The sequence below is a fragment of the Blautia sp. OF03-13 genome (assembly GCF_003460685.1).
GTDB lineage: Bacteria > Bacillota > Clostridia > Lachnospirales > Lachnospiraceae > Fusicatenibacter > Fusicatenibacter saccharivorans.
In genome coordinates, this window is sequence record NZ_QTVR01000002.1 from 1 (window position 1) to 57,671 (window position 57,671).

General features: G+C 50.1%; 52 protein-coding genes and 3 pseudogenes (1 of these 55 running past the window's edge). 49 read left to right on the forward strand and 6 right to left on the reverse strand.

What is annotated here, in order from left to right:
* Nucleotides 1–242 precede the first annotated feature (242 nt).
* The 3 genes from DXA55_RS01340 to DXA55_RS01350 all read left to right on the forward strand — a co-directional run bounded on the left by DXA55_RS01340 (nt 243) and on the right by DXA55_RS01350 (nt 3,190).
* A complete protein-coding gene (locus DXA55_RS01340) occupies nt 243–926 on the forward strand; it encodes a response regulator transcription factor (protein WP_055218183.1) in 684 nt (227 codons plus the stop codon).
* Nucleotides 923–2,521, forward strand: a complete 1,599-nt coding sequence (locus tag DXA55_RS01345) for a sensor histidine kinase (protein ID WP_242998330.1) — start codon at nt 923–925, stop codon at nt 2,519–2,521. Before DXA55_RS01340 ends, DXA55_RS01345 begins: the two co-directional genes overlap by 4 nt.
* Nucleotides 2,522–2,641: 120 nt before the next feature.
* A complete protein-coding gene (locus DXA55_RS01350; RefSeq protein ID WP_055218182.1) occupies nt 2,642–3,190 on the forward strand; it encodes a TetR/AcrR family transcriptional regulator C-terminal domain-containing protein in 549 nt (182 codons plus the stop codon).
* A 21-nt stretch (nt 3,191–3,211) separates the two neighbouring features.
* On the opposite strand, the gene DXA55_RS01355 is transcribed toward DXA55_RS01350, so the two are convergent.
* Nucleotides 3,212–4,234 (reverse strand): hypothetical protein, encoded by a 1,023-nt coding sequence (locus DXA55_RS01355; RefSeq protein WP_117812859.1) that lies wholly within the window; start codon nt 4,232–4,234, stop codon nt 3,212–3,214.
* Nucleotides 4,235–4,530: 296 nt separating this feature from the next.
* On the opposite strand from DXA55_RS01355, the gene DXA55_RS01360 reads away from it, so the two are divergent.
* The 13 genes and pseudogenes from DXA55_RS01360 (at nt 4,531) to DXA55_RS01410 (ending at nt 19,602) form a co-directional block, all read left to right on the forward strand.
* Nucleotides 4,531–5,331 (forward strand): PHP domain-containing protein, encoded by an 801-nt coding sequence (locus DXA55_RS01360; protein WP_117812860.1) that lies wholly within the window; start codon nt 4,531–4,533, stop codon nt 5,329–5,331.
* A gap of 93 nt (nt 5,332–5,424) precedes the next feature.
* Nucleotides 5,425–5,790, forward strand: coding sequence for a hypothetical protein (locus DXA55_RS17455; protein WP_242998331.1), 366 nt, complete (start codon nt 5,425–5,427; stop codon nt 5,788–5,790).
* Nucleotides 5,791–5,795: 5 nt separating this feature from the next.
* A complete protein-coding gene (locus DXA55_RS01365) occupies nt 5,796–6,596 on the forward strand; it encodes a metallophosphoesterase (RefSeq protein WP_242998340.1) in 801 nt (266 codons plus the stop codon).
* 387 nt (nt 6,597–6,983) lie between these two features.
* Entirely contained in the window at nt 6,984–8,318 is a 1,335-nt protein-coding gene (aspS, locus tag DXA55_RS01370) for an aspartate--tRNA(Asn) ligase (RefSeq protein ID WP_330415046.1), read from the forward strand.
* A 323-nt stretch (nt 8,319–8,641) separates the two neighbouring features.
* The gene (locus DXA55_RS01375) at nt 8,642–8,980 is read left to right on the forward strand and encodes a hypothetical protein (RefSeq protein ID WP_117812861.1); all 339 of its coding nucleotides are present in this window, start codon (nt 8,642–8,644) and stop codon (nt 8,978–8,980) included.
* Nucleotides 8,977–9,099 (forward strand): hypothetical protein, encoded by a 123-nt coding sequence (locus DXA55_RS18025; protein WP_256372628.1) that lies wholly within the window; start codon nt 8,977–8,979, stop codon nt 9,097–9,099. The genes DXA55_RS01375 and DXA55_RS18025 overlap by 4 nt, the downstream gene beginning before the upstream one ends.
* 230 nt (nt 9,100–9,329) lie before the next feature.
* On the forward strand, nt 9,330–10,787 hold the full coding sequence (locus DXA55_RS01380; protein WP_055226489.1) for a radical SAM protein: 1,458 nt from the start codon (nt 9,330–9,332) through the stop codon (nt 10,785–10,787).
* A gap of 185 nt (nt 10,788–10,972) precedes the next feature.
* Nucleotides 10,973–11,884 carry an AAA family ATPase gene (locus DXA55_RS01385; RefSeq protein ID WP_117812862.1) on the forward strand — a complete coding sequence of 304 codons (912 nt, stop codon included), beginning with the start codon at nt 10,973–10,975 and terminating at the stop codon, nt 11,882–11,884.
* An 11-nt stretch (nt 11,885–11,895) separates the two neighbouring features.
* Nucleotides 11,896–13,683, forward strand: a complete 1,788-nt coding sequence (locus tag DXA55_RS01390; protein WP_117812863.1) for a cobaltochelatase CobT-related protein — start codon at nt 11,896–11,898, stop codon at nt 13,681–13,683.
* Nucleotides 13,684–13,919: 236 nt separating this feature from the next.
* On the forward strand, nt 13,920–14,381 hold the full coding sequence (locus DXA55_RS01395) for a MarR family winged helix-turn-helix transcriptional regulator (RefSeq protein WP_022463288.1): 462 nt from the start codon (nt 13,920–13,922) through the stop codon (nt 14,379–14,381).
* Nucleotides 14,375–16,123, forward strand: a complete 1,749-nt coding sequence (locus DXA55_RS01400; RefSeq protein WP_022463287.1) for an ABC transporter ATP-binding protein — start codon at nt 14,375–14,377, stop codon at nt 16,121–16,123. The genes DXA55_RS01395 and DXA55_RS01400 overlap by 7 nt, the downstream gene beginning before the upstream one ends.
* 3 nt (nt 16,124–16,126) lie before the next feature.
* Nucleotides 16,127–18,051 (forward strand): annotated as a pseudogene (locus DXA55_RS01405) (ABC transporter ATP-binding protein).
* Between the two features lie 240 nt (nt 18,052–18,291).
* Nucleotides 18,292–19,602: a M18 family aminopeptidase gene (locus DXA55_RS01410; protein ID WP_055226483.1), complete on the forward strand. Its 1,311-nt coding sequence runs from the start codon at nt 18,292–18,294 to the stop codon at nt 19,600–19,602.
* A 94-nt stretch (nt 19,603–19,696) separates the two neighbouring features.
* On the opposite strand, the pseudogene DXA55_RS19110 reads toward DXA55_RS01410, so the two are convergent.
* The 3 genes and pseudogenes from DXA55_RS19110 to DXA55_RS01425 form a co-directional block, all read right to left on the reverse strand.
* Nucleotides 19,697–23,284, reverse strand: a pseudogene (locus tag DXA55_RS19110) (ABC transporter ATP-binding protein/permease).
* Nucleotides 23,285–23,472: 188 nt separating this feature from the next.
* Complete coding sequence (locus DXA55_RS01420; protein ID WP_117800904.1) at nt 23,473–23,796, reverse strand: helix-turn-helix domain-containing protein; 324 nt, start codon at nt 23,794–23,796, stop codon at nt 23,473–23,475.
* A 218-nt stretch (nt 23,797–24,014) separates the two neighbouring features.
* Nucleotides 24,015–24,383: a DUF1292 domain-containing protein gene (locus DXA55_RS01425; RefSeq protein ID WP_022461482.1), complete on the reverse strand. Its 369-nt coding sequence runs from the start codon at nt 24,381–24,383 to the stop codon at nt 24,015–24,017.
* Between the two features lie 278 nt (nt 24,384–24,661).
* Here DXA55_RS01425 and DXA55_RS01430 point away from each other — a divergent pair, with 278 nt between their 5' ends.
* From DXA55_RS01430 to DXA55_RS01465, 8 genes are all read left to right on the forward strand, one after another.
* On the forward strand, nt 24,662–25,726 hold the full coding sequence (locus DXA55_RS01430; RefSeq protein WP_117509070.1) for a branched-chain amino acid aminotransferase: 1,065 nt from the start codon (nt 24,662–24,664) through the stop codon (nt 25,724–25,726).
* Between the two features lie 114 nt (nt 25,727–25,840).
* On the forward strand, nt 25,841–27,301 hold the full coding sequence (locus DXA55_RS01435; RefSeq protein ID WP_158554953.1) for an aminotransferase class I/II-fold pyridoxal phosphate-dependent enzyme: 1,461 nt from the start codon (nt 25,841–25,843) through the stop codon (nt 27,299–27,301).
* 81 nt (nt 27,302–27,382) lie between these two features.
* Nucleotides 27,383–28,138, forward strand: a complete 756-nt coding sequence (locus DXA55_RS01440; RefSeq protein WP_117812864.1) for an exodeoxyribonuclease III — start codon at nt 27,383–27,385, stop codon at nt 28,136–28,138.
* Nucleotides 28,139–28,234: 96 nt separating this feature from the next.
* Nucleotides 28,235–30,130, forward strand: coding sequence for an alpha-amylase family glycosyl hydrolase (locus tag DXA55_RS01445; RefSeq protein WP_055218161.1), 1,896 nt, complete (start codon nt 28,235–28,237; stop codon nt 30,128–30,130).
* Complete coding sequence (locus DXA55_RS01450; protein ID WP_226906316.1) at nt 30,108–30,725, forward strand: DUF5662 family protein; 618 nt, start codon at nt 30,108–30,110, stop codon at nt 30,723–30,725. The genes DXA55_RS01445 and DXA55_RS01450 overlap by 23 nt, the downstream gene beginning before the upstream one ends.
* A 123-nt stretch (nt 30,726–30,848) precedes the next feature.
* Complete coding sequence (locus DXA55_RS01455) at nt 30,849–31,967, forward strand: GntR family transcriptional regulator (RefSeq protein WP_117760372.1); 1,119 nt, start codon at nt 30,849–30,851, stop codon at nt 31,965–31,967.
* Between the two features lie 32 nt (nt 31,968–31,999).
* Nucleotides 32,000–33,592 (forward strand): xylulokinase, encoded by a 1,593-nt coding sequence (locus DXA55_RS01460; RefSeq protein ID WP_334294850.1) that lies wholly within the window; start codon nt 32,000–32,002, stop codon nt 33,590–33,592.
* Between the two features lie 34 nt (nt 33,593–33,626).
* A complete protein-coding gene (locus DXA55_RS01465) occupies nt 33,627–34,322 on the forward strand; it encodes an L-ribulose-5-phosphate 4-epimerase (RefSeq protein ID WP_022461490.1) in 696 nt (231 codons plus the stop codon).
* Nucleotides 34,323–34,436: 114 nt separating this feature from the next.
* Here the strand turns inward: DXA55_RS01465 and DXA55_RS01470 are convergent, their stop codons facing one another.
* Nucleotides 34,437–35,465: a LacI family DNA-binding transcriptional regulator gene (locus DXA55_RS01470; protein ID WP_117812866.1), complete on the reverse strand. Its 1,029-nt coding sequence runs from the start codon at nt 35,463–35,465 to the stop codon at nt 34,437–34,439.
* 312 nt (nt 35,466–35,777) lie between these two features.
* Between DXA55_RS01470 and DXA55_RS01475 the strand changes: the two genes are divergently transcribed.
* The 25 genes and pseudogenes from DXA55_RS01475 (at nt 35,778) to pgeF (ending at nt 57,295) form a co-directional block, all read left to right on the forward strand.
* Complete coding sequence (locus tag DXA55_RS01475) at nt 35,778–37,181, forward strand: ABC transporter substrate-binding protein (protein ID WP_117812867.1); 1,404 nt, start codon at nt 35,778–35,780, stop codon at nt 37,179–37,181.
* Complete coding sequence (locus DXA55_RS01480; protein WP_022461493.1) at nt 37,178–38,050, forward strand: carbohydrate ABC transporter permease; 873 nt, start codon at nt 37,178–37,180, stop codon at nt 38,048–38,050. The genes DXA55_RS01475 and DXA55_RS01480 overlap by 4 nt, the downstream gene beginning before the upstream one ends.
* Nucleotides 38,050–38,910: a carbohydrate ABC transporter permease gene (locus tag DXA55_RS01485; protein WP_022461494.1), complete on the forward strand. Its 861-nt coding sequence runs from the start codon at nt 38,050–38,052 to the stop codon at nt 38,908–38,910. Before DXA55_RS01480 ends, DXA55_RS01485 begins: the two co-directional genes overlap by 1 nt.
* A gap of 117 nt (nt 38,911–39,027) precedes the next feature.
* Nucleotides 39,028–40,347, forward strand: a complete 1,320-nt coding sequence (locus DXA55_RS01490) for a glycoside hydrolase family 32 protein (protein ID WP_117801219.1) — start codon at nt 39,028–39,030, stop codon at nt 40,345–40,347.
* A gap of 134 nt (nt 40,348–40,481) precedes the next feature.
* Nucleotides 40,482–41,801: an aspartate kinase gene (locus tag DXA55_RS01495; RefSeq protein WP_117800910.1), complete on the forward strand. Its 1,320-nt coding sequence runs from the start codon at nt 40,482–40,484 to the stop codon at nt 41,799–41,801.
* A gap of 75 nt (nt 41,802–41,876) precedes the next feature.
* Nucleotides 41,877–42,128, forward strand: coding sequence for a helix-turn-helix domain-containing protein (locus tag DXA55_RS19480; protein WP_442857654.1), 252 nt, complete (start codon nt 41,877–41,879; stop codon nt 42,126–42,128).
* Between the two features lie 58 nt (nt 42,129–42,186).
* The gene (gene pyrH, locus DXA55_RS01505) at nt 42,187–42,885 is read left to right on the forward strand and encodes a UMP kinase (RefSeq protein ID WP_022461497.1); all 699 of its coding nucleotides are present in this window, start codon (nt 42,187–42,189) and stop codon (nt 42,883–42,885) included.
* Nucleotides 42,886–43,095: 210 nt separating this feature from the next.
* Entirely contained in the window at nt 43,096–43,614 is a 519-nt protein-coding gene (frr, locus tag DXA55_RS01510) for a ribosome recycling factor (RefSeq protein WP_373141022.1), read from the forward strand.
* A gap of 67 nt (nt 43,615–43,681) precedes the next feature.
* Nucleotides 43,682–44,419, forward strand: coding sequence for a polyprenyl diphosphate synthase (gene uppS, locus DXA55_RS01515; protein WP_022461499.1), 738 nt, complete (start codon nt 43,682–43,684; stop codon nt 44,417–44,419).
* A gap of 5 nt (nt 44,420–44,424) precedes the next feature.
* Nucleotides 44,425–45,216, forward strand: a complete 792-nt coding sequence (locus DXA55_RS01520; RefSeq protein WP_022461500.1) for a phosphatidate cytidylyltransferase — start codon at nt 44,425–44,427, stop codon at nt 45,214–45,216.
* Nucleotides 45,217–45,266: 50 nt separating this feature from the next.
* Nucleotides 45,267–46,421 (forward strand): 1-deoxy-D-xylulose-5-phosphate reductoisomerase, encoded by a 1,155-nt coding sequence (locus DXA55_RS01525; protein ID WP_117812869.1) that lies wholly within the window; start codon nt 45,267–45,269, stop codon nt 46,419–46,421.
* 6 nt (nt 46,422–46,427) lie between these two features.
* A complete protein-coding gene (rseP, locus tag DXA55_RS01530) occupies nt 46,428–47,720 on the forward strand; it encodes an RIP metalloprotease RseP (RefSeq protein ID WP_022461502.1) in 1,293 nt (430 codons plus the stop codon).
* A gap of 73 nt (nt 47,721–47,793) precedes the next feature.
* The gene (locus DXA55_RS01535; RefSeq protein WP_022461503.1) at nt 47,794–49,047 is read left to right on the forward strand and encodes a peptidoglycan-binding protein; all 1,254 of its coding nucleotides are present in this window, start codon (nt 47,794–47,796) and stop codon (nt 49,045–49,047) included.
* A gap of 160 nt (nt 49,048–49,207) precedes the next feature.
* Entirely contained in the window at nt 49,208–49,552 is a 345-nt protein-coding gene (ylxM, locus tag DXA55_RS01540) for a YlxM family DNA-binding protein (RefSeq protein WP_330377042.1), read from the forward strand.
* A gap of 2 nt (nt 49,553–49,554) precedes the next feature.
* Nucleotides 49,555–50,904 (forward strand): signal recognition particle protein, encoded by a 1,350-nt coding sequence (gene ffh / locus DXA55_RS01545; protein ID WP_117509057.1) that lies wholly within the window; start codon nt 49,555–49,557, stop codon nt 50,902–50,904.
* 54 nt (nt 50,905–50,958) lie between these two features.
* Nucleotides 50,959–51,204, forward strand: a complete 246-nt coding sequence (gene rpsP, locus DXA55_RS01550) for a 30S ribosomal protein S16 (protein ID WP_022461506.1) — start codon at nt 50,959–50,961, stop codon at nt 51,202–51,204.
* Between the two features lie 21 nt (nt 51,205–51,225).
* Nucleotides 51,226–51,456 (forward strand): KH domain-containing protein, encoded by a 231-nt coding sequence (locus DXA55_RS01555; protein ID WP_022461507.1) that lies wholly within the window; start codon nt 51,226–51,228, stop codon nt 51,454–51,456.
* Nucleotides 51,457–51,632: 176 nt separating this feature from the next.
* Complete coding sequence (rimM, locus tag DXA55_RS01560; RefSeq protein WP_022461508.1) at nt 51,633–52,139, forward strand: ribosome maturation factor RimM; 507 nt, start codon at nt 51,633–51,635, stop codon at nt 52,137–52,139.
* A gap of 18 nt (nt 52,140–52,157) precedes the next feature.
* Complete coding sequence (gene trmD, locus DXA55_RS01565; protein WP_117760368.1) at nt 52,158–53,282, forward strand: tRNA (guanosine(37)-N1)-methyltransferase TrmD; 1,125 nt, start codon at nt 52,158–52,160, stop codon at nt 53,280–53,282.
* A gap of 88 nt (nt 53,283–53,370) precedes the next feature.
* On the forward strand, nt 53,371–53,718 hold the full coding sequence (gene rplS / locus DXA55_RS01570; RefSeq protein WP_022461510.1) for a 50S ribosomal protein L19: 348 nt from the start codon (nt 53,371–53,373) through the stop codon (nt 53,716–53,718).
* A 75-nt stretch (nt 53,719–53,793) separates the two neighbouring features.
* Complete coding sequence (lepB, locus tag DXA55_RS01575) at nt 53,794–54,360, forward strand: signal peptidase I (protein ID WP_022461511.1); 567 nt, start codon at nt 53,794–53,796, stop codon at nt 54,358–54,360.
* Between the two features lie 24 nt (nt 54,361–54,384).
* Complete coding sequence (ylqF, locus tag DXA55_RS01580) at nt 54,385–55,227, forward strand: ribosome biogenesis GTPase YlqF (protein ID WP_022461512.1); 843 nt, start codon at nt 54,385–54,387, stop codon at nt 55,225–55,227.
* Nucleotides 55,228–55,263: 36 nt separating this feature from the next.
* Nucleotides 55,264–56,030 (forward strand): annotated as a pseudogene (locus tag DXA55_RS01585) (ribonuclease HII).
* A gap of 34 nt (nt 56,031–56,064) precedes the next feature.
* Nucleotides 56,065–56,427, forward strand: a complete 363-nt coding sequence (locus DXA55_RS01590) for a YraN family protein (RefSeq protein WP_022461514.1) — start codon at nt 56,065–56,067, stop codon at nt 56,425–56,427.
* A gap of 13 nt (nt 56,428–56,440) precedes the next feature.
* Nucleotides 56,441–57,295, forward strand: coding sequence for a peptidoglycan editing factor PgeF (gene pgeF / locus DXA55_RS01595; protein WP_242998332.1), 855 nt, complete (start codon nt 56,441–56,443; stop codon nt 57,293–57,295).
* 97 nt (nt 57,296–57,392) lie between these two features.
* Here the strand turns inward: pgeF and DXA55_RS01600 are convergent, their stop codons facing one another.
* A protein-coding gene (locus DXA55_RS01600) for a ribose-phosphate pyrophosphokinase (RefSeq protein ID WP_022461516.1) crosses the window boundary here: on the reverse strand, nt 57,393–57,671 show its end. 885 nt of this gene lie beyond the right edge of the window; only the last 279 of its 1,164 coding nucleotides appear in the window; its start codon lies off the right edge, out of view; its stop codon occupies nt 57,393–57,395.

The window sequence follows — 57,671 nt, forward strand, 5'->3', positions numbered from 1 at the left end:
CTCCTGCCAACCCCAGGAGATCTTTTTTCATACCCAAATTTAATCAATACAAAAAATAGAAGTTTCCAACTCCCTTCCTATATGTTAAAATAAACTCACCCCATTTCACAGAAAAAACATAAACCCATGTTAAAGTAAAATGGTAAAAATATCAAACATAAAAACACAACGAGATCAGGAAAAAGCACGAGCGGGCGGGCAGCCGGGCGTTTTCCGTCCGTCATATAAAGGAGACAAAACTCATGGAAAAATTAAAAATCCTAGTAGTAGACGACGAAAGCCGCATGCGCAAACTCGTCAAAGATTTCTTAGTAAAAGCCGGATACGACGTCATCGAAGCCGGTGACGGCGAACAGGCCGTAGACACCTTCTACGCCCAGAAAGACATCGCCCTCATCATCCTCGACGTCATGATGCCCAAAATGGACGGCTGGCAGGTCTGCCGCGAAATCCGCCAGAACTCCAAAGTCCCGATCATCATGCTCACCGCCAAAAGCGAAGAACGCGACGAACTCCTCGGCTTTGACCTCGGCGTAGACGAATACATCTCCAAACCATTTTCCCCGAAAATCCTCGTCGCCCGCGTCGAGGCCATCCTGCGCCGCAGCGGCAAAACCGGCGAAGACGACGTATTAGAAGCCGGCGGCATCCGCATCGACAAAGCCGCCCACATGGCATCCATTGACGGAAAACCAATGGAGTTAAGCTATAAAGAATTCGAACTCCTCACCTACTTCCTCGAAAACCAGGGAATCGCCCTCTCCAGAGAAAAAATCCTGAACAACGTCTGGAACTACGACTACTACGGCGACGCCCGCACCATCGACACCCATGTCAAAAAACTTCGCAGCAAAATGGGCGACAAAGGCGATTTAATCAAGACCATCTGGGGCATGGGCTATAAATTCGAGGCGGACGAATCATGAACGGAACAGAAAAACAAAATGAGACTTCCATGGAGATGCCTGCAGAAGATTCCCGTGTGACAATGGGAAACCAGGCGGAGAAAAAGCACCGGTTTCACTTGAAAATGCCACAAAAGGGAAGAAAACACTCCGTCAAAAAACGAATTGCCTACACTTTTATTGCGACCATGGCAGCTACCCTGCTTATCATCGGCCTGATCAATTACTTCTTTCTCGGGTCCTTTTATATCCGGGATAAAGAACACATTCTGGCAGAGAGCTTTCAGAAACTGAATGCGACAGGCGGAGACAGCGACGATATCCCTGATACCTTCGAGCAGTTCTGTGTTACCAACAACCTGAAAGTCATTATTACCGGACCGGAGCTCAGCAGCTTCGTCTATTCCAACGCAACCGACCGCCAGAGCCTTCAGACCCTGATCTTCGGCCTGATCAGCGGAAACGAGCAGGCAAATACCAAAGTCGTTGACAGCAAAGACAACTATCAGATCCAGAAATTCTACGACAGCCACGCCGATGCCGAGTATCTGCAGATCATCGGCTGGTTTGACAATGGAAACTGCTACTTTGCAAGATGCCCGCTGGAGAGCATCACGGATGCGGTCGGCCTTTCCAACCAGTTTTACCTCTTTATCGGCATTCCGATCATCATCATCGGTGCCATTGTGATCTGGATCATCACCCGCCAGATCGTCCGTCCGGTGCAGGAGCTGACCGAAATTTCGAAAAAAATGGCAGCCCTTGACTTCGATGCCCGCTACGTGAGCGGCGGAAAAGACGAGATCGGCGAGCTTGGAAACAACTTCAATGTCATGTCCGAACAGCTTGAGCAGGCGATTTCCGAGCTGAAAAGTGCGAACGTTGAGCTGCAGAAAGATATTGACAAAAAAACGCAGATTGATGAAATGCGCCGCGAGTTTCTCTCAAATGTCACACATGAGCTGAAAACCCCGATCGCTCTGATTCAGGGTTATGCGGAAGGCCTGAAAGACAACATCAATGACGATGAGGAAAGCCGCGAGTTCTACTGCGATGTCATCATCGACGAGGCGGCAAAGATGAACGAGATGGTCAAAAAACTCCTGAACCTGAACCAACTCGAGTTCGGTGAGGATCAGGTCAATATGGAACGGTTCGATCTGAACGCCGTGATTAAAGGTGTGCTGCAGTCCTCCGACATCCTGATCCGCCAGAAAGAGGCAAAAGTGCTCTTTACCGGCGGCGACCCGCTCTATGTCTGGGGCGATGAATTCAAAGTTGAGGAGGTTATCACCAACTATCTGACGAATGCCCTCAACCATCTGGACTACGACCACACGATTGAGATCAGCTGCAAAAAAGAAGGGAATGTCGTAAAGACAACCGTTTTCAATACCGGGGACCCGATCCCGGAGGAGGATCTCGACAAGGTATGGGTGAAATTCTTCAAGGTGGACAAAGCGAGAACAAGGGAATACGGCGGAAGCGGCATCGGCCTTTCCATCGTAAAAGCCATTATGGATTCCTTCCAGCAGCAGTGCGGCTGCCAGAATTACGACAACGGTGTGGCATTCTGGTTCACACTGGAGGCAGATGGAAAAACGGAAGAAGCATGATTGCAAAAAGCGTGCCAGAAAAAGGAAATACAGCCTTTTCCTGGTGCGCTTTTCTTGCATAAAGGAAAAAGATGGTGTAGAATAATAGCACAAACGGTCGAAAAGAGAGGGAGAGAAGAGATGGCGGATTCCAACAGTACAAAGAGTGCGCTTGCAGATGCAATGAAAAAATTGATGGTATGCAAGTCTTTTGCGAAAATCAGTATTTCAGATCTCTGCGAGGAATGCGGTCTGAACCGGAAAAGCTTTTATTATCATTTTAAAGATAAATACGATCTGGTAAACTGGATCTTTTATGTGGACTTTCTGACAAACATGGGCGGAAAGAACTTTGAGAATGAATGGGATGTGCTGGTGGCGGTCTGCAATATTTTCTATCAGAATAAAGCATTTTACCAGAGTGCCCTGAGGATCGAAGGGCAGAACAGTTTTAAGGATTACTTTTACGAGATGCTCGAGCCGGTCATGGCGTTTTTTGTACAGGATCTCTTTCAGGTACAGAATCAGAAACTGTTTGTAACGTTCTTCTGTGATGCCTTCCTGACCGCGGTTCTGCGCTGGTTTTCCATGGAAAGCGAGCTGGAACCGGAAACGTTTGTCGAAGAACTGAAAGAAGTGATATGCAGATCATCAGAAAAAATAGCAGCCAAAGCGGAACCAAAGAAATAAAATTCCGCTTTGGCTGTACTTTTATGCATCTGCGAGCAGTTCACGGTAAAATATATTCCGAAGAGACAACTCTTCAAAGGAAACGGTGGGCGTATCGAGTGTGCGGGCCATGTGATCCGGCAGAAGCAGTAGATACGCCGGATTGGCGGTGATAATCTGCTCAATTTTGCGGGAGTCTTCCTGCACTTCGATCGGGAAGAATGGCTGTATGGGGGTGAAGCGGTACTGTTGAACAACATCGGAAACAGCCCGGATACTTTCTTTTGAGCACGAATCATCTGCGACCAGAAAGAAAAAGACACTCTGTTCCATCTGGGAATACAGGTGGTCAAAAGAGAGCAGATAAGCGGCAGCATCTGCATCCTGATAGACTTTGTGCATACCGAACAGCGTTTTCTGACGGCGCAGGGCTTTTGCCATGGAAGCCGTTGAGGAGGCATCAATTGGAAGAGAAACCATCAGGTTCGGGCAGGATAAAAGCAGTTTCTGCTGTTTTTCGGTAAGCGGCGTATCGGAAAGAAACCAGAGAAACGCGCATTCCGGATGCGACTGGATAACGGCAAGGTAGGATTCCATATCCTCATGATGATCCATGGAGCGGAGCTGATAAGAGTAGATGCCGTATGTCAGACCGGTTCTGACCACGGATGCAAAAAACGAGGAATCGTAAGTGTCCGGGATGCGGCTGTCGAGACGGAGCTTGACAACCCAGGGAACAGCAAAGGAAAGTTCTTTCTGCTTCTGGCGCAGAATCTGCGCACCGTAGGTAAAACTGTTGTAGCCGATGTTGATGCCGAACTGACGAAGCGCTTCCGGATCGTTGCTGCGCAGCAGAAAGTCGATCGCCTGATAATACGGGCTTTCATCGTTGCGCAGAAGATCCTGAAAAATGGCAAAAATCTGATTCTGAAAGCGGCCGCGGGAAAATTGGCGGCCAAGATCGCAGAGCTTGCGGACGCTGCGTTTCGGATCTGCGTCCATCTCCACCATCGCGCGTGCAACTGTTGTGTCGATCAGTGCGCGGGTGATGTCCTGTGAATTCATAATGTGTTCCTCCGATCAAGTAAAATAAGCTGTTTTTATCATAGCAAAAAGAACACGGTAAAAACAGGGACAAAGAACAGGAATTGTCTAAAAACTCCATTCTTTAAGGAAAATTTACCAGATCTTCAGAAGAAATTTCTTTTTCTTTTGTGGAAAAAGTGGTAAAATAAAGTTATATGGTACAAACTATCGATTCTGCCGCGCCAAAAACGCGGCGGAACCATCCGAAACGATTCCAGAAAAATAGGAAAAACGAAATGGTTTTCGAACATGGAAGATAAAAGGAGGCGTTTTGCATGAAATTTGATATGCACTGCCACACAAAAGAGGGTTCGATGGATGGAAAAGTCATGATTGAGGAGTACATCCGAACACTGAAACGAAAAGGATTTGGAGGAATGTTGGTATCCGACCACGATTCCTATGACGGATACCGCGAGTGGAAGAATGCCATCAAGGGAAGAGCACACCAGGATTTTGTGGTATTAAAAGGTGTTGAGTACGATACGTGCGACTGCGGCCACATTCTTGTGATTATGCCGTTCGGCGTAAAATTAAAAATTCTGGAGCTGCGCGGCCTGCCGGGATCGATCCTTGTCAAGATCGTCCATGCGTACGGCGGAATTTTAGGACCGGCGCATCCGTACGGCGAAAAATTTATGAGCATGATCAGCACGAATGAACGGAAGAAAAAGTATCAGCAGCGGATTGCCCAGCTTCTCCCGCAGTTCGATTTTGTTGAAATTTTCAATGCGTGTGAGAGCGCGGAGACGAACGCAAAAGCGAAACGGCTGGCGGAGAAATTCAATAAACCCGGCTTTGGCGGAAGCGATGCGCACCGGCTGAACTGCATCGGAAAAGCGTACACCGAGCTGCCGGATACCATCAGAAGTGAGGATGATCTGATCGCCTACGTAAAAACGTGCCCGCAGATCGAATGCGGCGGAGAACATTATAACGGAACGACGAAAGACCGGATCGGCCGCCTGAACATGGTGCTTGTGGATTCGTTCTATTTCTACAACAAACTTGCAAATGGCTGGCGCTGGCGGAAGCGGAGACGTGAGCTGTTTGATATCATAGAAAAAAAACTCTGATGAATGCCTGGCAAAAAAGCGTGCCGGAAACGTTTCGTTCGGCACGCTTTTTCCTGCCCTGCATTTGAATCGAAAAAGAGAGGAAACATACGTATGCTTGCAATATTTCTTGCGCCGGTCTACATACTGGCAAATGTATTTACCGCCTACTGGCTGCTGCGGTGGATGAAGGAGGTGCATCCTCTGTTCCGCCATCCGGCCGTGCTGGGTGTCATTTTGGTGCTGTATGCATTTTTTGCACTTTCCCTGCTGACGAGCTTTCTGATCAAAAGAGATCCCGTTCACCGGATTTTAAAGGTCATCAGCAACTGCTGGCTCGGCATGTATCTGTATTTTCTTGGCTTCACCGCGATTCTGGTGCTGCTGCGCTTCATTTTTGCGCATACGGCACTGACGAAAACTTGGCTGTATTCTCTGATGGGATTGAAAGCGGTCGGCTTGGCGCGATCCTTTTTGTGACGGGAATGTGCATCTACGGAATGGTGCATGCAGTCCATATTTACACGACACGATATGAGGTTCCATCGAAAAAGGATGCACATCTGAAAATTGCGCTCGTCGCAGATCTTCATCTGGGGTACAGCATCGGCAGTCATCAGATGGAAGAGATGGTGGAAAAAATCAATGCTGAGGAGCCGGATGTCGTTGTGATTGCCGGGGATATTTTTGATAATGAGTACGATGCCATCTATGAGCCGGACCGCGTGGCGGATCTTCTGGCGGGCTTAAAGAGCCGGTACGGCACGTACGCCTGCTACGGCAACCACGATCTCGATGAGAAGATTCTCGCGGGCTTTACGTTTGAGACGAAGGAGGAGCGCATCGCCGACCGCCGGTTCGGTGAGTTTCTGGACCGCGCGAAGATTCATCTGCTGGAGGATGATGTGGTCTGTATCGATGATGCCTTTTATCTGGCGGGCCGAAAAGATCCCGACCGGATCCGCAAAACGCAGGAGACACGCGACACGCCGTCCGAACTGCTTACCGGACTGGACCAGTCGCTTCCAGTTTTTGTGATTGACCACCAGCCGTCGGAGCTGACCGAGCTGGCAGAGGCAGGCGCAGACCTTGATCTTGGCGGCCATACGCACGACGGACAGCTCTTCCCAGGCAATATCCTTACCGGCCTGATGTGGGAGAATGCCTGCGGGATGAAGAAAGTCGGAGACATGTACAGCATCGTCACATCCGGCGTGGGTCTCTGGGGACCGCCGATGCGGATCGGGACGAAAGCGGAAGTGGTGATCATCGATTACGGAAAATAAGGGTTGACAAAACCGGAACGCAGAATTATAATACAACAAAATTACGAAACAGAGGTTATCAATGATGAACGAGATGCACAGCGTACAAATGCACAGGGACGACGATTGATAGCGCTTGTATCAAAGTGAAGACTACTATACTTCACAGGTACAGGCGCTGATTGTGTTGTACCTGTGTGGAAGATAAGGCAAAGGGAAACCACACCGGGAGAAAAAGAAATACCCCGTGTGGTTTTTCTTTGCCATTTTTTATCCATGCGGGAATGACTTGAAATTTACATCAGAGAAGGGTTGTGATCGTATGGGACATACAGATTATGTCCATATGGATTTTCTGCTGATTTTGCGGCGATAAAGAAAAATCAGAACAGAAAGGCAGAAAAGACTATGAAGACAGAAATGAATACCGTAAAAGTAAGAAAAACAGAGGAACTCGAAGCAGAGCAGTTAGGAGCACATATCGGCGAAATCGTGCGGCTGCATGGAAGCATTTACAAAATCCGAAAAATGAGCTCATTTGAATTTGTGCTGCTTCGGACGAAACGGCAGATGGTACAGTGCGTGTACGAGTCGGCGTATGCCCGGTTTGCATTGGAGGAATTAAAAGAAGAGGCGTGTGTCCGGTTTACCGCGGAGGTGATCCGTGAAGAGCGTTCCAGAAGCGGGTATGACCTGCATCTGTTAGAAGTGGAAATCCTCTCCGAGCCGGAAGAAGTACCGCCGGTTGTCATCAACCAGAAGCGGGTCAACACTTCCATCGAGAATCTGCTGGACTACCGGCCCATCACGCTGCGAAATGAAAAAGAGCGCGCGGTTTTCCAGATTCAGGCCAGGATCTGTCAGGCGTTCCGCGAATTTCTGGATGGACAGCACTTCACCGAAATCCACACACCGAAGCTCGTAGCAGCGGGAGCCGAGGGCGGAGCTAATATCTTCTCTTTGTTGTATTTCGGCGAACAGGCATATCTGGCGCAGAGCCCGCAGTTTTACAAGCAGATGATGGTCGGCGTTTTCGAGCGTGTCTACGAGATCGCACCGGTCTTCCGGGCGGAGAAACACGACACGGCGCGTCATCTGAACGAATATACAAGCGTGGACTTTGAGATAGGCTATATCGAGAACTTCGAGGACATCATGGCGATGGAACAGGAGATGCTGCGGTACACGTTTGCACGGCTGCAGGAGACATGCGGAGCGGAGCTTTCGCTTTTAAAAGCAGAGGTGCCGGTGATCACGGAGATTCCGAGAATCCGTTTTTCGGAGGCGAAAGAGCTGGTGAGCCGTGTATACAAAAGAGCCTTTTCGGAGAAACTGGACTTTGAACCGGAGGAGGAAAAACTGCTGTGCGAATACGTGAAGAAAACGACAGGCAGTGACTTCGTATTTGTGACACATTATCCAAGCGCCAAGCGCCCGTTCTACGCGATGGACAGCAGAGAAAACCCGGCAGTGACGGAAAGTTTTGACCTTCTCTTCCGCGGCCTTGAAGTCACGACCGGCGGCCAGCGCATCCACAATTACCGGGAGCAGGTGGAAAAGATCGAAAGCCGCGGCATGCATGTGGAAGCGTTTGAGAGCTATCTAATGATGCACCGCTGCGGCATGCCTCCGCACGGCGGCCTCGGTCTTGGGCTGGAGCGGTTTACGGCACGGCTTCTCGGATTTGAAAATGTGCGGAACGCATCCCTGTTTCCAAGAGACATTCACCGTCTGATTCCGTAAACTAGAAGGGTGTAAAAAACTCCGGCGAAGCCGTGGCGCAGATCCACGGGCTTAGCCGGAGTTTCATAAGATTTCCCTCCCATTTGAAAGAGAGCGTAACCGTTTGGATATTTCTATTATACACCAGGGGAGTGAAAATGAAAAATTGTTTATTGCAGACAGGATTGCTGTATAAAAGTCAGAATTTTTGCAGAAATGAGCCTTGTAAAGCGTCCGAAAATAGGCTATACTAAACAAGGTTTGGCTGCCGGCAGAATCTGGCAGTATCGGCAAATATTGGAAAAAAGAAAGACGGGAGTTTCCCGGTTTGAGGATAGGAAAATATGAAATTATATGACATTTCCGGAGAGCAGTTTTCCGCAATGGACGCGCCGCGTCATCTGATGACGGAGGAAGGAACGGCGCAGACGACGCTCGACCGGTCACTTGGCATCTGTCAGGTGGCGGAGCTTGAGGGAAAAGTGACAAGAGAAGTGCTCGAGGAGGTCATGGAAGAAGACTGTGAACGTCTTCTGATCCGCGGCGATGCGCAGATTACACGCGATGGGGCAGATTACCTGGCAGAGAAAAAACTGGTGCTGCTCGGTGTGGAGCAGGAAACTGTCGGAAATGAGACATCGGGGAATGATGTTCATCAGCAGCTGCTGAAAAAGGTACGGTGATTGTCGAAAATCTGAATCTGGAGAAAGTGACCTCGGGTCATTATTTTCTTGTGGCTGCTCCGGTCAAAAAGAAACACCAGTACGGCGGACCGATCCGCGCGGTTCTGATCGAAAATTAGAAAATGCTTTGTGTGAATCTGAAAATGCAATGTAAAATATAACGGAAAGAGAAAAACAGGAAAAAGTGTTCCCTTGTGGGACACTTTTTTTGATGTGTCCAAAACGAGGGGATTTTGGGTTGTATTTTCCAAATATGAAGAATATAATGAGAAAAAGCCAGGATGTGGTATTCAAAACCAGATCAATTCCGGGCGAAAATATTAAACTATTACAAAGGAGATCGTGAACAATGGATGCAAAAATGAAAGTAGAAAGAGCCGCTGCAGGCGCTGCGATCGATGGTGTTTTAAAATATGTGAATCACGGAGACGACAGAACAAAAGCGCTGTTGAATCTGACGGATTTTGTACAGAAATTTACCGGAAATATGTTTGCGGAGAAAACCTTCGACAACATCCGCACCATGCTGCAGAATCCGGACAACAAATGGGTACAGTATGTCAACCGCGGACTGGACGAGCTGGATCCGCAGGTGATCAAAATGACTGCTTTGAACCTGGGATTCCAGGCAGCTTTCGTCGGAACGAAACAGATCCGTATGAACCGTGAAAAATACAACTGCAACATCCCATGGACGATGCTGATGGACCCGACAAGTGCCTGTAACCTGCACTGCACCGGATGCTGGGCAGCAGAATACGGCCACAAGCTGAATCTTTCCTATGAGAAACTTTCTGATATCATAAGCCAGGGAAAAGAGCTGGGAACCTACTTCTACATGTTCACCGGCGGCGAACCGCTTGTGCGCAAAAAAGACATCCTGCGTCTGGCAGAAGAGCATCATGACTGTGAATTCCACTGCTTCACCAATGGAACCCTGATCGACGAGGAGTTCTGTGAGGCGGTTCAGAAGCTGGGCAATATCTCCTTCTCCCTGTCTCTGGAAGGCTTCGAGGAGGTCAACGACGGACGCCGCGGCGAGGGTATTTTCGATAAAGTTCTGGCAGCCATGGATCTGATGAAAAAACACGGTCTGCTTTTTGGTACTTCCATCTGCTACACAAGAGCAAACCTCGAGACCGTTACAAGTGACGAGTTCCTGGATCTTTTGATCGAGCACGGATGCCGTTACAGCTGGTATTTCCACTTCATGCCGGTCGGCATGGACGCTGCACCGGAGCTGATGCCGACGGTTGAGCAGAGAAAATATATCTATCACAGACTGCGTGAGATCCGTTCCGATAAGAGCGACAAACAGATCTTTGTTATGGACTTCCAGAACGACGGTGAGTTCGTCGGAGGCTGTATCGCAGGAGGAAGAAACTACTGCCATATCAATGCAAACGGCGATGTGGAGCCGTGTGTTTTCATCCATTACTCCGGCGCCAACATCAACGAAGTTTCCCTGATCGAAGCACTGCAGCAGCCGCTGTTCCAGGCATACCGCGATGGACAGCCGTTCAACCGCAACCACCTGCGCCCATGTCCGATGCTCGAAAATCCGGAACTGCTGCGTGAGATGGTAGAGAAGACCGGCGCGAAGTCAACCGACCTGCAGTCTCCGGAGAGCGCAGAGCATCTGTGTGGAAAATGTGATCTGTATGCTGCTGAGTGGAAAAAAGCCGCAGACGAGCTGTGGGCAGAGAATCCGCATCACAAACAGAGATATGAGAACTATAAGAAAGAGAACCTGGATGAGGAGGCAAAAGCTTCCACAGAGGAAATTCTTTCCGGAATCCGCGGATAATGCGATCGATGAATCGAAGATAAAATAGAAGCAAGACACCGGAAAATGGGACGAAAATCTGTTTTCCGGTGTCTTTTTGTGCGGGCAGTGAGCCAAAGTCCGACCTTGCAGAAAGCGGCCGGATCCCGTATACTATAGAGAAGCAAAGCGATATTTTAACGACAGAGAGGATTAAAAAATAGAAGATGAACGATTCATTTTTACAGGAACAGGGCGTAAGCGGGGCGTTAATTGAGAGTGTGCGGAAATTCCGCGAGAGCTATCCGGTGGCGGAGGGCTTAGAGAACCGCATGAGCACGCCGGAAATCCCGTTTTTCGGAAAAGAGATTCTGGAGATGGCAATTGCCGCGCTGCTGCAGGGCGAAAATCTGCTGCTGACCGGCGAGAAGGCAACGGGAAAAAACGTGCTGGCAGAGACACTGGCGTATGTTTTCGGAAGACCGACGTACAACGTTTCTTTCCATGTAAACACAGGAAGCGCCGAGCTGATCGGAACCGATACGTTCCAGAACCAGGAGGTCACACTCCGGAAAGGCAGCATTTACCGCTGTGCAGAGGAAGGCGGTTTTGGCATTCTCGATGAGATCAACATGGCGAAAAACGATGCGGTCAGTGTTCTTCACGCCGCGCTCGACTACCGCCGCATCATCGATGTGCCGGGCTACGATAAAATTCCGCTTCACCCGGCGGCGCGGATGATCGGAACGATGAATTACGGCTATGCGGGAACGAGGGAGCTGAATGAAGCGCTGGTGTCCCGCTTTCTGGTGATTGACATGCCGCCGCTTACAGAAGAGACACTGTTTTATCTGATGCAGTCAAAATTCCCGGATCTGAAACCGGCGGCACGCGAAGCGCTGGCCGGCCTTTACCTCGATCTGCAGAAAAAGGCAAAACAGGCGGAAATCACCACGCGCGCGCTCGACCTCCGCGGCCTGTTCGGAGCGATCGGCACGATGCGCCAGGGGCTGTCCCCGTATCTTGCGGTGCAGATCGGCATTGTCAATAAATGCTTTGACCTGTTTGAAAAAGAGATCGTGCGGGATGTCGTGCGCACGCGGATTCCGGAAGAGTGGACGCCGCAGGATGTTTTTTAGAGGAAATACGTATGGTGACGGAGGAAACATTAAAAACGCATGAGATGGAGCTGGAAAGCCGGATCCGCAATCTCGTCTGGACTGTCAGCGGCGACTACACGCTGAAGCTGAACCCGGACGTGGAGCGGTATGCGAAAGAGCCGGATACGGTGCTGTACGACACAATCCGCCAGGGCGCCTTTTCGTGTTACTTTGATCGGGAAGCCTACAGCCTGTATCTGGTGAAGAAGGTTTACAGCGGCGCAGCGGAGGGAGAACTGATGATGCTCGCCCAGCTGGTGACGGAGGAGGCCGTAGCGAAGCGGCTCGAAAGCGAGCGCCCCGGTGTCAAGGGCTTTCGAAGGAGAGCAGCGGAGGAAATACTGGACCACTCTTTTGAAACTCTATCCAGAAATGAGACAGGCCGCCTGAAACTGGAGTATCTGCGCGGAAGAAGAGAAGAGGACGAGGGGAAAAGCCCTTCATACTCGGGAAAAACGCGGGAGTGGATGGAGCTGCTGAAGCACGCATCCGAAACAGCGGATACAATGGAACTAATTCGGGTGACGGACGAGCTGTACAATAAGGTCGTCGATCCCGCATTTGTGAAAAAGCACGGTGATCTTGCCTCGGTTCTTGCGGTAACGATCGAGGAGCTCACCGAGTATTCCTGGAAGGATTTCCTTTCGGAAGAGCTGTATGAGGACGGGCTCGAGACATATCTGGAGCGAGTTTCGCTTGATATGACAAATTTCACATCAAAAGAGGCGGAAGAGAAGAAAGAAAAAACAGCGGGAAGCGATACCAAAAAGGTTGTTGTCGTCGATGAGAAAGCGCTGGCACGGATGTATCAGTACATTCAGCGCAATTACGGAAAAACGTGGCTCTCGGAAAGTGAGGAGAAAAGCCGGAATTACCAGCTCTGCCGCGGCATCCACAGCGACTGCAGCCTCTATTACACGGAGGGTGTGCTGAAAAATCCGGTCGGAAAGTATTATCAGCTCTCCTACGCGCAGAAGCAGAAGGATAAAAACCTTCATGCCTATTACGACCAGCACCGCGCGGTGCGGCAGAACATTTCGCTGCTGTATCAGGAACTGAAAAAAGCGATGCTGCTGCAGGAGGATCAGTCGTTTGCGGATGCAGACCACGGAATTTTACAGCCTGCGCGGATGTGGAAGGTGGGACGAAGCCAGAATGCGGATCTGTTCCGGCTGGAGCAGCGGCGGAATTCGCTGGATTTTGTCGTGGATATTCTCGTGGATGCGAGCGGTTCCCAGCGGCCGCGCCAGGAGAATGTGACACTGCAGACGTACATTCTGGCGGAGACCTTAAGCCGCCTGCACATCCCGTTCCGCGTGATGAGCTTCTGTACGTTCTGGGATTACACGATCCTGCACCGGATGCGCGATTACGACGATCCGCGGGAGAAGAACAGCAATATTTTTGAGTATATTACATCATCAAACAATCGCGACGGGCTTGCTGTCAAGGCTGCGGGGATAGATCTTTTAAAACGCCAGGAGGACCGGAAGCTGCTGATCCTCTTAAGCGACGGAAAGCCGTACGATGTGCTGGTGAACCGGCCGAATGCGAGAAATCCAAAGCCGTACCGGGATGATTATGCGCTGCACGACACGGCAACCGAGGTGCGGCGCCTCAGGCAGCAGGGCGTTTCGGTGCTCGGAGTGTTCGTAGGTGAGGAGACGGAACTTGTGGCGGAGCAGAAGATTTTCGGCAAGGATTTCGCGTATGCGCGCGATATCCGCAACTTTTCCCATATGGTGGGAAGCTATTTAAGAAGAAAAATCGAAGAATAAACGAGCGGAATGCTCCGGGCGGAAAGTGAAAAACTTTTATCCGGAGCATTTTTTTCAAATTTTTTACGCAAACAGGTTGACATTTCCCACAAAACCTCCTAGAATGTTCTATAGCGAACTGTTTAATATGAAACAGTCATCTATAGAACAGTTGCTTATAGAACAGTCCTTATTCAAACAGTTTTATAACGAACAGATGGGGACGGCAGCAAAGGGGAAAGGAGGAAAAAAGCAGCGTGTGTTGTAAAAAAAGAAAAATCGGCCACGAACTGCGGACGCTGGACAATATGATGTCACGGAACCTGATGGCAGCCGCCAGAGAGCGGGGGGTCGATGAACTGACCGCCATGCACGGATGGATTTTAGGGTATCTGTGCCGGAACGAAGACAAAGATATTTTCCAGAAGGATATCGAGGCGGAGTTTAAGATCTGTCGGTCCACCGTGACGAATATTTTAAAGCTCATGGAGAAAAAGGGCTACATCCGACGGGAGTCCGTTCCCTATGATGCACGTCTGAAGAAACTGGTGCTGACCGATACCGGAAGAGAGCTTCACGAGAAGACGAAAGATATGATCGATATTCTGGAAGAACAGACAATTGAAGGAATTGCAAAAGAAGATCTCGATACCTTCTACCGTGTCATCGACCAGCTCAAAAGCAATGTAAAAAATATGTTAGGAGAGACATCATGTTAAAAACACTTGGAGCACAGGTAAAAGAGTTTAAAAAAGCCTCCATTGCCACTCCGCTTTTCATGATTCTGGAAGTTATCATGGAGATGATCATTCCTCTTATGATGGCATCCATTATCGATGATGGTGTAGAAAAAGGCGATCTCCATCACATCTACGTGGTGGGAGCGTTCATGGTGGCAGCAGCAGCCATCGGTCTGTTTGCCGGTATCATGGGCGGAAAATATGGAGCAAAAGCGTCTGCCGGATTTGCAAGAAATCTGCGTCAGGCCATGTTTGAAAACATTCAGGAATATTCATTTTCGAATATCGACAAATTCAGCACCGCAGGTCTTGTCACCCGCCTGACGACAGACGTCACCAACCTGCAGAATGCCTATCAGATGATTCTTCGTATGTGCATGCGTGCACCGTCGAGCATGATTATCGCGATGATTATGTCGTTTTATATCAATGCACGTCTTGCAAGCGTTTATCTGGTAGCCATTCTTATCCTCGGAACGTGTCTGTTTTTGATCATGCGTTCCGCGATGAAATATTTCGATCAGGCATTTCCGAAGTACGATGAGCTGAATGCGAGCGTACAGGAAAACGTATCCGCCATCCGCGTAGTAAAAGCGTATGTGCGTGAGGATCATGAAACAAGTAAGTTCCACAAAGCAGCAGAGAACATCTACAAAATTTTCTGTAAAGCAGAGGAAAACCTTTCCTTCAACGCGCCGCTGATGCAGCTTACCGTTTACAGCTGTATTCTTCTGATCAGCTGGCTCGGTGCGAAGATGATCGTCGGAAGCAGCCTGACAACAGGAGAGCTGATGAGCCTTCTGACCTACTGCATGAACATTTTGATGAGCCTCATGATGCTTTCGATGGTATTCGTTATGATCACGATGAGCCTTGCGAGTGCGCGCCGTATTACCGAGGTTCTGAATGAGAAGAGCGATCTCGACAATCCGGAGAATCCGGACTTTGATATTCCGGACGGAAGCATTACCTTCGATCACGTCTACTTCAACTACAAAAAGGGAGCAGGCGAGCCGGTTCTTTCGGATATCAACCTTTCGATCAAATCCGGTGAGACCATCGGTATCATCGGCGGAACCGGAAGTGCGAAGACGAGTCTTGTCAACCTGATCAGCCGTCTGTACGATGTCACGGAAGGCTCCATCAAAGTCGGCGGAAAGGATGTCCGTTCCTACGATATGGAAACTCTGCGAAATGAAGTAGCCGTTGTTTTACAGAAAAATGTGCTGTTTTCCGGTACCATTCTCGACAATCTTCGCTGGGGTGATAAAAATGCTTCGGAAGAAGAGTGCAAGCGTGTCTGCCGTCTTGCCTGCGCTGATGAATTTATCGACCGGATGCCGGAGGGCTACAACACCTACATCGAGCAGGGCGGATCCAACGTATCCGGCGGCCAGAAACAGCGCCTCTGTATCGCACGAGCGCTGCTGAAAAAACCAAAGGTGCTGATTCTGGATGACAGTACAAGTGCTGTCGATACCGCAACCGATGCAAAAATCCGGAAGGCATTCCTGACCGAGATTCCTGAAACGACAAAGCTGATCATTGCACAGCGTATTTCCAGTGTGCAGGACGCAGACCGTATCATTGTCATGGAGAACGGAAAAGTAAATGGTTTTGGAAGCCATGAGGAATTACTGAAAACCAATGAAATTTACCGGGAAGTATATGAGTCTCAGACCGGTGGCGGCGGAGACTTTGACGAAAAGAGAGGTGAGTAAGGAATGGCAGAGAGAGTACAGCAGGTAAAGGGGCCGGGCGCAAGACCTCCAAGAGGGGTGAAACCGCAGGTCAAGAATCCGATGAAGATCTTTACCAGAATTATGAAATATGCATTAAAGGATTATACCGTACATTGCATCGCTGTTGTCATTGCGATTTTTGTCAACGTCCTGGCAAACGTACAGGGAACGATGTTTATGAAAACGCTGATTGACGCTATATCACGCCGATGCTGACCCAGCCGGATCCGGATTTTGGCCCGCTGCTCCACGCAATTTTGCGGGTGGCCGGATTTTACGGGATCGGTATTGTGGCTGCGTTCATTCAGAACCGTACCATGATTTATGTGTCCCAGGGAACCCTGCGGAATCTGAGAAATGATCTGTTCGGCAATATGGAAAAGCTGCCAATCAAATATTTTGATACGCATGCGCACGGCGATATTATGTCGATTTATACAAATGATATTGATACTCTGCGCCAGATGATCAGTCAGAGTATCCCGCAGATCATCAACAGTGCAATCACGATTGTCAGTGTCTTTGTCAGTATGCTGATTCTGAACATCCCGCTGACGATTACAACGCTGGTTATGGTATCTATCATGCTGGGAGTGACAAAAAAGGTGGCCGGATTTTCCGGAAATTTCTTTGTAAAACAGCAGAGGGATCTTGGTAAAGTCAACGGCTTTATCGAAGAGATGATGGATGGCCAGAAGGTTGTCAAGGTATTCTGTCATGAAGAGGAGAATATCGAAAAATTCAAAGAAATTAATAACAATCTGTATGAGAGTGCTTACAATGCCAATGCGTTTGCGAATGTCATCGGACCGATCAATGCACAGCTTGGAAATATGAGCTATGTTGTCTGTGCGATTGTCGGCGGTGCACTTGCCCTTGGCAATGTCGGTGGCTTTACGCTCGGTGGTCTGGCAAGCTTTCTGACCTTCAACAAGAGTTTTAACATGCCGATCAACCAGGTCAGCCAGCAGTTGAACGCAATCGTTATGGCACTTGCAGGAGCCGAACGTATTTTCCGCCTGATGGATGAAGAGCCGGAGCTGGACGAGGGGTATGTAACGCTTGTCAATGCGAAGGAAGAAAACGGAAAACTCACCGAGACGAAAGAGCGTACCGGAAAATGGGCATGGAAGCATACGCACCAGGCAGATGGATCTGTGGATTACCGCGAGCTGCAGGGCCGTGTGGTATTCGAACATGTTGATTTCGGCTATAACCCGGATAAAATCGTTCTGCACGATGTATCACTGTTTGCGGAGCCGGGTCAGAAGATCGCGTTTGTCGGTTCCACCGGAGCCGGAAAAACAACCATTACCAATCTGATCAACCGTTTTTATGATATTCAGAAAGGTAAGATCCGTTACGATGAGATCAATATTGGAAAGATCAAAAAAGACGATCTGAGAAGATCGCTTGGCATTGTTTTGCAGGATACACATCTGTTTACGGGAACGGTAAGAGAAAATATTGCCTTCGGAAAGCTCGATGCGACGGAGGATGAGGTTGTAGCAGCAGCAAAACTGGCGAATGCGCACGGGTTCATTATGCGTCTGCCGCAGGGCTATGACACAATGCTGACCGGAGACGGTGCGAATCTGTCCCAGGGTCAGCGGCAGCTTCTTGCGATCGCGCGTGCAGCCATTGCGGATCCGCCGGTACTGATTCTCGATGAGGCGACAAGCTCCATTGATACCCGTACCGAGCGCATTGTTCAGGATGGTATGGATAAGCTGATGAGCGGAAGAACAACCTTTGTTATCGCACATCGTCTGTCTACCGTACGAAACGCCGATTGTATCATGGTTCTTGAGCAGGGACAAATTATTGAGCGCGGTACCCATGATCAGCTGATGGAACAGAAAGGAAAATATTATCAGTTGTATACCGGAAATCAGGTTTCTGCATAGCAGAAAAAACGGAAAAAGTAAGTCCCGCACGACAGAAAATAAAAATCTGTCTGTGCGGGATTTTTTTGTGAAGCAGCGGCTGGTTTTATGTGCGAGTAGCGAAGCGGATTGCGAATATCCGATTCGAAACGATGATTGCGAGTGATACAGTAAGTTCCCACAGGTTTTTGGGTCTTGAAAAAGACAGCGGGATTTTATAAAATAGAAGAAGCGTTTGAATATATGCAAAGGAGAAAAACTATGGAATACCTGAATACAGCGCAGGAGCTGCTCGATTTTATCATGCGGTGCAAAAGCCCGTTTCATGTGGTAAAAGAAGCCGGCGATCTGCTGAACGAAAATGGATATACAAAACTGGAGGAGACAAAAGAATGGAGTCTCGTTCCGGGCGGAAAATATTATGTGACGAGAAATGAATCCTCGGTGATTGCGTTCCAGATCCCGGAGAGCGCATTTTCCAGCTACCAGATCATCGCAAGCCACAGCGACTGTCCGACGTTTAAAGTAAAGGGAGAGGACCCATTCGTGACGGATGGTCATTATACCCGCCTGAACGTGGAGGGCTACGGCGGAATGATCCGTTCCCCATGGTTTGACCGTCCGCTTTCCCTGGCGGGCCGCATGGTGGTACGTGACGGAAACAGCGTGAAATCCGTGCTGGTTGATGCCGGACGAGATCTGGTGACGATCCCGAACCTGCCGATCCATCTGAACCGCGACATCAACAACGGAATCAAATACAGCGTACAGACCGACATGCTTCCGATCCTCGGCGATGAGACCGCAAAAGACCATTTCTATGAGCTGTTTCTGCCGGATACGGCAAAAGAGGACATCCTCTCGATGGAACTTTATCTGTACAACCGCGTGGAGGGCTCTATCTGGGGCGCCAGCAAAGAATTTCTGTCCAGCGGCCGCCTCGACGATCTGCAGAGCGCATTCGGTTCCTTAAAAGGATTCCTTGCCGCAAAAGCGACAGGTCAGGTTAATGTCTGCGCAATCTTTGACAACGAGGAAGTCGGAAGCCTTACCAAACAGGGCGCAGATTCGTCGTTCCTGACTGAGACCCTGCAGCACATCAACGCAGCGTGCGGAAAAGACACGATCGCTTACCACAGAGATCTTGCGGGAAGCTTTATGGTTTCTGCCGATAATGCACATGCGTTCCATCCGGCGCATGCGGAGAAATACGATCCGAAGAGCCGCGTCTACATGAACGGCGGCGTTGTCATCAAACAGAGTGCAAACCAGAAATACACGACCGATGCTGTTTCGGAAGCTGTAACAAAGATGATTTGCGAGAAGGCCGGCGTACCGTGCCAGGTATTCGCAAACCACGCCGACATTCCGGGCGGAAGCACGCTCGGCGCAATTCTGAACTCTCTTGTCTCGGTGACAAGCGTGGATATCGGAATGGCTCAGCTTGCGATGCATTCCCCGTATGAGACGGCAGGCGCCAAAGATACTGCTTATCTGGTGCAGTTCGCAAAGACCTTCTATGAGACGACACTGGTGCGGACAGAGCATGGATTTTCTCTGGAAGAAAAATAAAAGTTTAAGATAGAAAAAAGCGGCCGGCGGGACTTTTGAAAAGCCTCTGCCGGCCGCTTTTTGTGTACTTGCAAAGTGTGTTTTAAGGATCAGATTATTCTGTCCGGAGTGCCGTAACCGGATCGCTTTTTGCCGCTTTCTTCGACGGAATCAGACCGCCGATCAGGGTCAGAACGACGCTGAGTGCAATCAGAACAAGCGCCGGGACGAGCGGAAGAGAAGCACTGACCTTCGTCGTATCCGCCAGATGGTGGATCAGAAGGTTGCCCGGAATCATCAGAAGCAGCGAGAGCCCGATGCCGATCAGTCCTGCACAGAGTCCGATGATGAAGGTTTCGGCATTGAAGACCTGCGAAATATTGCGTTTCGAAGCACCGATCGCGCGCAGGATACCGATCTCTTTCTTACGTTCCAGAACACTGATATAGGTGATGACGCCGATCATAATCGAGGAAACCACAAGGGAAATGCCGACAAAAGCGATCAGCACGTAGCTGATGATGTTGACGATATCCGTGACGGAGGACATCAGAGTGCCGACCACATCGGTGTACGAGATTACCTGCTCGTTTTTGCCTTCTTTTTCCATCGTGTCATTGTAACCGTCGAGGATGGAGACAACGTGTTCCTTGCTCTCAAAGTTTTTCGGGTAAATGCTGATCGAAGAAGGTTCGTCAAAATCAGCGTAGCCCAGTTTCAGCAGATTGCCTCATAGGTGGAAGAGCCGGAAGAACTAAGAGAAGCGAAGAGCTCCTTCATATCATCCTCAGTCATATTCATCTGGAAGGCACTTGCAAAGGCATCGGTGTCAATCTTCATGGCATCGCCCATCGAATCCTGCAGAGAATTACCGACCTGCGTCATGGCGCGCTCCATCTCGGACTGAATTGCAGAGGCCATCTGCGTCATCATCTGTTCCATCGCGGAAGTGATCTGTGTCTGCAGAACCGAGGCGACAGAAGCGGAGTAGCTTCCCATAACGCCTGCCATGTAGTTTGTGAGCGCAGAAGAAACCTGGGACTGCAGTCCGTTGAGATCGACGATTTTTGTGATACCGCTGTTCAGCCGCTGCTGGCCGTCCGCCGTGTTCAGATAGGCGATAAAGTGCTGGCCCATCTCCGTCGGATCCGGCAGGCCGTTCTCCTTCACGTAAGCGAGATAACCGTTGGAAAGCTCCGTCGCAAGCGCAGTGAGCTGGTCGGATGTAATTTCGATATTGCCGTTGTTCTGCATCACCTCGGAAATCCAGTCGTTGATGATCTGAACAGCTTCTTCGGTCTGCAGATACTCCGCAAGATAAGCATCAAACTGTTCCGGATCGGTGTAGCCCATCTTGATCAGGTATGCCTGATACCCTTTGAAGATCCGCTGAATGAGTTCCTGGATCTGTTCCTGTGTAATGGAAACACCGCCGCCTGCAATGATGGTCTGGATGTGGCGCCGCAGGATTTCCTGTGCTTCCGTGGAATTGATGTAGGAGACGAAATCCTCCTGTAAATGGGAATAATCCGCCTCCGGGTGCTCCGAGGCGTAGCCTGATAGCCCTCCATGAGGCTGGAAGCCAGTTCCTGCATGCCGTCTTCACTGACATTGAGAGTAAGTCCGGATAAAATCTGGCCAAGATCAAGCTGCGGCAGTCCGTCGAAATTAAGAGAGATCTGACTGAGGTCAATCGCACCCGCGAGATCCATGCTGCTTCCGGCGTCCGCAAAGGCGCTGGAAAAATCAAGGTTCATGGAATCACCGGAAAAAGCACCGGAGAGTGCGGAATCGTCGAACTGGAAAGCGTTCTGCAGCTTGTCCTCATCGACAGTGATAAAGGAATCCATATCAAGACCGCTGTTCTGATCCACGGTGCCGAATTCCTGATTCGTAAAGACATCGATGGAGGAGTCCGCCATCTGCTGTTTCACAATCTCGGATTTCTTTGCTTCCTCCACAACGTGGCGGGTCAGCGATGCCGGGTAATTGATGCCGGCGGTCAGGGCAGAGGCGGCAGAGTCAGGGGACGGCTGGACAATACCGGTGATTGTGAGCTTTTCGCCGTTGGCAACGAGTTTTTTCATATAGTCTTCGTTGTCGCTTTTATCTTTCCAGACCTGATACTGACTGTCGTATTCGTAGCAGTCGGCGCTGTTCACAAGACGGAACGTGGTGCCGAGGATATCATCGTAGGAATACGTGCCGATGGAGGAAGGGGTCTCGACGGTTTCTTCATTTAAAAACTGGCGGACCATCTCATCCAGCTCGAGTGCATCGCGGAGCCCCAGGGTGTAGAGCAGAAAATCACTCATTCCGCCGTCGGAAGTGAGGACAAGCACACATTCGTTATAGTTTTCCGGCCAGTGTCCGGCTTTTAAGTCGTACTGGTTCTCGTACAGGGAAGCGGTGTCCGGCATCTCGTAAAAGACGTTGGTGCTCATCATGGATGACATGATGCTGTTGGAGCTTGCGCCAAGGCCGAGCGAGCGGAACGACTGGTCCGGGTGCACCTGGCGGATGGAATCGCCGTCTTCGCGGTAGATCTGCGGCGTGACGGAGTAGGAATATTCGATGGCATTTGTGTAGTCGGAAATGCCGTCCGCACCGCCGTCAAGGTACTTTTTCAGGGAAGCGAGATCGTTGGAGTTCATGGTGGAGAACATGTTGGTCACGACTTCCTGGACTTTGATTTCATTCTTTTTGCCGGAATCTTTTGAGTCTTTGCCGGCATTCTGTGAGCCGACCATCATCGAAGTGAGGTCAAAGCCGGTGCTCTGGATCTGAAGCGGATATTCGGAGAGAGTTTCCTCCTCCATATTCTGAATATACTCGTTGACACCAGAGGAGAGTGCCAGAATCAGTGCAATGCCGATGATGCCGATCGAGCCGGCAAACGAGGTGAGCAAGGTCCGCGCTTTCTTGGTGCGCAGGTTATTAAAACTTAAGGAGAGCGCCGTCAGAAAGGACATCGACGATTTGCCCATGTTTTTGTGTTTGGGAGGAAGCAGGGTTTCGGAATCCGGCTCAAACGGGTTCGTGTCGGAGCAGATCACACCGTCGCGCAGGGTGACGATCCGGTTGGCGTAAAGCTCGGCGAGCTCCGGATTGTGTGTGACCATGACGACAAGGCGTTCTTTGGCAACTTCCTGCAGCAGGTCCATGACCTGAATACTGGTGTCGGAATCGAGCGCGCCGGTCGGCTCATCGGCAAGCAGAATTTCCGGGTCATTGACAAGAGCGCGGGCGATGGCGACACGCTGCATCTGACCGCCGGACATCTGGCTTGGCCGCTTGTGGAGCTGTTTTCCAAGACCGACCTTTTCAAGTGCCGCGATTGCTTTTTTGCGCCGCACCTCTTTGGAAACACCGGAAATGGTAAGCGCCAGCTCTACGTTTGCAAGGACGGTCTGGTGCGGGATCAGGTTGTAGCTCTGGAAGACAAAGCCGATCGTGTGGTTCCGGTAGGATCCCAGTCGCGGTCCTTATACTTTTTCGTGGAAATGCCGTTGATGATCAGATCGCCGCTGTCGTAGCGGTCGAGGCCGCCGATGATATTCAGAAGCGTCGTCTTTCCGGAACCGCTCGGCCCTAAAATAGCGACAAACTCGTTGTCGCGCAAATTTAAGGACACATCGTCGAGCGCTTTCTGTACCAGCGTCCCGGTCCGGTATTCTTTTTTGATATGCTGAATCTGTAGCATGAAAGGGTAACTCCTTCTGTGATTAATATGTGAACAGTTGTCCTTTATTCTACAACGAAATACGGGAAAAGTCCCGGGCTTTAGAAAAATTTAAGAAAAGTTTATCGACAGAAAAAAGTTCCGCCTCTGTTTCAGAAAAACAAAAAACGGAACTTTCTTTATCTGTAATACTTATAATGCCGGAAAAGTCAGACTTCCATCAGAAGACCTTTCATATAAGCCTTTAAGATTTTCTTTTTCTCCAGCGAAAGATTATTGTAAAGCGTAATGATTTCCTGCTGTCCTTCGGTGAGCTGCAGAGCGTCCGGCTCATCGAGAAAGAAATCGGCAAGTGTAATGCCAAAGGCGTCGCAGAGCTTCTGCAGGGTAGGGATGGTTGGGATATTGGTGCGGTTTACCATATTATTTAAGGTAGAATAGGGAATGTCCGCCTCTTTTGCAAGACGGTAATAAGTCCAGGAGCGCTCGCGGCATAAATCCTGAATGTGCTGTATCACATCTTTATCTCTCATAAAAAGATACCTCGTATTCCTATGTAATGTAGCGGCATGAAAATTGCTACTCACATATATTATACGTCTGTAAAAGAATAGAAACAGATCTTAAAGAGAGATGCAGAAAAGCTGTACAAATAAGAAATAATGGGAATTTGAGAGAAAAAGAGAGAAAAACCCGGCAGGAAAATAAGGTTTCCCGCCGGGTTCTGCAATCGTTTCAAAGTCTGTGATTCTTACTCTTCGGTGGAATTTTCTTCCATCTCGTTGAACTGCTCGGTATCCATCAGCTCGTCGAATGCGTCTGCTGCAATTTCGTACTCTTCATCGGAATCGATGTTGTCGAGGTTCGGCTGGCCGTTCTCTTCGTAGTAACGATACAGATAAACTTCGCCGTCTTCGTTCTCGCCGTTTTCATCGAGCGGCAGAAGGGCGATGTACTCTTTCTGGTTCGGAGCTGGGAAAATGGTCAGTACGGCACATTTTACTTCGGTATCGTCGTCCAGTGTCAGGGTAACAGTCGGCTGATCCAGATCCTGGCAGTCGCTGCCGCAGCTTGTGCAGTCTCCGCTGCAGGATGCGCTGTTGAATAATTCTTCACTCATTTGTATTACCTTCCTTTTTCGTGTTCAAGTCTTATCAGGTTCTTGTCTGCCATTCTAACAGATAATAGAAAAAAACACAATGGCTGTGCCGGGAAAGCAGAAAAAATGCGGCTGATACAGGAAAATACGGAAAAGATACAATAAATAAGAACGAAAAAATGAAAAATTAGTCGTATTTTCTATTGACTGTTTTCGGGTACAGTTTTATACTATCACTATTGAATCTAAATATACAGGCAGCTGAACAAACTTATCCTCAACTGCCGGGGAGGCAAAAAATGGATATCAGATTTGAAAAAAGAGAACATTTACAGGAAAAACCGGATCAGAAAAATCTTGGATTCGGAAAACACTTTACAGACTATATGTTTGTCATGGACTGGGACAAAGAGCAGGGATGGCATGATGCAGCAATCGTACCGTACGGCGGAATCCCGATGGATCCTGCAACCATGGTACTTCACTATGCACAGGAAACGTTCGAGGGACTGAAAGCCTACAGAACAGCAGAAGGAAAGATCCAGCTGTTCCGTCCGGAAATGAACGCACGCCGTATGATTAAATCCAACGAGAGACTCTGCATGCCGGGCGTACCGGAGGAGATGTTTGTAGAGGCTGTCAAAGCACTGGTTAAAGCACAGGAAGACTGGGTACCGTCTGAGCCAGGTACATCTCTTTACATCCGTCCGTTCATGTTCGCTACTGAGGCAAGCCTTGGCGTACATATGGCAAAATCCTACAAATTCGTTATCATCACCACTCCGGTTGGAGCATACTATGCAGAGGGCATCAACCCGGTTAAGATCCTGGTTGAGGATGAATATGTTCGTGCAGTCAAAGGTGGCACAGGATTTACAAAATGCGGCGGTAACTATGCAAGTTCCATCGCAGGCCAGGTAAAAGCAGAGAAGATGGGATGCACCCAGGTTCTGTGGCTGGACGGCGTACATCGTAAATATGTAGAGGAAGTTGGAACCATGAACATCATGTTCAAGATTGCCGGCGAAATCTACACCGCACCGCTGGAAGGAACTGTTCTTCCGGGCGTAACCCGTGATTCCCTGATCCATATCTTAAGAGACTGGGGATATAAAGTAAACGAAACACATCTGTCGGTTGACGATCTGATGAAAGCAGGTCATGACGGCACACTGGAAGAAGCATTTGGTACTGGTACAGCAGCAGTTGTATCTCCGGTTGGTGAATTTGTATACAAGGACGATTCTGTTGTTGTAAATGACTTCAAGATCGGTGAGCTGACCCAGAAACTGTACGATACCCTGACCGGTATCCAGTGGGGTAAACTGGAAGATAAATATGGCTGGACTACTCCGGTAGAATAAACCATATAAAACAGAAAAATGCAGATAAGGGGGTCCTTCCCGCACAGCGGTGCGGGGAGGATTCTTTCGCTTCAGAAAAAGATTCAGAAATCGTTTGAAAGGAAACAAAGCAGAATGGATCAGAATCGAATGCCTCTTGTGGAGGCGTTACAACAGTTCCGGGAGGAAGCACCGGCCTATTTCCGTATTCCGGGACACCGGTTTGAGCGCGGGCTGGATGAGACGTTAAACGGAGCGTCGCTTGCGGCGTATGACCTCTCGGAGGCAGAAGGGCTTGACGATCTGCATCACGCGGAGGGCGTGATTGCAGAGGCGCAGAAACTGGCGGCGGAAACGTGGAAGGCAAAAAAAACTTTTTTTCTTGTCAACGGCACAACATGCGGCAACGAGGCGATGGTGCTTTCGTCTGTGAAAGAGGGCGAAAAAATCATTGTTCCGCGAAACGTGCACAAATCGGTGCTGATGGGCCTGATTTTAAGCGGAGCCACACCGGTTTATGTGATGCCGGAGTACAGCACGAAATGGCAGATGTGGGGCGGCGTAACGCCGGAGACGATCGAAAAAGCCTTCGCGGAAACGCCGGATGCGAAAGCCGTACTTCTGGTCAGCCCGACGTACTACGGTCTTTGCAGTGATCTGCAGGCGATCGCAGAAATCTGTCACTGCCACAACGCAGCGCTTCTTGTCGATGAAGCACATGGATCGCACCTCTATTTTTCCGAACAGCTTCCTCTCGGCGCACTGGAAAGTGGTGCGGATGCCTGCGCGCAGAGTATCCACAAAACGGCGGGTTCCTTTACACAGAGCTCCTTCTTATCACTCGGTTCTGGCCGTCTCGATGAGGCAAGAGTGGCCGCCAATCTGCAGATGGTACAGAGTACATCGCCGTCCTACCTTCTGATGGCATCCCTCGATGCGGCGCGGCGCGGGATGGCGCTGCACGGAAAAGAGCGAATGGAACGCGCGCTGGAACTCGGCCAGAGGGCGCGGCAGGAGCTTGCAAAGATCAAAGGAATCGAAGTTCTTGGGACCGAGATGGAAGGAACGTGCGGCGTATGGAAGATCGACCTGACGCGTCTTGTATTCTCGGCAAGAGAACTTGGTATTTCCGGCTACGATCTGCAGGTGCGTCTGTACGAGGAATACCGCGTCAGTACAGAGCTTGCCGACGAGGAGAACGTGGTCTGCGTTATTACCTGGGCAAACAGCGAGGAAGATATCACACGGCTGATCGATGCGCTGGCAGGAATTTCGGCAGCAGAGAGCGGGAAAACGACGGGGCGGACGAAGTTTACAGAAAAGCAGTGGCTGTTCCGCAGCCTGCCGGAGATGGTAAAGACACCGCGCGAGGCATATTTTGCGGAGAAGGAAGCCGTTCCGTTTGCAGAAGCGGAAGGACGAATTGCAGCCGAGATGGCAGCCCCATATCCGCCGGGAATCCCGCTCATCTGCCCGGGCGAGCGGTACAGCAGAGAAATGTTGGAACTGATGCGCCAGTATAAAGCAGACGGCTGCGAATTTCACGGACCGTCGGATGCGTCGCTGGAAGTGCTGTATGTTCTGAAAGAGGAATAAAAGAAAACGGAAGTCGGTTCCCAGCGCTTTGCAACAGAAACCGCAGAGAACAGACTGTCAGGAAAAGGAGATGAATTGCGTATGAAAAAAATGATATCCTGGAACGTAAATGGACTGAGAGCCTGTATGAAGAAAGGCTTTCAGGAATACTTTGAGGCGGCAGATGCCGATATTTTCTGCCTGCAGGAGACAAAGCTGCAGGAAGGACAGATCGACCTTGAGCTGCCCGGCTATCATCAGTATTGGAATTATGCGGAAAAGAAAGGATATTCCGGCACGGCCCTGTTTACCAAAGAGGAGCCGATTTCCGTTCGCTATGGTATCGGAATCGAAGAACATGATATGGAAGGCCGTGTGATTACGGCAGAGTTTCCGGAATACTTTGTTGTAACCGTCTACACACCGAATTCGCAGGATGAATTAAAACGCCTTGCCTACCGGATGGAGTGGGAGGATGCGTTTCTTTCTTATTTAAAAGGACTGGAGCAGGAAAAACCGGTGATTTTCTGCGGAGATCTGAACGTCGCAGCGACCGAGATGGATATCAAAAATGCAAAGGCAAATGAGAAAAACGCCGGCTTTACGAAAGAGGAGCGCGAAAAATTTGCTGTGATCAAAGAAAAAGGCTTTGTTGATTCCTTCCGTATGCTGTATCCGGACACCGTGACGTATTCCTGGTGGTCATACCGCTTTCAGGCACGCCAGCGGAATGCAGGATGGCGGCTTGATTACTTTATGATATCAGAGTCCTTAAAAGATGCAGTTGCAGATGCCAAAATCCATACCGAAATTCTCGGTTCCGACCATTGCCCGGTGGAACTGGATTTAGAGGTATAACAATTGGTAACATTGGTCAATTGACAATTTTATTCAAATGATTTACATTAATAGTATGACAATTGCAACAAATTATAAAAAATAAGGGCGGAAATTATGATACAGACAAAAAACAGAGGAAAATATCGAATTTTACCGGGAAATCCGGAGAAAATGGGCGCATCGGCGACGAAAGACGGATACAATTTTGCCGTAGAAGTATCAGATGGAAAAAAAGCAGAGCTTCTGCTGTACCGGAAAGGTCACCAGAAACCGTTTCTTACCGTGCCGCTTCCGGAAGAGGAGCGCACTGGCGTGATCAGTTCCGTGGAAATCACAGGCCTGACGGTAGGAAAGTTTTCGTATGCCTACCGGATGGACGAAGCTTTCTGCTTGGATCCGTATGCGGGAGCAGTAGAAGGAAGAGAAACCTTCGGTGCACCGATGGAAAAAGAAGAGGGCGCCTGCTGCTGCCTTCTCCCGGAGTACCCGGTAATGCGCACCACCTCACTGCACCGGCCGTATGAGGAGACGATTCTGTATAAGCTCCATGTGCGCGGTTTCACCAAAGACGGAAGCTCCCGTGTAAAGAACAAGGGAACGTTCCGCGGCGTGATCGAAAAAATTCCATACTTAAAAGAACTCGGTATCAATGCAGTAGAACTGATGCCGTCCTACGAGTTTTTTGAGTGGACCTCCCTTACGGAGCCGGCCTATGTATATCCGGCGCCGGCGGAAGAGAAGCGCGTGAATTATTGGGGATACGGCACAAAGGCCCTGTATTTTGCTCCGAAAGCTTCGTATGCTGCATCCGCAGATGCCGTCGCAGAGTTCGCAGAGATGGTCGATGCCCTGCATGAGAATGGTATCGAATGCCTGATGGAATTCTGTTTTGCCCCGGGAACGCCTTCTGGTTTTGCCCTGCAGGTTCTGCACCACTGGCAGCTCCGCTACCAGATCGACGGTTTCCATCTGGTCGGCGATGCATCGCTGGCAGAAGAAGCGTCCAAAGATGCACTCCTTCGGAAGACGAAACTGATTTTCCTCGGTTTTGACGGCGCACGGATCTATCAGGGAAAACGCCCGTGGTTCCGGAATTTAGGGGAACACAATCAGGGCTACCAGTACCATATCCGCCGCTTCTTAAAAGGCGATGAGGGCAGCCTTTCCGACTTCACCTATTATCTGAGAAGAAGCCCGGAGACACACGGTGTGATCAATTATCTTGCGGATCACGACGGTTTTACCCTGTATGACAGCGTTTCCTACGAACAGAAACACAATCTGGACAATGGCGAAGACAATATGGATGGTTCCAACGAAAACCTGACCTGGAACTGCGGCGCAGAAGGCGTGACCCGGAAACCGGCTGTGCGCGCGCTGCGTCTCCGCCAGCTGAAAAATGCCGTTCTCATGCTGATGACAAGCCAGGGAACACCGCTGATTTACGGCGGTGATGAATTCGGCAACAGCCAGAAGGGCAACAACAACGCCTGGTGCCAGGACAACAAAACCGGCTGGATCGACTGGAAAGCAGCCGCCCGGAATCCGGAGTTTGCCGCCTTTGTAAAAGCAGCAATCGCCTTCCGGAAAGCGCATCCGGCGCTGCACGGCGAACGCGAGCCGCGCCTCATCGACTACAAATCCTACGGCTGCCCGGATATGTCCTTCCACAGCCAGAGAGCCTGGTTCTCCCAGATGGAAAATACGTGCCGTTTTATCGGCGTCATGTACTGCGGAAGCTATTTCCAGGATAAAGACGGCAACAAGGACGACGATCTTTATATTGCCTACAACATGCACTGGAATCCGCATGAGCTGGCACTGCCGTCCCTCCCGGAACAGAAGGTCTGGTATCTGACGGCCGACACCAACACACCGGAAGTCTTCCTGACAGAAGAAAATCAGAAAAAAGTCAGCGCAAAAACGGTCATCGTGCCGCCGCGCAGTATCATAATTTTAACAGGAAAGCAGGAGAAGAGGCAGAATGATGAAAGCATGGCAGCACTTTAAAACCATTACCACACACAAAATGTGGGTCATGCGGTACTGCTTCAAAATAGGACTGTACTGGCAGGGACTGACCCACGACCTCTCGAAATATTCGCCGACGGAATTTCTGGTCGGCATGAAATACTATCAGGGCGACCGGAGTCCCAATAACGCCGAGCGCGAAGACACCGGCATGTCAAAATCCTGGATGCACCATAAAGGGCGCAACAAACATCATTTTGAATACTGGATTGATTACGGTATCAATTGTGACACCATCATCAAAGGCGTCCCAATGCCGCGCCGTTACGTCGCCGAGATGATTATGGACCGCATCAGCGCGTCCCGCGTCTACCTCGGAGACGCTTATACCGATCAGGCGCCGTACCAGTATCTCAAAAAAGGAATCGGCCACCTCTGGTTCGTCCATCCCGAGACACTCTCGCAGCTCGAATTTCTGCTGCGCATGCTCTCGGAACGCGGCGAAGACGATACCCTCTATTACATCCGCTACCACTTCCTAAAAGGTGACCCCGTCCCGCGAATGCACTGTCCTCAAGAATGCACCGTCTACGAAGAGGCCATCCGCAAGAAAGTGTCCCCGTCCACTCATTAAGGTATTGGACCCACCCGCCCTCCCGATACTCCTGAGCGTCCCTTTCTCACAACAAAAATACAACTTGTCACGACAACCGTACAAGTTGTATTATAAATTCCAGAAAGGGGAATCACCAATCACATGGAACCAACCACCGGCAAAGCCAAATACTACACCCTGATGGAAGCCCTAAAAGAGCAGATTCTCTCCGGAACCATAAAACCCGGCCAGAAGCTTCCCTCCGAAAACGAACTGACCCGGGAATACGCCCTATCACGCCACACTGTCCGAAAGGCCCTCGCTCTTCTCGAAAATGAAGGCTACATTACCGCCCAGCACGGCAAAGGAACCTTCTGCTCCGAGCGCGTAATCCAGCGTCATAATTCAAAAAACATCGCCGTCACCACCACCTACCTGTCCGACTACATCTTCCCCCGCCTCATCCAGGGAATGGATCGAGTGCTGAGCGAAAACGGCTACAGCATTATCTTAAAGAACACCTGCAACAGCCGCTCCAAAGAAGAAAAAGTCTTAAAAGAACTCCTCGACAAGCCCATCGACGGCCTCATCATCGAGCCGAGCAAAAGCCAGATCCTCTGCCGCCACATCAACTTGTACGAAATGCTGGACAAGTACCAGATCCCGTATGTCTTCATCCAGGGCTGCTACCCCCAAATGGCAGACAAGCCCTGCATTCTGATGGATGACTGCAAAGGCGGCTATCTGCTGACCCGGCACCTTTTAGAGACCGGCCGACGAAACATCATCGGCATCTTCAAGGCCGACGACAGCCAGGGCGCCCAGCGCCATAAAGGCTACGTGCAGGCGCTGCAGGAAAGCGGAATCCCGTATGATCCCGAAAACGTCATCTGGTTTCACACCGAGGACCGGAAAACCAAACCGTCCCTGATGCTTTCCATGCTGCTCGACAGCAAAAAGTCCGTCGATGCCGCCGTCTGCTACAACGACCAGATCGCGCTCGCCGTCATCTCCATGCTGGAAGAAAAGGGAATCTCCGTGCCGGAAGACATCGCCGTCACCGGATACGACAACTCGCTGATCGGCCAGAGCAGTCCGATCGGGATCACGACCATTGCCCATCCGCAGGAAAAACTCGGTGAGATGGCAGCAGAGCTCATTCTCGAAAAAATCAGAAAAGTCCCGGAAGAAGAAAGCAGCGTCAAACGCCTGATTTCCCCGGAACTCATCGTAAGAGAATCCACCGCAGGAAAAAATCTGTCAACAGAGACGAAAAAATAGAAAAGAACCCAAGGGAGGAAAAAACAATGGGAATGGATGCAAAAACAGCAATCCTCGAACAGAAAACAGCACTTGGTATTGAGCTCGGCTCAACCAGAATCAAAGCCGTCCTGATCGGCGCAGACAACGCCCCGATCGCATCCGGAGATCACGAGTGGGAAAACCGCTACGACAACGGCGTGTGGACCTACACCCTCGAGGACATCTGGACGGGCCTGCAGGATGCCTATACCAAAATGGCAGCTGATGTTAAAGAAAAATACGACATCACCCTGACCCGCGTCGGAGCCATCGGCTTCAGTGCCATGATGCACGGCTATATGGCATTTGACAAAGCAGGAAACCTCCTCGTGCCGTTCCGCACCTGGAGAAACAATATCACAGAAGAAGCAAGCGAGAAGCTGACCGATCTTTTCGGATTCCACATCCCGCAGAGATGGACTATCGCCCATCTGTATCAGGCAATCTTAAACGGTGAGCCGCATGTGGCAGATATCGACTACGTGACAACCCTTGCCGGATACATTCAGTGGAAAATGACCGGCGAGCGTGTCGTTGGTGTCGGCGAGGCATCTGGAATCTTTCCAATCGATTCTGAAACCAACACTTACTTTGCCGACATGATCGCCAAATTTGACGAGGCAGTCGCAGACAAAGCATATTCATGGAAAGCACTCGATGTTCTGCCGCACGTTCTGACCGCAGGTGACAATGCCGGTGTTCTGACAAAAGAAGGTGCCGCACTTCTCGACATGTCCGGAAATCTGGAAGCAGGCATTCCGCTCTGCCCGCCGGAGGGAGATGCCGGAACAGGTATGGCAGCAACAAACAGCGTCCGCGTCAGAACCGGAAACGTGTCTGCCGGAACTTCCGTTTTTGCTATGATCGTTCTGGAGAAGAACCTTTCCAAAGTATACCCGGAGATCGATATGGTAACAACCCCGTCCGGTCATCCGGTTGCCATGGTGCACTGCCAGAACTGTACTTCTGATCTGAATGCATGGGTCAATCTCTTCCGTGAATTTGCGCAGACCTTCGGCATGGAAATCAGCACGAATGATCTGTTCGGCAAGCTGTACAACAAAGCCCTGGAGGGCGACGCAGACTGCGGCGGACTCCTTGCCTACAACTACTTCTCCGGCGAGCACGTAACCGGCTTCAACGAGGGCCGTCCTGTCTTCGCACGTACTCCGGATGCGAAATTCAATCTGGCAAACTTTATGAGAGTCAACCTGTTTACTTCCCTTGGCGCCTTGAAAGTCGGCCTTGATATCCTGATGAAAGAGGAGCATGTGCAGGTCGACCAGATTCTCGGCCACGGCGGTCTCTTCAAGACAAAAGGTGTCGGCCAGAAGATCCTCGCAGGTGCCATCGACGCACCGGTTTCCGTCATGGAGACAGCAGGAGAGGGCGGAGCCTGGGGCATCGCACTGCTGGCTTCTTATATGATCAACAAAGAAGAGAATGAAACACTCGAGGATTACCTCGATGCAAAAGTCTTCGCAGGAAATGCCGGAACCAAGATGGATCCGGACCCGGCAGACGTCGCTGGATTTGAAGTATTCACCGAGCGCTACAAAAAAGGCCTGCCGATTGAGCGTGCAGCAGTAGAGAGCTTAAAATGAACCATCGTTTGGGAAAGACAGAAAGGACAACACAATGTTAGAAGAACTGAAAAAAAGAGTATACGAAGCCAACATGCTTCTTCCAAAATACGGACTGGTTACCTTTACCTGGGGAAATGTCAGCGAGATTGACCGGGAAAGCGGTCTGTTCGTCATCAAACCAAGCGGCGTGGATTACGACCTGCTGACACCGGACGATATGGTTGTCATGGATCTGAACGGAAACAAAGTAGAAGGACGCTACCGTCCGTCTTCTGACACCCCGACCCATCTGGAGCTGTACAAAGCATTTCCGGAGATCGGCGGCATTGTTCACACCCATTCCTCCTATGCGACAAGCTGGGCACAGGCGGGAAGAAGCATTCCGTGCTACGGAACAACCCATGCAGACTACATCTACGGTGAAGTACCGTGCCTGCGCTGCCTGACAAAAGAAGAGATTGACGAGGCATACGAGGAAAACACCGGCCATCTGATCGTCAATGAGTTCAAACGGATGGGAAAAGATGTAAAAGCCGTTCCGGCCGTTCTTTGCAAGAACCACGGACCGTTCACCTGGGGCAAAGATGCGCATGAGGCTGTTCACAATGCTGTTGTCCTCGAAGAGGTTGCCAAAATGGCATACCGTGCCGAGACCATCAACCCGAGAATCCAGCCGGCACCGCAGGAGCTGCAGGATAAACACTATTACCGTAAGCATGGTGCAAATGCTTATTACGGACAGAACTAAAAAAGAGTAAGAAGATAAGAAAAGTGTCATCCACAAGCTGCAGGGCACACAGCCCGCAGGTGGATGACACTTTTTTGATAAAAACATTTTTATGATAGAAATCTGCTTTTAAAATCAAGTGGTCGTCTGACGCCGGATCAGAAGCGGCGGAACGGTCTTGTGAACCGGCTCGGCAAGCGGCACCGGGTGGCGTTTTTTCCGTTCCTGCATCTGGGAGACCAGAAGGGAAACAGCCTCGTCTGCAATCTGGTCAATCTGCTGGCCGACAGTGCTGATCGGATAGATAGCCTGCTCGGAAATCGGCGCACCGTCGAAGCCGATGAGTTCGTAATCGTTCGGCAGGGTATGGTACTTGCGGATCAGAAGATTTAAAAGAATATTGGCATGATCATCGTTGGAGAGGAAGATGCCCTTTTTCTGACCGGCATATTTTTGTTCGATGTTGTCAAAGATTTCCTGCAGCGGTGCTGCGGCTTCCTGATAGGAGAGTCCAAAATCCCGAATGATAACCTTGTGCGGTACACCGGCCTTTATACAGGCATCCTGGAAACCGGCGAGACGGCGGTAGGCAGGAACATTTTCTTTGGTCGGTGAGTTCAGATGAATCAGGACATCACAGTGGTTATGAATCAGAAGCGAAGTCGCTTCGTACGCGCCGAGGTAGTTGTCTGTATTGACACTGCTGACGAACTGGTCTTCGCGCTCAATTGCAACGACCGGGATCTGCAGATCGGAGAGTTCGCGGGAGGAGAGTGTATGGGAGAGGACGATGAGGCCCTCGATTTTGTACGACATCAGCTCCTGAATGTAGCGGTGCTCCGTCTCGTCGTGGCCGTTTCCGGCGAAGACGAGGAATTTATAGCCATATTTCTCATAAGAAGCAAGAATCTGATTCAGCATCTCGGAATAGTAGTTCATGGAGAGACTCGGGATCAGGACGCCGACAAATTCGGTCTGTCCGTTCGCGAGAATTTTTGCCACTTTGTTTTCTTTATAGTTCAGTTTATCCAGTGCATCGGAAATGATCTGCTGATTTTCCGGTGTCAGGGAATCCGGGTTGTTGAAATACCGGGAAATGGTTGTTTTGGAAAAATGCGTGTACTGTGCAATATCATTAAAGGTTACATTTTTTTTTCGTGCCATAAGTTCAAGTGTCCTTCCCTTCAAAAGTGTTGCGTGAATCATGTAAGCTTTCAGAAAAAAACAAATAATATATGAAGATAGTATAACATTTCTCGCCCGCCGGAACAAGCGGGAATCGGTTAAGTAACCGGTTTTGTAAAAGTTCCACAAAAGCCAAAAACAAAATTATGGAAAATCACGAAAAGTAAAGAAAATATTGACGAAACCCACTGTCAATGCTATGATAAAGACAATGAAAGTAACCGGTTACTTGACCGGTTACACAAAACGAAGGACAGGACCAGCTGTCCAGAGATAACAGGAGGAATTGTGATGAGAAAGAAATTTAGTGCCAGGGCGGCAGCTCTTGGAATGTCTGGCGTGCTTCTTACTTCTGCACTGACCGGATGCACCTTCGGCTTCGCAAGCGATCCGGATGACCCGAACGCAGTAAAAGAAGAAGTGCCGATCGACATGACCACCGATACCTTCCAGTACGATACGTCGCTTTCCGGAACGAGTATCGTCATCATGAACACAAAAGCAGAAATCCAGACAGCACTGGAAGAGATTGCAAAAGTGTTCGAGGAGAAAGCAGGCGTACATATTGAGATCATGCCGGTAACGGACGGCGATTCTCCTTATACCAAAGTAGTCAGCCTCTACAACTCCGGAAACCCGCCGACACTTTCCATTCTGGATACGACCGATGTCATTGCACTGGCAGAAGAAAAAGCAGCCGACTTAAGCAATGAAGCATGGACCGGCGAGGCAGAAGAGTACCTGACCAAAATCAACGGAAAGGTTTACAGCTTCCCGCTTTGTATCGAGGGCCGCGGTATTATCTACAACAAGAGCGTGATTGAAGATACCTTAGGTACCGAGTTCGATCCATCCGATATCAAAACCCAGGACGATTTCGCAGCACTTCTCCAGAGCCTGCGGGACAACGGAATGAAGAATCCGATCTCCATGGCAAAAGAAGACTGGTCCCTTGGAGCACACCAGCTGCAGTACATCTACGAGACATACAACGGAACCTCCGACGGTGCAGCAGAAGTCATCAACGAGCTGAAGGACGGAACCTTATATCTGCCGGACTACACCCGCATGAACGAGTTCCTGAATACCTTTGACCTGTTAAAAGAGTACAACGTAGCAAAGGGCGATCCACTCGGCGCAGATTACGATGAGATGGCAATTGACCTGGCAGACGGAAAAACCGCTTTCTGGTTCAACGGAAACTGGGCATGGCCGAACCTTGAGGAGGCAGGAGCCGAGACGACCGACGAGTACGGTTTCCTTCCATACTTCCTGAACAATGATCCGGACGACTTCGTCAACAGCAAAATCCAGGCATCCCCGTCCAAACAGATCATGCTGGATGATATCGTGGCTACCGACGAGCAGAAAGCAGCAGCAAAAGAGTTCCTGAACTGGCTGGTTTACAGTGAGATCGGACAGCAGATGGTTGTAAAGACCTGCAGCCTGATCCCTCCGTTTAAAAACAACCCGAACGAGCCAAGCGATCCGTTAAGCCGCGACATTTACGAAAAAGTACAGAACGGCGGAGCATTCAACGCATCTGCGATCGTGCCGAACGATCACTGGTCTGTCCTTGGTGCGGCAATGCAGAAATATCTGGCCGGAAGAAGTGACCGCGAGGAACTGATAGATTCCATCCAGCATACTGGGATGAGCAGTAAGCCGGAGGATATGAAGGAGGAACGAAAATGAAATCAAGCAACAAGGGAAAAGATTTCTGTGTATTTGCGCTGCCGGGCCTGTTCTGCTTCCTGGCAGTCGTCATGGTACCGTTTATCTACGGTATTTACCTGACCTTAACCGACTGGAACGGTGTTTCCAGCGTGAAAAACTTTGTAGGACTTTCCAACTTCGCAGCCGTTATGCGCGACGCGCAGTTCTGGAAATCCCTGCTGTTAACCTTTAAATATGTCATTGCGGTTGTTGTTCTCGTCAATGTGATCGCCTTTTTACTGGCTTATATTCTGACCCGCGGCATCAAAGGTCAGAACTTCTTCCGCGCCGGATTTTTCACCCCGAACCTGATCGGCGGTATCGTACTTGGATACATCTGGCAGTTCGTATTCTCCCGTGTTTTCGTCAGCATCGGTGAGACCACAGGATGGAGCCTGTTTGAAATTTCCTGGCTTTCTACCCCGAACAAAGCATTTGCAGCGCTGGTGCTCGTTTCAGTATGGCAGCTGGCAGGCTATATGATCCTGATCTACGTCGCCGGCTTTATGGGACTTTCCGAGGACGTGCTCGAGGCGGCAAGCATCGACGGTGCATCCGGCTGGGTAAAAATGAAAAACATTATCCTTCCGCTGATGATGTCCTCCGTTACTATCTGCCTCTTCCTGACCCTGTCCCGTGCGTTCATGGTATACGATGTCAACCTGTCCTTAACCGGCGGTGCTCCGTACGGAACCACCGAGATGGCAGCCATGCACGTATATGAGAAAGCATTCACATCGAGACAGTTCGGTGTCGGCCAGGCAGAAGCCTTTATCCTGTTTATCATTGTAGCCTGCATCAGCGGTATTCAGGTATACACCACCAAGAAGAGGGAGGTTGAAGCATAATGAATCAGAAGAAAATTGGCGGAACAAAGAAAAAAGTAACTGACGCGCTGGCTATGCTCCTTATGATCATCGTTTTCTGTGCGTTCATGTTCCCGTTTGTCATGGTTATCATCAACTCCTTAAAACAGAAACGTGATATCATCAAGAGCCCGTTCTCCTGGCTGTTTACGATCAAAGGTCTTTCGTTTGACAACTTTGTAAAAGCATTCAATCAGATGAACTTCCTGAATGCCTTCAAGAACTCTCTGGTTGTAACCGTAACAGCAACCGTACTGGTTACGGTACTCGCAGCTATGCTGGCTTACTACATCGTGCGTAATGTCAACGTATTTTCCAATATCATCTTTGCACTGATGGTTGCATCCATGATCATTCCATTCCAGGCAATCATGATCCCGCTTGTCAGTGTATACGGCGGAACCTTAAACATTCTGAACCACAGACTGACCCTGATCTTCATGCACACCGGATTTTCCATGGCGATGTCCGTGTTCATGTTCCACGGATTCATCCGCGGAAGTATCCCGCTGGCGCTGGAGGAGGCCGCTTACATCGACGGCTGTACCCACACCCAGACCTTCTTCCGCATCGTGTTCCCGCTGTTAAAGCCGATCATTTCCACCATGGTAATCATGAATGCGATGGCATTCTGGAATGACTTCCTGCTGCCGTCCCTGGTGCTGACCGACAAAAAGCTGCTGACTCTGCCGCTTTCCACCTACAGCTTCTACGGAACTTACTCCGCAGATTACGGAACCATCATGGCAGGTCTTCTGCTCTGCGTCATCCCGATCCTGATTCTGTACGTGGCACTGCAGAAACAGATCATCAACGGTGTCGTAGCCGGAGCAGTTAAATAAGTAAATCATAGAAATCAAGAACAAGCCGGGCAAAGGAGGGCGGAATTAAAAATGCTTTCTTTTTCCGGCTTTTCTTATCAGAGACAACAAGAAAGAGACAGAAAGGAAATCAAACACATGAAAAACAGATTACACGTAAAAGCGCCGGGCAACTGGGTGAATGACCCGAACGGCATGATTTATTATAAGGGACAGTATCATCTTTTTTATCAGCATTTTCCGTACGCGCCGCGCTGGGGCACCATGCACTGGGGCCATGCGGTGAGTCCGGATCTGATTCACTGGGAGCATGTCGGCGTTGCCCTGTTCCCGAGTCTTTCCGAGGACCAGAACGGCTGCTTTTCCGGAAGCGCAGTAGAAGAGAACGGCGTGATGCATCTCTTTTACACGGGTGTTCACTATAATCAGGTAAATCCGAAGGATATTCATCAGTGCCTTGATCAGGATTTTACCTCGGCGCAGCTTCACCTTACTTCGAAGGACGGTATGCATTTTGATGTCTTCGGGGATAAGGAGGTTGTTATCCCGGCACTCACCGATCCGGAAATCGGCGACAATACGCACACGCGTGACCCGAAAGTCTGGAAGGGAAGCGACGCATGGTATATGGTGCTTGGAAGCACGACGAAGGATCACAAGGGCGAGGCATTATTCTATAAGAGTGAGGATCTTTCCCACTGGCATCTGGCCGGACAGGCGACGACGAAACAGAAGCTCGGCTGGATGTGGGAGTGCCCGGATCTCTTTAACGTAAACGGACGCAGCGTCTTTGTATTCTCCCCGATGGAACTGATCGAGGACCCCGACGGCTATGCGGATCGGGCGATCTGTATGCTGCCTGAGTTTGATGAAAAAACCTGCACAATGAAATTTCCGGAGAACTGGCAGCTTCTGGACTGCGGCGGTGACCTCTATGCACCGCAGACCATGACGGATGCGGACGGAAACCGGATTTCCATCGCATGGCTTCGGATGCCGGAACCGGTAGATGGTATATGGCAAGGCATGTTCTGCCTGCCGCGTGTGGTGGATGTACAGAACGATCATATTTACTTCCGTGTTCTGCCTGCGATCCGCGACGGATTCTGCAAAAAGACGGATTCCCTCGTTTCGGCATGCGGAGAGTGTGCCATGATCCGCGCCGAATTAAAAGAGGGTGAGAGCCTGGAAATCGGCGGCTATAAGATCTGGCGGCAGAGCGGAAAAGTCTGCGCAGACCGCACGGATGTCTATCCATCCGGTGCAAAAGGATGGCTTCATGCCGAGACGCCGCAGTTAAAAGAGGGCGATCTTCTTGAGATTTTCGTGGATCCGAATATGATCGAAATTTATGCAAACAACGGCGAGTACGTATTAAGCCAGGCGGTTTACGGGCTTGGAGAGACATTCTCCTATAAAATGGAGAAAAAACCGGAAATTTATCTGTGGAATGAATGAATCAGCCCAAAAAGTTCTTGACGCATACGGGATTTTGTTCTAATCTAGTACGTAACAGCTTTCTAACGTTAAAGTGACGGGCTGAAAAACGAGATTTCGAAAGATATCCGAAAAGAACGCAAGGAGAGATTATTATGAAGAAAGTAGTAAAATTCGGCGGCAGCTCCCTCGCGAGCGCAGAGCAGTTTAAGAAGGTCGGAGACATCATCCGCGCAGATGAGGGAAGAAGATACGTGGTACCTTCCGCTCCTGGAAAACGAAATTCTGCTGATACGAAAGTAACCGATATGCTGTATGACTGCTATCGCACTGCAGTTGCTGGAAGAGATTTCAAGAAGAAACTGCAGAACATCAAAGCGAGATATCAGGAGATCATCGACGGTCTGAACCTCAGCCTGGATCTTTCCCCGGAATTTGAAAAAATCGCAGAAAACTTTGCCGCAGCAGCCGGAGAGGACTACGCCGCATCCCGCGGAGAGTACCTGAACGGTATCGTGATGGCAAATTATCTGGGATATACGTATATTGATTCTGCAGAAGTGATCTGCTTCGACGAGAACGGAAACTTCCTTGCAGACAAGACTGACGAAGTGCTCTCCGAGCGTTTAAAAGATCTGGATAACGCAGTCGTTCCTGGATTCTACGGCGCAAAACCGGACGGAAGCGTAAAAACCTTCTCCCGCGGCGGATCCGATATCACTGGTTCCATCGTGGCAAAGGCCGTACACGCTGACATCTACGAGAACTGGACCGATGTTTCCGGTTTCCTGGTAACCGATCCGCGTATCGTCAAGGATCCGGAAGTCATTTCCACCATTACCTACCGTGAGCTGCGTGAGCTTTCCTACATGGGAGCTACCGTCCTTCATGAGGACTCCATCTTCCCACTCCGTCAGGAGGGAATCCCGATCCACGTGCTGAACACCAACGCACCGCAGGATCCGGGAACCATGATTGTGGAGAACACCTGCAGCAAACCGAAATTCACCATCACCGGTATCGCCGGAAAGAAAGGCTTTGCATCCATTACGGTTGAGAAGAGCATGATGAATACCGAGATCGGCTTTGGCAGAAAAGTGCTCGGTGTTTTTGAGGACAACAATCTTTCCTTCGAACATATGCCGTCCGGCATCGATACCATGACGGTATTTGTTCATCAGAGTGAGTTTGCAGCAAAAGAACAGCAGGTTATCGCAGGACTGCATCGTGCCGTACAGCCGGATTCTATTGATCTTGAATCCGATCTGGCGCTGATTGCTGTTGTAGGACGCGGCATGAGAAGAACGAGAGGCACAGCCGGAAGGATTTTCTCCGCACTGGCGCATGCACACGTTAATGTCAAGATGATCGATCAGGGTTCCAGCGAGCTCAACATCATCATTGGCGTTGAAAACCGCGACTTTGAAACAGCAATCAAAGCAATTTATGATATCTTTGTCGTAGCGCAGATCTAAAATGAATCTATAAAAAATCTCTGTCAGGAGTCTGAACTTCCGACAGAGATTTTTTTATGGTTTTTATGCCGCCGTATCGCGGGATTCTTTTCGAATGGTGAATGTAAAAATACAGATTACCACACAACAGATGATCCAGGTCGTCGGTTCGCAGAAGCCGCCGCAAGCGTTCACCTCTCTCCACGGGAATGTCAGCGGATTTTCAAAGCGTATCTGCACCGGACGCCGATGGAATATCTGCAGTGGAGACGGATTCTCGCAGCGGCAGACGATCTGCGGAACACAAACGAATTTTGCCCTTGTCGTTTTTGGGAACAGATGGTATAATCATTTCATAAATGCAAGACATTTGTGAAAAAATATCATAAAGGAACGAGGATGCAAGATGAAACGACGAGTATTACTGAAATTGAGCGGAGAAGCTCTTGCAGGAGAGAAACACACCGGTTTTGACGAGCCGACCGTCACAAAAGTGGCAAAACAGGTAAAAACTCTGGTAGACCAGGGGATTGAAGTCGGCATCGTAATCGGAGGAGGAAACTTCTGGAGAGGACGCAGTTCCGAAAATATCGACCGTACCAAAGCAGACCAGATCGGTATGCTGGCAACCGTTATGAACTGTATCTATGTATCAGAAATCTTCCGTTCCCAGGGAATGATGACCGCAGTTCTGACTCCATTTCCATGCGGAGAGTTCACAAAAGGATTTTCCAAAGACCGTGCAAACAAATATTTCCAGCACAACATGGTTGTATTCTTTGCCGGCGGTACAGGCCATCCATATTTCTCAACCGATACGGCAACCGTACTTCGCGCGATCGAGATCGAGGCAGACGAGATTCTGCTTGCAAAAGCAGTAGACGGTGTCTACGACAGCGATCCGAAAACAAACCCGGATGCAAAGAAATTTGACGAGATTTCCATTCAGGAAGTCATTGAAAAGGATCTGAAAGTGGTAGATATGACCGCATCCATCCTTTGCAAGGAAAACAAAATGCCGATGCTGGTATTTGGTTTAAATGAAGAGAACAGCATTGTAAATGCTGCAAACGGAAAAATTAACGGCACAAGAGTAACGGTATAATTAATAAAAATTCAGCAGTAAAACACTTGCTGTTTTACTGCGTAAGAAAATGATTCAGGTGTGAGCAGCTCTCCTTTTGCGAAGCAAAACTTTAAATGAGAGCTGCGAATGTCACAGTTCGCAGAACTGTGACCGTATAAGAGATAGCAGGAGGACAAATTTAATATGGCAAATCAGATCGACGAGAGAGTAAAACCGTTTGAGGTAAAAATGGGCAAATCCATTGCAAGCCTCGATTCCGAATTCGGAACCATCCGCGCAGGCCGTGCAAACCCGCACGTACTGGACCGCATTACTGTAGATTACTATGGAACACCGACTCCGCTGCAGCAGGTGGCAAACATCTCTGTTCCGGAAGCACGTATGATCCAGATCCAGCCGTGGGAAGCATCCCTGGTAAAAGAGATCGAGAAAGCGATCATGATGTCTGACCTTGGTATCAACCCGTCCGATGACGGAAGAGTCATCCGTCTGGTATTCCCGGAGCTTACCGAGGACCGTCGTAAAGAGCTGGTAAAAGAGGTAAAGAAAAAAGCAGAGGGCGCAAAGGTAGCCATCCGCAACATCCGCCGCGATGCCAATGATGCGTTCAAGAAACTTGCCAAAGAGGACGTTTCCGAGGACGAAATCAAAGAGCTCGAGGAGCAGACCCAGAAATTAACAGACAAATATATCAAAGAAGTAGATCAGATGGTGGACGTAAAATCCAAAGAAATTATGACCGTGTAATACAAAGAAAACGAGGGGCTGCCTGTCATTTGCAGGCAGCCTGTTATCGTTTACGGAGGAAAAAAGTATGGATAATGAATTAAAAGTGCCGAATCACATCGCCATCATCCTGGACGGAAACGGCAGATGGGCGAAAAAACGCAATATGCCGCGCGGCTACGGCCATATCGTCGGATGCGACAATCTGGAAAAAATGTGTGACGTGATCAAAGACATGGGTGTCAAATATCTGACCGTCTATGCGTTCTCAACCGAGAACTGGAAACGCTCCCGCGCCGAGGTGGAGGGCCTCTTAAAGCTGTTCCGCCAGTATCTGAAACGATGCATCAAAAAAGCACATAAAAATCAGATGCGCGTCAAAATCATCGGAGATCCGAGCGCATTCCCGCAGGATATTCAGGACAGCATTCATGAACTGGAGGAGTGCTCCAAAGATTACGATCACATGTACTTCCAGATCGCAATGAACTACGGTTCCCGTGATGAGATCCTGCGCGGCATGACCCGTATGATCGAGGATGTGAAAAACGGAACTCTCGCAGAGAATGCGTTTGATGAGAACGGAAAACTGACGGAGCAGTGTTTTGAGAGCTACCTCGACACCGCCGGAATCCCGGATCCAGATCTTCTGATCCGTACAAGCGGCGAGCAGCGCCTTTCCAACTACCTGATGTGGCAGCTGGCCTACACGGAATTTTACTTTACCGAGGTTCCGTGGCCGGATTTCCACGAAGAGGAATTGAGAAAAGCTATCGAACAATATAATAACAGAGACCGGCGTTACGGCGGCGTGAAGGAGGAATAAAAAAGATGTTTAAGACAAGACTGTTAAGCGGCATCGTGCTCGTCCTTGTGGCGCTGCTTACGATCTGCAGCGGCGGAACCGTGCTCTATATGACGGTTCTGTGCCTGTCGCTGATCGGCGCAGGAGAGCTGTTCCGCGTGATGAAGGTAAGAGAAGATAAATGGAATCTGTTGGAAATTACGGGCTATGCGGGCGTTGTGATTTTCTATCTGTCCCTGCTGCTTCATGACCCGATGTACCAGATGCTCGCGCTGATCCTGGATCTCGTGCTTCTGATGGCAGTATACGTATTTACTTATCCGAAATACAACGCCAATCAGGTGATGCCGGCGTTCTTTGCGATTGTCTATGTCGGCGTAATGCTTTCCTATGTATATCAGACCCGTATGCTGGACGGCGGAAAATTCCATGTATGGCTGATTTTCCTGTGCTCCTGGGGCTGCGATACGTGTGCATACTGTGTCGGCGTACTCTTTGGAAAACATAAAATGGCACCGGTTTTAAGCCCGAAAAAATCCGTAGAAGGGGCTGTCGGCGGTGTCGTCGGAGCGATTCTGCTCGGCATCATCTATGCGGCTGCGACAAAGGGCGGCATGGTGGAATACGCCATCATCTGCGGTGTCGGCGCGCTGATCTCTATGGTCGGAGACCTTGCGGCATCCGCAATCAAACGAAATCAGGGCATCAAGGATTACGGAAAGCTGATTCCGGGCCACGGCGGTATTCTCGACCGCTTCGACAGCGTGATCTTTACCGCACCGATCATCTATTTCCTGTCGGTGCTTCTGATTCATTAAAAAAGCTTCCCCTACAGCATAAACGGGAAGCAGATGGGAGAAACTGGGATATGAAGAAAATAGCAATTCTTGGTTCAACCGGTTCGATCGGAACCCAGACCCTCGATGTCGTGCGTGCCAACGGCGATCTTGAGGTGGTCGGCATCAGCGCCGGAAGTAATATTACACTGCTCGAGCAGCAGATCCGGGAATTTCATCCGAAGTTTGCGGCAGTCGGCGATGAGGCGAAAGCGGCAGAACTCCGTGACAGAGTGAAGGATCTTCCTGTAAAAATCGGCAGCGGCATGGACGGCATGATCGAGCTTGCCACGATGCCGGAGAGCGAAATCCTTGTGACAGCGATCGTCGGCATGATCGGCATCCGCCCGACGGTTGCGGCGATGAAGGCAGGAAAAGACATTGCATTGGCAAACAAAGAGACACTGGTAACGGCGGGACACATTATTATGCCGCTGGCAGAGGAATGCGGTGTACAGATCCTTCCGGTGGACAGCGAGCACTCGGCGATTTTCCAGTGCCTGCACGGGGAAAACAGAAAAGAAATTGAAAAACTTCTGATTACTGCATCCGGCGGTCCGTTCCGCGGAAAAACAAGAGCGGAGCTCGAAAACGTAACGGTAGAGCAGGCGCTCCGTCATCCGAACTGGTCGATGGGGCACAAGATCACGATTGATTCCGCGACACTCGTTAACAAAGGACTGGAAGTCATGGAAGCAAAATGGCTGTTCGGTGTTGATCTCGACCACATTCAGGTTGTGGTACAGCCAAAGAGCATTATCCATTCCATGGTAGAATTTAAAGACGGCGCTGTCATGGCACAGCTTGGCACACCGGATATGAAACTGCCGATCCAGTACGCACTGTATTACCCGGAGCGCCGCTTCCTTGCAGGCGACCGCCTCGACTTTGCGGCGCTGACACAGATCACGTTTGAAAAACCGGATATGGATACCTTCCTCGGCCTTCCGATGGCAATGCAGGCGTCCCGGAGGGGCGGCTCCATGCCGACGGTCTTCAATGCGGCAAATGAACGCGCCGTTGCACTGTTCCTCGCGAAGAAGATCCGTTTCCTCGAGATTTACGACGTGATCGCCGGTGCAATGGAAGCACACAAAACGATTGCCGATCCGACGCTGGAGCAGATTCTCGCGGCGGAGCAGGAGACGTATGAATGGATTGCGAACAGATATAAGATGGGAGAATAAGACAGCATGATTGTAAAAATCCTGATAGCCGTACTCATTTTCGGAATCACCGTCATTATCCATGAGCTGGGGCATTTTCTTTTGGCGAAAGCGAATGGTATTACCGTGACGGAATTTTCGATCGGCTTTGGCCCGACGGTGGTAAAGACAGAAAAAGGAGGAACGGTCTATTCCTTAAAACTTCTGCCTTTCGGCGGTGCGTGCCAGATGCTCGGCGAGGACGGTGAAGAGGAGGGGGAAGGAACCTTTAACAGCAAATCCGTGTGGGCAAGAATTTCCGTCGTTGCGGCGGGACCGGTGTTCAACATGATTCTGGCATTTTTCTGCGCAATCTTTGTGATCAGTTACGCGGGAAGTTCCCCGGCGCGCGTCACAGAAGTGGCAGACGGTTCGCCGGAGGCAGAGGCAGGCCTGGAAGCGGGAGATATCATCACTTCCTATGAAGGAAGACATATTTCCATCGGAAAAGAGCTGAACTCTGTGATGACGGTACGGGGTGTGCCGACGGATGAGATTACGCTGGAGGTTAAAAAGGCCGACGGGGAAAAGAAAACGATCACATATGAACCGACGGTGACAACGCGGTATATGATGGGCTTTAACTACGATGACTGTGACCGCGGCATGGAATTCACGTATGTGCAGCAGAATATGCCGCTTGCCGCTGCGGGTGTTGTCGCGGGCGACCTGCTCGTATCGATCAACGGAGCGCCGATCACCTGTGTGGCAGATTTTACTGCTTACCAGACAGAGCATCCTTTCGATGGAAGCGCTGTGACGCTGGAGTATGAGCACAGCGGAAAGACGAAAGAGATTACGGTGACACCGGTTGAAAATACGTATGCGAATGTACAGTTTTCGTATCAGCTCCGGGAGAAACAGTCCCCGATCGGCGTGCTGAAATACAGCGTGCTGGAGATCAAATACTGGGTGCGCACCGTCATTGACAGCGTCAGTATGCTGATCACCGGACAGTATTCTGTGAACGATCTTTCCGGCCCGGTCGGCGTGGTGGATGCGATCGGAACCGCCTATGATGATGTAAAATCGCAGGGCGTTTTGGTTACGGTGATGACGATGCTGAACATGGTGATTCTGCTGTCATCGAACCTTGGCGTCATGAACCTGCTGCCGCTCCCGGCACTCGACGGCGGACGGCTTGTTTTTCTGATCATAGAAGCCATCCGCAGAAAACCAATCCGGCGAGACCTGGAGGGTATGGTTCACTTCGCGGGCCTGGTGCTTCTGATGGCGTTGATGGTCTACGTCATGATCCACGACGTCCAGCGGATCCTGTAAATCGAAAAATGAAAAGCAACAAAGCCTCATATTCTGCATACCATAAAAGGAGTGCAGGATATGGGGCTTTTTTATGAAAAATTTGCGTATGCAGCAGGAAATGACTGACCGCGGGCGGCTGGAAATCCGGGTAAATACAAGAATCCAGGCGCGGCCTGTTTCCGGGGCGCGGGTGACGGTTTCGTATACGGGAGATCCGCAGAATGTGATCGAGGAGCTGATTACCGACGGGGACGGCAGAACGGAGACGCTGGATCTGGCGACGCCGCCGCTCGAGTACAGTCTGGAACCGAATGTGAATCAGCCGTATTCCGAATATACGGTGAAAGTGGAGGCGGAAGGGTATGAACCGGTTGAAGTGACGGGCTCCGAGCTTCTTTCAGGAGAACAGTCCGTCCAGCAGGTGGACCTCAAACTGGCAGAGGGCGCAGCGTTTGCGGATGTGACGATCCCGGACCATACGTTGTTCGGCGAATATCCGGCGAAAATTCCGGAAAGTGAGATCAAGCCGACGAGGGAGAGCGGTGAGATTGTGCTGTCCCGTGTCGTGATCCCGGAGTATATCATCGTCCACGACGGAGCGCCGACCGACAGCACGGCACGCGACTATTATGTGCGGTACCGCGACTACATCAAAAACGTGGCGTGCTCGGAAATCTATGCAACATGGCCGGATGCGGCGATCCGGGCGAATATCCTCGCAATCATGTCATTTACGCTGAACCGTGTCTATACAGAATGGTACCGCAACAAGGGATACGATTTTACGATCACTTCGTCGACGGCCTACGATCACAAATGGATTTACGGCAGGAATATTTTCGACAGCATTTCCCTTGTGGTCGATGAGATTTTTGCTGATTACCTGTCGCGCCCGAATGTGAAACAGCCGATTCTGACGCAGTACTGTGACGGAAACCGTGTGAGCTGCCCGAACTGGATGAGCCAGTGGGGGTCCAAAAACCTGGCGGACCAAGGGTATTCAACGATTCAGATTCTCCGCAATTATTATGGAGACAATATGTATATCAACACGGCGGAGGAGATTTCCGGCATCCCGTCCTCCTGGCCGGGGTATGACCTCACCATCGGCTCGTCCGGGAACAAGGTACTGCAGATGCAGGAGCAGCTGAACGTGATTGCGGAGGTGTATTCATCGATTCCGACGGTCTATGAAAATGGCTATTTCGATGAAGAGACGCAGGACGCCGTCGAAGCGTTCCAGCGGCTGTTCGGCCTGCCGGTTTCCGGCATTGTGGATTATCCGACGTGGTACAAAATCCAGTCGATTTATGTGGCTGTGACGAGGATTGCGGAGCTGCAGTAGGTATACAAAAGTCTTTATAAGGGGCGTGTTTTCTGCGAAAAAACGCGGAAAATGCGCCTTTTCTGCGGCTTTTGAAACGGATCAGAAAAATTTTAAAACTGTCAAGAAAAAATACTTGACACCCAGCATCATTTCGTGTATGATAACCAAGGTGATCGCAATGGAAAAAATATTGGAACAGACATTACTGTATGATTTTTACGGCGAACTTCTGACTGAACATCAGCGTCAGGTATATGAGGACGTGGTGCTCAACGATTTTTCCCTGAGCGAGGTTGCGGCAGCGCGGGGCATTTCCCGCCAGGGAGTTCACGATCTGGTCAGACGCTGCAACAAGACACTGGAAGAGTATGAAGAAAAGCTTCATCTGGTACAACGCTTTGTGCAGATCCGGGAGAATGTAAACGAGATCCGAAAGCTGACAGACCCTTCTGGTGATACCCCGAAAGAAGATGTGATGCAGCGGATTGCAGCAATTGCATCGGATATATTAGAGGAGCTTTGAGCATGGCATTTGAAAGTTTAACCGAGAAACTCCAGAATGTTTTCAAAAATCTCAGAAGCAAGGGCCGCCTGACCGAGGCGGATGTAAAGACTGCGCTGAAGGAAGTAAAAATGGCACTTCTCGAGGCGGATGTCAGCTTCAAAGTAGTAAAACAGTTTATCAAATCCGTACAGGAGCAGGCAGTCGGACAGGACGTCATGAACGGACTGAATCCGGGTCAGATGGTCATTAAAATCGTAAATGACGAGCTGGTCAAGCTGATGGGTTCCGAGACAACGGAAATCGCACTGCGCCCGGCGAGTGAAGTTACCATTATTATGATGGCAGGTCTTCAGGGAGCCGGTAAAACAACCACAACCGCAAAGATTGCAGGAAAGTTAAAAGCCAAGGGAAGAAAACCTCTCCTTGCAGCCTGCGACGTATACCGCCCGGCAGCGATCAAACAGCTGCAGGTCAACGGAGAAAAGCAGGGCGTGGAAGTGTTCGCCATGGGAGATAAAAACCGTCCGGTGGATATCGCAAAGGCAGCGCTGGTGCATGCAAAGACAAACGGCTTTAACGTATTGATTCTGGATACCGCAGGCCGTCTGCACATCGATGAAGAGATGATGCAGGAGTTACAGGATATCAAAGCGGCTGTTCCTGTGGATCAGACCCTTTTGGTAGTAGACGCTATGACCGGACAGGACGCAGTCAATGTGGCCGAGATGTTCAGCAATAAAGTCGGCATCGACGGTGTAGTACTTACAAAATTAGATGGTGACACCAGAGGCGGTGCGGCACTTTCAATCCGTGCAGTTTCCGGCAAACCAATTCTCTATGTCGGCATGGGCGAAAAGCTTTCGGATCTGGAGCAGTTTTATCCGGACCGTATGGCGTCCCGTATCCTCGGCATGGGCGATGTGATGAGCCTGATTGAAAAAGCGCAGGCAAACATCGACGAAGAAAAAGCAAAAGCCATGGAACAGAAGATGAAGAAGGCGCAGTTCGACTTCAACGATTATCTGGATTCCATGGAGCAGATGCGCAATATGGGCGGCATCTCCAGCATCCTGAATATGCTTCCGGGCGTCGGCGCGAAAATGAAGGGCCAGGATCTTGAGAGCATGGTGGATGAAAAAGACATGGCAAGAAAGGAAGCTATTGTACTTTCTATGACGCCAAAGGAAAGAGAAAACCCGGATCTCATCAATCCGTCGAGAAAGCAGAGAATTGCAAAAGGCGCCGGTGTTGACATCGCGGAGGTAAACCGTTTCATCAAACAGTTTGAACAGTCAAGAAAAATGATGAAACAGATGACCGGAATGGTCGGTAAGGGTGGTAAAAGAGGAGGATTCAAACTTCCCTTTTAGCATAAAAGAAAAAATATAAATAAATACATGAATTTACAATGGAGGTAAAGAAAAATGGCAGTAAAAATGAGATTAAGAAGAATGGGACAGAAGAAAGCTCCTTTTTATAGAATCGTTGTAGCAGATTCCAGATCCCCAAGAGACGGACGTTTCATCGAGGAGATCGGAACTTACGATCCGAACCGCGAGCCGAGCGCAATCAGCTTCAACGAGGAGGCTGCTAAAAAATGGCTGGCTAACGGCGCACAGCCGACCGAAATCGTTGCCAAACTCTTAAAACAGGCTGGTATCGAGAAATAATTCATACGGGGGTATCTTGTAATGAAAGAACTTATCGAAGTAATTGCAAAATCTCTGGTTGATCATCCATCTGAGGTAGTTGTGACAGAAACCGTCAGCGGTGATGACCTTCTGCTGGAACTCAAAGTAGATCCGTCAGATATGGGAAAAGTCATCGGACGTCAGGGACGCATTGCAAAAGCAATCCGTACGGTTGTAAAAGCAGCTTCCTCAAAGAGCGACAGAAAAGTTGTCGTAGAAATTTTACAGTAAGTAAAAGATAGGAAAAGGAACCGACAGTTGTTGCCGGTTCCTTTCTTTACGCGGGCAACGAGACAAAGTCCGTGCTTGCACGGGACCTTGGCGACTGCCGCGATAACTTGAGAAACTCGCAAAGCGTGTTTCTCAAGTCGCAATACACAGTAGAACTGGTTGGAAAGGGTTTTTGAATGGAAGAATATTTGCAGATTGGCGTAATTACCACAACCCACGGCGTACGCGGTGAGGTAAAGGTATACCCGACGACAGATCCGGAGCGTTTTCTTTCTCTGGACCGCGTTTTTCTCGATACAGGAAAAGAAAAAAAAGAACTCCATGTAACTGGCGTGCGTTTTTTCAAACAGCTTGCCATTGTAAAATTCAAAGGAATTGACAACATCAACGATATCGAACGGTATAAAGGCTGCAGCCTCTATGTGACGAGAGAGGATGCCATTCCGCTGGAAGAGGACGAATACTATATCGCAGACCTGCAGGGAATGCAGATGTACACCGAGGACGGCGAACTGTTCGGCACGCTCCGCGATGTGATGGAGACCGGTGCGAACGACGTCTATATTGTAGATTCGAAAGAGCACGGAGAGGTTCTGATTCCGGCGATCCATGACTGCATTCTGGATGTGGACCTGGATGAGCAGAAGATGACGATTCACCTTCTTCCGGGCCTGATTGACTGATAAAGAGAGTAAAGAACGATGAAATATCATATTCTGACGCTGTTTCCCGAGATGATCGAGCAGGGGCTGCACACCAGCATCCTCGGAAGAGCCATCAACAACGGCTATATTTCCCTCGAGACGACGAATATCCGGGATTTTTCAGCAAATAAATTCAACCGCGTGGACGATTACCCGTACGGCGGCGGTGCGGGCATGGTCATGGAGGCGGAGCCGGTGTTCCGCGCCTACCAGTCGGTAGCCGAAAAGATCGGGAAAAAGCCGCGCACGGTCTATCTGACACCGCAGGGAAAAGTACTGAACCAGACGATGGTGGAAGAGCTGGCGCTTGAGGACGATCTTGTGCTGCTCTGCGGCCACTATGAGGGCATCGATGACCGCGTACTGCAGGAAGTGGTAACGGACTATATCTCGATCGGGGATTATGTTTTAACAGGCGGAGAACTCGGTGCAATGGTGCTGGTGGATGCGGTATCGCGGTTTGTGCCGGGTGTCTTAAGCAACGAGGAATCTTCGCAGTTTGAGTCACTGCAGGACAACCTGCTTGAGTATCCGCATTACACAAGACCGGAGACATGGCACGAGAAAAAAGTTCCGGAGGTGCTTCTTTCCGGTGACCACAAAAAGATCGAAGCATGGCGCCATGAGGCCTCTCTGGTGCGGACAGCCGAGCGGCGGCCGGACCTTCTGGAAAATGCATTCCAGATTTCCTGCGCATGCAATGAAAAAGAGGAATCGTCTGCCTGGGCGCACGATCTTTTGGCAGGCATGACACGCTATGGTGTAAGCCTTGATCTCGGACGAAAGAAGATCCGGAAACAGAAAAATCTGTTTGATGACCATGATCTGCTGATTCTGCAGCTTCCGGGAACGCTTGAGGAGGGCATGAAAGCAAAGAGCGAGTATATCCGCAGCTTTGCCGGAAAAGAAACACCGCTGGTGTTTTTGTGCCCGGACGGATTCTCAGAAGAGGAAGAAAAACTCGAAGAGCAGCTGGAAAAAAACGGTTTCCGTCTGGTCGCACGGCTTACCGGCATACCGTCCGCGGACGGCCTGCAGCGGTTTTCTTTCGCGCTTCGCAGTCTGCTGTACAGCGGCGAATGGAAAGTGAAAAAAATACTTGCATCTGCGGATGCATTATAGTATAATATATCTTGTTGTGAGTAAAGAGATGGTCCGCTGTTGCAAAAAGGCATTAAGAACATCCAGGGTAAAAAAAGGAGATAAAGAAATGAACGACATTATTAAGAAAATCGAAGATGCACAGTTAAAAGCAGAAGCACCGGAGTTCCGCGTTGGTGATACCGTTAAAGTTTACGGTAAAATCAAAGAGGGTAACCGCGAGCGTATCCAGGTATTCGAAGGCGTTGTCCTGAAAAGACAGGGCGGCGGAAGCAAAGAGACCTTCACTGTTCGTAAGAGTTCTAACGGCGTAGGCGTTGAGAAAACATGGCCGGTACACTCTCCGAACGTTGAGAAAGTAGAAGTTATCAGACGTGGTAAAGTAAGACGTGCGAAACTGAACTACTTAAGAGATCGTGTTGGTAAAGCAGCGAAAGTGAAAGAGCTGGTAAAATAATAAGTCGTTAAAAGGATGGCCGGAGGAACATGAGCAATTGTGTTTCTCCGGTTTTGTCTTACGGAGAATTACACTATGGGTATGAATACCAGATATGTAAAAGAATATTTCTACAAGAAAAAGATCCGTTCCATGTTTGTATGGAATCTGGAAATCATCGCAGCGATTCTTCTTGCGGCGGCATTTTCCTGGTTTTTCTGCAGAAGTGTCGTGGTGCAGGAGGGCTCGATGGAGCCGACTCTCGTGCCGGGGGAGCGTGTGCTGATGGACTCCGCCTGGTACCGCTTAAGTTCTCCGAAACGCGGGGATATCATCGCGTTCCGGACGAGTGAGGACAAGAAGGCGAGCATCCACATCAAGCGTGTGATTGCGCTGCCGGGCGAGACGGTACAGATCAAAGACGGACAGATCCTCATCAACGGGGAAGTCTATAATGAAAAAGATGAATTTCCGGCCATCACAAACGCGGGACTTGCCTCCGAGCCGATCACGGTCGGGAAGGGACAGTACTTTGTACTCGGCGACAACCGGAACAACAGCGAGGACAGCCGCCACAACGGCATGGGACTCGTGGATTCGGACCGCATTGTCGGAAAGCTCTGGTTTACGATTTCGCCGTGGAAGAAAATCGGTTTCGTGTAAACGCAGCATAGAAGGAGAAGAAACATGAATTATCAGTGGTACCCGGGTCATATGACGAAGGCCCGCAGACAGATGCAGGAAGACTTAAAGCTCATCGACCTGATGATTGAGCTGGTCGATGCGAGAGTTCCTGCAGCGAGCCGCAACCCGGATATAGATGAACTTGGAAAGAACAAAGCACGGCTGATCCTGCTGAACAAATCGGACCTTGCCGATGAGCGCGGAAACGATGCCTGGATGGAATATTTCAAGGGAAAGGGATATTCTGTTGTGAAGGTCAATTCCCGTTCCGGAGCCGGCATGAAAGCGATCAACAGCGCCGTACAGGAGGCCTGCAAAGAGAAAATCGAGCGCGACCGCAAACGCGGCATCCTGAACCGTCCGGTCCGCGCGATGGTTGTCGGTATTCCGAACGTCGGAAAATCGACATTTATCAATGCGTATGCGGGCAGAGCCTGTGCGAAGACCGGAAACAAACCGGGCGTCACGAAGGGAAAACAATGGATCCGTCTGAGCAAACAGCTGGAGCTTCTGGACACACCTGGTATCCTGTGGCCGAAGTTTGAGGACCAGCAGGTGGGACTGCATCTTGCGATGATCGGTTCCATCAACGATGAGATCCTGAACGTGGAGGAGCTGGCGCTGTCCGTCATCGATTATCTGACGGCAGAGTATCCGGGAACGCTGGAGAAACGCTTTGGCTTTGAAGGTGTGACGGATCGTGTGGAAATCCTGGGTGAGATTGCGCGTGTGCGCGGCTGCCTGAAAAAGGGAAATGAGCTCGATTACGAAAAAGCAGCACGGCTTCTGATGGATGATTTCCGGAGCGGAAAGCTCGGCAGAATCACGCTGGAAAAACCGGAATAAATGGATTTATCAAAATAAAAAATGCGGAGAATAACGATGACAGAGAAAAAACAATCGATATCCGCCATACGGGAAATTTTTGCGGCAGCTCGGAGACGGAGCTGCCCGCCCTTTATCTGGAATATGAAGAGGATTCCCGTGCTGGCGTACAAAATCTGATTCAAAAATACCAGAAACAGGAAGAGGCCTTAAAAAAAGAGCGCGAGCGCACGGAACAGATGAAGATCTACGAGCACAAATATGAGGATCTTGGCTGGATCTGCGGCATCGACGAGGTCGGAAGAGGCCCTCTGGCGGGCCCTGTGGTCGCAGGTGCGGTCATTCTGCCGCGTGACAGTAAAATCCTGTATCTGAACGATTCCAAGCAGCTGACGGCCAAAAAACGCGACGAGCTGTACGATGTGATCATGCGCGAGGCAGTGGCCGTCGGCATCGGCTATGCCTCCCCGGCGCGGATCGACGAGATCAATATTTTACAGGCAACGTACGAGGCGATGCGGGAGGCGATCAGCAAGCTTTCCGTGAAGCCGGATGTACTCTTAAACGATGCGGTGAAAATCCCGCAGGTGGACATCCGCCAGGTGCCGATCATCAAGGGAGATGCCAAGAGTGTTTCGATTGCGGCGGCAAGTATTGTTGCGAAGGTGACAAGGGACCGCCTGATGGAAGAGTACGACAAGGTGCTTCCGGGCTACGGTTTTGCATCGAACAAGGGCTACGGTTCGGCAGAGCATATCGCTGCTTTAAAAGAAATCGGCCCGTCACCGATCCACCGGCAGTCGTTTATCGGCCATTTCGTGTAAAGGCACCGCATCAAAAAAGGAGAGGGTATCGCATTTGAACCAGCGGGAAGTAGGAACGAGACAGGAGAGCCGTGCGGCAGAATATCTGGAAAGCCTGGGATATCACATCCTGGTGCGGAATTTCCGGTGCCGCTTCGGTGAGATCGACCTGATCGCAAAACAGGACGACACATACATTTTTATCGAAGTAAAATACCGCACCGGCCGGACAGCCGGAGACCCGACAAGCGCCGTGGATGGAAAGAAACAGAAGAAAATTTCAAAAACAGCAGATTACTACCGCATGCTCCACCAGATCCCGATGGATGTGCCCTGCCGCTTCGACGTCGTGGCAGAGACACCGGAGGAGATCCGCGTCTATGCGAACGCGTTTTATTATCAGGGGAGCGGCTGGTAGGAAGGGAGTTTTTATGATACCAATTCAATGGAAACAAAACGATAAAAAAACGATGCATGTCAACGAGGCGGAAAACGGCGTGGTCTATCTGACCTGGCCGGCGATTGAGAAAATTGAGGGCATCCGCCATGCATTTTCCACACGGATCGGCGGGGTGAGTAAGGAACATCTTTCCAGCATGAATCTCAGCTTTTCGCGCGGCGACGATCCGGCGAATGTGCGGGAGAATTACAGAAGATTCTGTGAGGCGGCGGGGTTTGAAGTGGAAAACATTGTTACCTCCGATCAGGCACACACGACGAAGGTCCGTTATGTGACGAAAGCAGACTGCGGCAGCGGCGTGACAAGAGACCGCGATTTTCATGATATTGACGGTATGATCACTGACGAGCCGGGCGTCGTACTTGCGACATTCTATGCGGACTGCGTGCCGCTCTACTTTGTCGACCCGGTGCACCGTGTAATTGGACTTTCACATTCCGGCTGGCGTGGAACGGTCCACAAGATGGGACAGGCAACGCTCGATGCGATGCACGAACGGTTTGGAACAGAAGCAAAAGATGTGATCGCAGCCGTCGGCCCGTCGATCTGCCAGGACTGCTACGAGGTGAGCGGTGACGTGATCGAAGAGTTCCGGGCAGCATTCCCGGAAACACTGCATGAGAAACTGTTCTACGGAAAACCAGATGGAAAATACCAGTTAAATCTCTGGGAGGCGAATCATCAGATCCTTCTTGCGGCAGGAGTGCCGGAGAAGCAGATTCATCTGCCGAACCTCTGCACCTGCTGCAACCCGGATTTCCTGTATTCCCACCGTGCATCGAAGGGAAAAAGAGGAAACCTCGCGGCATTCCTTTCCCTGGTCTGAAAACAGGATCGAAAACAGAATAGAAAGCATCAAAAAACGGACCTGGAAAAAACAGATCCGTTTTTTTGCTGTATGCATCCGGCGGACACAAAATCGATTATCTGTGTTTTGCCAGCAGCTTATTGATTTTCTCTGTCGTAGACTGTACTTTTGCAACGGATACGTCGTGGTTAAGCGTATCGATAATGCTTGCCATATATTTGCTCATCTCAGCCGGCTCATACCAAGGACGGGAAACGAGTTCCGGTGTACGGTAGGTCAGGTCGGTGGTGATGACTTTGCTGATATAGCCTTTCTCATAGTAAGCATCGAATTTCTCCAGACCATCGGTGAAGAGGCCGAAGGTGGTGCAGACAAAGACGTGGTCAGCGCCGCG

Bases quoted from the DNA above. Each gene is read 5' to 3' on its own strand.
- aspS (WP_330415046.1), top strand. From the start codon at position 6,984: ATGAAGACAGAAATGAATACCGTAAAAGTAAGAAAAACAGAGGAACTC.
- uppS (WP_022461499.1), top strand. From the start codon at position 43,682: ATGGATAATGAATTAAAAGTGCCGAATCACATCGCCATCATCCTGGAC.
- DXA55_RS01365 (WP_242998340.1), top strand. From the start codon at position 5,796: ATGTGCATCTACGGAATGGTGCATGCAGTCCATATTTACACGACACGA.
- DXA55_RS01420 (WP_117800904.1), bottom strand. From the start codon at position 23,796: ATGAGAGATAAAGATGTGATACAGCACATTCAGGATTTATGCCGCGAG.
- pgeF (WP_242998332.1), top strand. From the start codon at position 56,441: ATGATACCAATTCAATGGAAACAAAACGATAAAAAAACGATGCATGTC.
- DXA55_RS01480 (WP_022461493.1), top strand. From the start codon at position 37,178: ATGAAATCAAGCAACAAGGGAAAAGATTTCTGTGTATTTGCGCTGCCG.
- rimM (WP_022461508.1), top strand. From the start codon at position 51,633: ATGGAAGAATATTTGCAGATTGGCGTAATTACCACAACCCACGGCGTA.
- DXA55_RS17455 (WP_242998331.1), top strand. From the start codon at position 5,425: ATGCTTGCAATATTTCTTGCGCCGGTCTACATACTGGCAAATGTATTT.
- DXA55_RS01355 (WP_117812859.1), bottom strand. From the start codon at position 4,234: ATGAATTCACAGGACATCACCCGCGCACTGATCGACACAACAGTTGCA.
- DXA55_RS01345 (WP_242998330.1), top strand. From the start codon at position 923: ATGAACGGAACAGAAAAACAAAATGAGACTTCCATGGAGATGCCTGCA.
- DXA55_RS01470 (WP_117812866.1), bottom strand. From the start codon at position 35,465: ATGGCACGAAAAAAAAATGTAACCTTTAATGATATTGCACAGTACACG.
- DXA55_RS01390 (WP_117812863.1), top strand. From the start codon at position 11,896: ATGGTGACGGAGGAAACATTAAAAACGCATGAGATGGAGCTGGAAAGC.
- DXA55_RS01375 (WP_117812861.1), top strand. From the start codon at position 8,642: ATGAAATTATATGACATTTCCGGAGAGCAGTTTTCCGCAATGGACGCG.
- rpsP (WP_022461506.1), top strand. From the start codon at position 50,959: ATGGCAGTAAAAATGAGATTAAGAAGAATGGGACAGAAGAAAGCTCCT.
- DXA55_RS01385 (WP_117812862.1), top strand. From the start codon at position 10,973: ATGAACGATTCATTTTTACAGGAACAGGGCGTAAGCGGGGCGTTAATT.
- ylxM (WP_330377042.1), top strand. From the start codon at position 49,208: ATGGAAAAAATATTGGAACAGACATTACTGTATGATTTTTACGGCGAA.
- DXA55_RS01535 (WP_022461503.1), top strand. From the start codon at position 47,794: ATGAAAAATTTGCGTATGCAGCAGGAAATGACTGACCGCGGGCGGCTG.
- ffh (WP_117509057.1), top strand. From the start codon at position 49,555: ATGGCATTTGAAAGTTTAACCGAGAAACTCCAGAATGTTTTCAAAAAT.
- rseP (WP_022461502.1), top strand. From the start codon at position 46,428: ATGATTGTAAAAATCCTGATAGCCGTACTCATTTTCGGAATCACCGTC.
- DXA55_RS01520 (WP_022461500.1), top strand. From the start codon at position 44,425: ATGTTTAAGACAAGACTGTTAAGCGGCATCGTGCTCGTCCTTGTGGCG.
- rplS (WP_022461510.1), top strand. From the start codon at position 53,371: ATGAACGACATTATTAAGAAAATCGAAGATGCACAGTTAAAAGCAGAA.
- DXA55_RS01495 (WP_117800910.1), top strand. From the start codon at position 40,482: ATGAAGAAAGTAGTAAAATTCGGCGGCAGCTCCCTCGCGAGCGCAGAG.
- DXA55_RS01525 (WP_117812869.1), top strand. From the start codon at position 45,267: ATGAAGAAAATAGCAATTCTTGGTTCAACCGGTTCGATCGGAACCCAG.
- pyrH (WP_022461497.1), top strand. From the start codon at position 42,187: ATGAAACGACGAGTATTACTGAAATTGAGCGGAGAAGCTCTTGCAGGA.
- ylqF (WP_022461512.1), top strand. From the start codon at position 54,385: ATGAATTATCAGTGGTACCCGGGTCATATGACGAAGGCCCGCAGACAG.
- DXA55_RS01490 (WP_117801219.1), top strand. From the start codon at position 39,028: ATGAAAAACAGATTACACGTAAAAGCGCCGGGCAACTGGGTGAATGAC.
- DXA55_RS01485 (WP_022461494.1), top strand. From the start codon at position 38,050: ATGAATCAGAAGAAAATTGGCGGAACAAAGAAAAAAGTAACTGACGCG.
- DXA55_RS01400 (WP_022463287.1), top strand. From the start codon at position 14,375: ATGTTAAAAACACTTGGAGCACAGGTAAAAGAGTTTAAAAAAGCCTCC.
- DXA55_RS01440 (WP_117812864.1), top strand. From the start codon at position 27,383: ATGAAAAAAATGATATCCTGGAACGTAAATGGACTGAGAGCCTGTATG.
- DXA55_RS01460 (WP_334294850.1), top strand. From the start codon at position 32,000: ATGGATGCAAAAACAGCAATCCTCGAACAGAAAACAGCACTTGGTATT.
- DXA55_RS01445 (WP_055218161.1), top strand. From the start codon at position 28,235: ATGATACAGACAAAAAACAGAGGAAAATATCGAATTTTACCGGGAAAT.
- DXA55_RS01450 (WP_226906316.1), top strand. From the start codon at position 30,108: ATGAAAGCATGGCAGCACTTTAAAACCATTACCACACACAAAATGTGG.
- frr (WP_373141022.1), top strand. From the start codon at position 43,096: ATGGGCAAATCCATTGCAAGCCTCGATTCCGAATTCGGAACCATCCGC.
- DXA55_RS01555 (WP_022461507.1), top strand. From the start codon at position 51,226: ATGAAAGAACTTATCGAAGTAATTGCAAAATCTCTGGTTGATCATCCA.
- DXA55_RS01380 (WP_055226489.1), top strand. From the start codon at position 9,330: ATGGATGCAAAAATGAAAGTAGAAAGAGCCGCTGCAGGCGCTGCGATC.
- DXA55_RS01465 (WP_022461490.1), top strand. From the start codon at position 33,627: ATGTTAGAAGAACTGAAAAAAAGAGTATACGAAGCCAACATGCTTCTT.
- DXA55_RS01435 (WP_158554953.1), top strand. From the start codon at position 25,841: ATGGATCAGAATCGAATGCCTCTTGTGGAGGCGTTACAACAGTTCCGG.
- DXA55_RS01340 (WP_055218183.1), top strand. From the start codon at position 243: ATGGAAAAATTAAAAATCCTAGTAGTAGACGACGAAAGCCGCATGCGC.
- lepB (WP_022461511.1), top strand. From the start codon at position 53,794: ATGGGTATGAATACCAGATATGTAAAAGAATATTTCTACAAGAAAAAG.
- DXA55_RS01475 (WP_117812867.1), top strand. From the start codon at position 35,778: ATGAGAAAGAAATTTAGTGCCAGGGCGGCAGCTCTTGGAATGTCTGGC.
- DXA55_RS01360 (WP_117812860.1), top strand. From the start codon at position 4,531: ATGAAATTTGATATGCACTGCCACACAAAAGAGGGTTCGATGGATGGA.
- DXA55_RS01455 (WP_117760372.1), top strand. From the start codon at position 30,849: ATGGAACCAACCACCGGCAAAGCCAAATACTACACCCTGATGGAAGCC.
- DXA55_RS01430 (WP_117509070.1), top strand. From the start codon at position 24,662: ATGGATATCAGATTTGAAAAAAGAGAACATTTACAGGAAAAACCGGAT.
- trmD (WP_117760368.1), top strand. From the start codon at position 52,158: ATGAAATATCATATTCTGACGCTGTTTCCCGAGATGATCGAGCAGGGG.
- DXA55_RS01425 (WP_022461482.1), bottom strand. From the start codon at position 24,383: ATGAGTGAAGAATTATTCAACAGCGCATCCTGCAGCGGAGACTGCACA.
- DXA55_RS01350 (WP_055218182.1), top strand. From the start codon at position 2,642: ATGGCGGATTCCAACAGTACAAAGAGTGCGCTTGCAGATGCAATGAAA.
- DXA55_RS01410 (WP_055226483.1), top strand. From the start codon at position 18,292: ATGGAATACCTGAATACAGCGCAGGAGCTGCTCGATTTTATCATGCGG.